The organism is Streptomyces venezuelae (assembly GCF_008642315.1).
GTDB classification, from domain to species: Bacteria; Actinomycetota; Actinomycetes; order Streptomycetales; family Streptomycetaceae; genus Streptomyces; species Streptomyces venezuelae_D.
The window spans coordinates 3477862-3534170 of record NZ_CP029192.1 but is presented as its reverse complement, the minus strand read 5'-3'; the positions used below and the strand labels follow the sequence as shown (position 1 = coordinate 3534170).

50 protein-coding genes (2 of these 50 only partly in view) are annotated in these 56309 nt (G+C 70.7%); 27 read left to right on the top strand and 23 right to left on the bottom strand.

All coding sequences use genetic code 11. The features are described from left to right. From DEJ48_RS14940 to DEJ48_RS14880, 13 genes are all read right to left on the bottom strand, one after another. A protein-coding gene (locus DEJ48_RS14940) for a PEP-utilizing enzyme (RefSeq protein ID WP_150216591.1) crosses the window boundary here: on the bottom strand, positions 1-1486 show its 5' portion. The gene continues 56 nt to the left of window position 1, outside the view; 1486 of the gene's 1542 nt are visible here — the first part of the coding sequence; its start codon is at positions 1484-1486; its stop codon lies off the left edge, out of view. After that, on the bottom strand, positions 1483-2481 hold the full coding sequence (locus DEJ48_RS14935; RefSeq protein ID WP_190537423.1) for an NAD-dependent epimerase/dehydratase family protein: 999 nt from the start codon (positions 2479-2481) through the stop codon (positions 1483-1485). Before DEJ48_RS14935 ends, DEJ48_RS14940 begins: the two co-directional genes overlap by 4 nt. After that, on the bottom strand, positions 2478-3689 hold the full coding sequence (locus DEJ48_RS14930; protein WP_150216590.1) for an SDR family oxidoreductase: 1212 nt from the start codon (positions 3687-3689) through the stop codon (positions 2478-2480). The genes DEJ48_RS14935 and DEJ48_RS14930 overlap by 4 nt, the downstream gene beginning before the upstream one ends. Next, a complete protein-coding gene (locus DEJ48_RS14925; protein ID WP_150216589.1) occupies positions 3686-4870 on the bottom strand; it encodes an acyl-CoA dehydrogenase family protein in 1185 nt (394 codons plus the stop codon). The genes DEJ48_RS14930 and DEJ48_RS14925 overlap by 4 nt, the downstream gene beginning before the upstream one ends. Before the next feature lie 72 nt (positions 4871-4942). Continuing rightward, entirely contained in the window at positions 4943-5914 is a 972-nt protein-coding gene (locus DEJ48_RS14920) for a UbiA family prenyltransferase (protein WP_150216588.1), read from the bottom strand. Continuing rightward, positions 5904-7034 carry a 3-dehydroquinate synthase II gene (locus DEJ48_RS14915; protein WP_190537421.1) on the bottom strand — a complete coding sequence of 377 codons (1131 nt, stop codon included), beginning with the start codon at positions 7032-7034 and terminating at the stop codon, positions 5904-5906. Before DEJ48_RS14915 ends, DEJ48_RS14920 begins: the two co-directional genes overlap by 11 nt. Positions 7035-7158: 124 nt before the next feature. Next, positions 7159-7926: a class I fructose-bisphosphate aldolase gene (locus DEJ48_RS14910; RefSeq protein WP_150216586.1), complete on the bottom strand. Its 768-nt coding sequence runs from the start codon at positions 7924-7926 to the stop codon at positions 7159-7161. Between the two features lie 73 nt (positions 7927-7999). Beyond that, positions 8000-10513: an ABC transporter permease gene (locus tag DEJ48_RS14905; RefSeq protein ID WP_150216585.1), complete on the bottom strand. Its 2514-nt coding sequence runs from the start codon at positions 10511-10513 to the stop codon at positions 8000-8002. Further along, positions 10513-11211 carry an ABC transporter ATP-binding protein gene (locus DEJ48_RS14900; RefSeq protein WP_150216584.1) on the bottom strand — a complete coding sequence of 233 codons (699 nt, stop codon included), beginning with the start codon at positions 11209-11211 and terminating at the stop codon, positions 10513-10515. The genes DEJ48_RS14905 and DEJ48_RS14900 overlap by 1 nt, the downstream gene beginning before the upstream one ends. Positions 11212-11248: 37 nt before the next feature. Beyond that, positions 11249-12793, bottom strand: a complete 1545-nt coding sequence (locus DEJ48_RS14895) for an AMP-binding protein (RefSeq protein WP_150216583.1) — start codon at positions 12791-12793, stop codon at positions 11249-11251. A gap of 223 nt (positions 12794-13016) precedes the next feature. After that, positions 13017-13772, bottom strand: coding sequence for a succinate dehydrogenase/fumarate reductase iron-sulfur subunit (locus tag DEJ48_RS14890; RefSeq protein WP_150216582.1), 756 nt, complete (start codon positions 13770-13772; stop codon positions 13017-13019). Further along, positions 13769-15718 carry a fumarate reductase/succinate dehydrogenase flavoprotein subunit gene (locus tag DEJ48_RS14885; RefSeq protein ID WP_150216581.1) on the bottom strand — a complete coding sequence of 650 codons (1950 nt, stop codon included), beginning with the start codon at positions 15716-15718 and terminating at the stop codon, positions 13769-13771. The genes DEJ48_RS14890 and DEJ48_RS14885 overlap by 4 nt, the downstream gene beginning before the upstream one ends. Further along, positions 15719-16420 carry a succinate dehydrogenase gene (locus DEJ48_RS14880; RefSeq protein ID WP_150216580.1) on the bottom strand — a complete coding sequence of 234 codons (702 nt, stop codon included), beginning with the start codon at positions 16418-16420 and terminating at the stop codon, positions 15719-15721. It lies immediately after the preceding gene. A gap of 360 nt (positions 16421-16780) precedes the next feature. Between DEJ48_RS14880 and DEJ48_RS14875 the strand changes: the two genes are divergently transcribed. The 4 genes from DEJ48_RS14875 (at position 16781) to DEJ48_RS14860 (ending at position 20675) form a co-directional block, all read left to right on the top strand. After that, positions 16781-17500: a response regulator transcription factor gene (locus DEJ48_RS14875; protein WP_150216579.1), complete on the top strand. Its 720-nt coding sequence runs from the start codon at positions 16781-16783 to the stop codon at positions 17498-17500. Between the two features lie 179 nt (positions 17501-17679). Further along, positions 17680-18264, top strand: coding sequence for an NADPH-dependent FMN reductase (locus DEJ48_RS14870; RefSeq protein ID WP_190537420.1), 585 nt, complete (start codon positions 17680-17682; stop codon positions 18262-18264). An 86-nt stretch (positions 18265-18350) separates the two neighbouring features. Then, positions 18351-19628: a DegT/DnrJ/EryC1/StrS family aminotransferase gene (locus DEJ48_RS14865; protein WP_150216577.1), complete on the top strand. Its 1278-nt coding sequence runs from the start codon at positions 18351-18353 to the stop codon at positions 19626-19628. 60 nt (positions 19629-19688) lie between these two features. Continuing rightward, positions 19689-20675 (top strand): ornithine cyclodeaminase family protein, encoded by a 987-nt coding sequence (locus DEJ48_RS14860; RefSeq protein ID WP_190537418.1) that lies wholly within the window; start codon positions 19689-19691, stop codon positions 20673-20675. Positions 20676-20745: 70 nt separating this feature from the next. Here DEJ48_RS14860 and DEJ48_RS14855 read toward each other — a convergent pair whose 3' ends face one another. Beyond that, positions 20746-22077, bottom strand: coding sequence for a cation:dicarboxylate symporter family transporter (locus DEJ48_RS14855; RefSeq protein ID WP_150216575.1), 1332 nt, complete (start codon positions 22075-22077; stop codon positions 20746-20748). 297 nt (positions 22078-22374) lie between these two features. Here DEJ48_RS14855 and DEJ48_RS14850 point away from each other — a divergent pair, with 297 nt between their 5' ends. The 6 genes from DEJ48_RS14850 to DEJ48_RS14825 all read left to right on the top strand — a co-directional run bounded on the left by DEJ48_RS14850 (position 22375) and on the right by DEJ48_RS14825 (position 27773). After that, on the top strand, positions 22375-23070 hold the full coding sequence (locus DEJ48_RS14850) for a response regulator transcription factor (RefSeq protein ID WP_150216574.1): 696 nt from the start codon (positions 22375-22377) through the stop codon (positions 23068-23070). An 18-nt stretch (positions 23071-23088) separates the two neighbouring features. Continuing rightward, positions 23089-24549, top strand: a complete 1461-nt coding sequence (locus DEJ48_RS14845; RefSeq protein ID WP_150216573.1) for a sensor histidine kinase — start codon at positions 23089-23091, stop codon at positions 24547-24549. A 20-nt stretch (positions 24550-24569) separates the two neighbouring features. After that, positions 24570-25193 (top strand): helix-turn-helix transcriptional regulator, encoded by a 624-nt coding sequence (locus DEJ48_RS14840; RefSeq protein WP_223832050.1) that lies wholly within the window; start codon positions 24570-24572, stop codon positions 25191-25193. 69 nt (positions 25194-25262) lie between these two features. Continuing rightward, a complete protein-coding gene (locus tag DEJ48_RS14835; protein WP_150216572.1) occupies positions 25263-25694 on the top strand; it encodes a hypothetical protein in 432 nt (143 codons plus the stop codon). A gap of 241 nt (positions 25695-25935) precedes the next feature. Next, a complete protein-coding gene (locus DEJ48_RS14830; RefSeq protein ID WP_150216571.1) occupies positions 25936-26601 on the top strand; it encodes an RNA polymerase sigma factor in 666 nt (221 codons plus the stop codon). Then, positions 26601-27773 carry a hypothetical protein gene (locus DEJ48_RS14825; protein ID WP_190537414.1) on the top strand — a complete coding sequence of 391 codons (1173 nt, stop codon included), beginning with the start codon at positions 26601-26603 and terminating at the stop codon, positions 27771-27773. The genes DEJ48_RS14830 and DEJ48_RS14825 overlap by 1 nt, the downstream gene beginning before the upstream one ends. A gap of 187 nt (positions 27774-27960) precedes the next feature. On the opposite strand, the gene DEJ48_RS14820 is transcribed toward DEJ48_RS14825, so the two are convergent. Then, entirely contained in the window at positions 27961-28839 is an 879-nt protein-coding gene (locus tag DEJ48_RS14820) for a L,D-transpeptidase family protein (protein ID WP_150221188.1), read from the bottom strand. Positions 28840-28958: 119 nt separating this feature from the next. Here DEJ48_RS14820 and DEJ48_RS14815 point away from each other — a divergent pair, with 119 nt between their 5' ends. Continuing rightward, positions 28959-30563 (top strand): methylmalonyl-CoA mutase, encoded by a 1605-nt coding sequence (locus DEJ48_RS14815; protein WP_150216570.1) that lies wholly within the window; start codon positions 28959-28961, stop codon positions 30561-30563. Positions 30564-30650: 87 nt separating this feature from the next. Next, positions 30651-31310, top strand: coding sequence for a leucine efflux protein LeuE (gene leuE / locus DEJ48_RS14810; protein WP_150216569.1), 660 nt, complete (start codon positions 30651-30653; stop codon positions 31308-31310). 14 nt (positions 31311-31324) lie between these two features. On the opposite strand, the gene DEJ48_RS14805 is transcribed toward leuE, so the two are convergent. After that, positions 31325-31792, bottom strand: coding sequence for a MarR family winged helix-turn-helix transcriptional regulator (locus DEJ48_RS14805; protein ID WP_150216568.1), 468 nt, complete (start codon positions 31790-31792; stop codon positions 31325-31327). A gap of 34 nt (positions 31793-31826) precedes the next feature. Further along, positions 31827-33281: an FAD-dependent monooxygenase gene (locus tag DEJ48_RS14800; protein WP_150216567.1), complete on the bottom strand. Its 1455-nt coding sequence runs from the start codon at positions 33279-33281 to the stop codon at positions 31827-31829. 29 nt (positions 33282-33310) lie between these two features. On the opposite strand from DEJ48_RS14800, the gene DEJ48_RS14795 reads away from it, so the two are divergent. After that, complete coding sequence (locus DEJ48_RS14795) at positions 33311-33991, top strand: TetR/AcrR family transcriptional regulator C-terminal domain-containing protein (protein ID WP_150216566.1); 681 nt, start codon at positions 33311-33313, stop codon at positions 33989-33991. Here DEJ48_RS14795 and DEJ48_RS14790 read toward each other — a convergent pair. From DEJ48_RS14790 to DEJ48_RS14780, 3 genes are read right to left on the bottom strand one after another with little or no spacing between them, the layout of a single operon-like run. Next, positions 33957-35135 (bottom strand): acyltransferase family protein, encoded by a 1179-nt coding sequence (locus DEJ48_RS14790; protein ID WP_150216565.1) that lies wholly within the window; start codon positions 35133-35135, stop codon positions 33957-33959. The genes DEJ48_RS14795 and DEJ48_RS14790 overlap by 35 nt on opposite strands. Then, positions 35132-36508 carry a polysialyltransferase family glycosyltransferase gene (locus tag DEJ48_RS14785; protein ID WP_150216564.1) on the bottom strand — a complete coding sequence of 459 codons (1377 nt, stop codon included), beginning with the start codon at positions 36506-36508 and terminating at the stop codon, positions 35132-35134. The genes DEJ48_RS14790 and DEJ48_RS14785 overlap by 4 nt, the downstream gene beginning before the upstream one ends. Then, positions 36508-37485, bottom strand: a complete 978-nt coding sequence (locus tag DEJ48_RS14780) for a glycosyltransferase family 2 protein (protein ID WP_150216563.1) — start codon at positions 37483-37485, stop codon at positions 36508-36510. Before DEJ48_RS14780 ends, DEJ48_RS14785 begins: the two co-directional genes overlap by 1 nt. Positions 37486-37683: 198 nt before the next feature. Here DEJ48_RS14780 and DEJ48_RS14775 point away from each other — a divergent pair, with 198 nt between their 5' ends. From DEJ48_RS14775 to DEJ48_RS14760, 4 genes are read left to right on the top strand one after another with little or no spacing between them, the layout of a single operon-like run. Beyond that, positions 37684-39033 carry a DUF6716 putative glycosyltransferase gene (locus tag DEJ48_RS14775; protein WP_150216562.1) on the top strand — a complete coding sequence of 450 codons (1350 nt, stop codon included), beginning with the start codon at positions 37684-37686 and terminating at the stop codon, positions 39031-39033. A gap of 26 nt (positions 39034-39059) precedes the next feature. Beyond that, positions 39060-40376 carry an N-acylneuraminate cytidylyltransferase gene (locus tag DEJ48_RS14770; protein WP_150216561.1) on the top strand — a complete coding sequence of 439 codons (1317 nt, stop codon included), beginning with the start codon at positions 39060-39062 and terminating at the stop codon, positions 40374-40376. Positions 40377-40389: 13 nt separating this feature from the next. Next, positions 40390-41343 (top strand): N-acetylneuraminate synthase family protein, encoded by a 954-nt coding sequence (locus DEJ48_RS14765; protein ID WP_190537411.1) that lies wholly within the window; start codon positions 40390-40392, stop codon positions 41341-41343. A gap of 38 nt (positions 41344-41381) precedes the next feature. Beyond that, on the top strand, positions 41382-42491 hold the full coding sequence (locus tag DEJ48_RS14760; protein WP_150216560.1) for a hypothetical protein: 1110 nt from the start codon (positions 41382-41384) through the stop codon (positions 42489-42491). Positions 42492-42850: 359 nt separating this feature from the next. Here DEJ48_RS14760 and DEJ48_RS14755 read toward each other — a convergent pair whose 3' ends face one another. From DEJ48_RS14755 to DEJ48_RS14745, 3 genes are all read right to left on the bottom strand, one after another. Continuing rightward, on the bottom strand, positions 42851-43879 hold the full coding sequence (locus DEJ48_RS14755; protein WP_150216559.1) for a hypothetical protein: 1029 nt from the start codon (positions 43877-43879) through the stop codon (positions 42851-42853). A gap of 25 nt (positions 43880-43904) precedes the next feature. Beyond that, positions 43905-45299 carry a pentapeptide repeat-containing protein gene (locus DEJ48_RS14750; protein WP_317850915.1) on the bottom strand — a complete coding sequence of 465 codons (1395 nt, stop codon included), beginning with the start codon at positions 45297-45299 and terminating at the stop codon, positions 43905-43907. A gap of 567 nt (positions 45300-45866) precedes the next feature. Further along, positions 45867-46331 carry a protein phosphatase gene (locus DEJ48_RS14745; protein ID WP_223832049.1) on the bottom strand — a complete coding sequence of 155 codons (465 nt, stop codon included), beginning with the start codon at positions 46329-46331 and terminating at the stop codon, positions 45867-45869. A gap of 34 nt (positions 46332-46365) precedes the next feature. Between DEJ48_RS14745 and DEJ48_RS14740 the strand changes: the two genes are divergently transcribed. From DEJ48_RS14740 to DEJ48_RS14695, 10 genes are all read left to right on the top strand, one after another. Next, positions 46366-46926, top strand: coding sequence for a cysteine hydrolase family protein (locus DEJ48_RS14740; RefSeq protein ID WP_150216558.1), 561 nt, complete (start codon positions 46366-46368; stop codon positions 46924-46926). Next, complete coding sequence (locus DEJ48_RS14735; protein WP_150216557.1) at positions 46875-47318, top strand: GNAT family N-acetyltransferase; 444 nt, start codon at positions 46875-46877, stop codon at positions 47316-47318. The genes DEJ48_RS14740 and DEJ48_RS14735 overlap by 52 nt, the downstream gene beginning before the upstream one ends. Before the next feature lie 134 nt (positions 47319-47452). Next, entirely contained in the window at positions 47453-47974 is a 522-nt protein-coding gene (locus tag DEJ48_RS14730) for a hypothetical protein (RefSeq protein ID WP_223832048.1), read from the top strand. Positions 47975-48105: 131 nt separating this feature from the next. Next, positions 48106-49371 (top strand): M20 family metallopeptidase, encoded by a 1266-nt coding sequence (locus DEJ48_RS14725; RefSeq protein ID WP_150221185.1) that lies wholly within the window; start codon positions 48106-48108, stop codon positions 49369-49371. Positions 49372-49514: 143 nt separating this feature from the next. After that, positions 49515-50615, top strand: a complete 1101-nt coding sequence (locus tag DEJ48_RS14720) for a BMP family protein (RefSeq protein WP_190537409.1) — start codon at positions 49515-49517, stop codon at positions 50613-50615. Between the two features lie 253 nt (positions 50616-50868). Further along, on the top strand, positions 50869-51921 hold the full coding sequence (locus tag DEJ48_RS14715; protein ID WP_150216555.1) for a BMP family protein: 1053 nt from the start codon (positions 50869-50871) through the stop codon (positions 51919-51921). A gap of 67 nt (positions 51922-51988) precedes the next feature. Further along, on the top strand, positions 51989-53680 hold the full coding sequence (locus DEJ48_RS14710) for an ABC transporter ATP-binding protein (RefSeq protein WP_411757456.1): 1692 nt from the start codon (positions 51989-51991) through the stop codon (positions 53678-53680). Next, complete coding sequence (locus DEJ48_RS14705; RefSeq protein ID WP_150216554.1) at positions 53677-54816, top strand: ABC transporter permease; 1140 nt, start codon at positions 53677-53679, stop codon at positions 54814-54816. The genes DEJ48_RS14710 and DEJ48_RS14705 overlap by 4 nt, the downstream gene beginning before the upstream one ends. Then, entirely contained in the window at positions 54813-56075 is a 1263-nt protein-coding gene (locus DEJ48_RS14700) for an ABC transporter permease (RefSeq protein ID WP_150216553.1), read from the top strand. Before DEJ48_RS14705 ends, DEJ48_RS14700 begins: the two co-directional genes overlap by 4 nt. Then, positions 56072-56309: the 5' portion of a cytidine deaminase gene (locus DEJ48_RS14695; protein ID WP_150216552.1), read on the top strand. The gene runs 164 nt beyond the window's last position; only the first 238 of its 402 coding nucleotides appear in the window; its start codon is at positions 56072-56074; its stop codon lies beyond the right edge, outside the window. The genes DEJ48_RS14700 and DEJ48_RS14695 overlap by 4 nt, the downstream gene beginning before the upstream one ends.

Genomic DNA, 56309 nt, shown 5'->3' with positions numbered 1-56309 from the left:
GCGTGAGCTGGGTGGCCAGCGGGTGCGAGACCACGGCGGGCACCCCCATCTCCCGGCAGAGGATGGCCACGTGCGAGTACTGACTGCCGCGGGCCGTCACGACGGCACCGACGAAGGGCAGGATGGGCATGATGTTGGCGTCGGCGCTCTCGCAGACGAGGACGGCGCCCTCCTCCGTCGGCATGTCCTCGATGCCGATGACCGGCCCCTCGCAGACACCCGGGGACACACCCGCCGGGCGCCGCTCGGGCGCCGCGGCGCCCGAGACGCCGGGGCGCAGGTCGAGGTAGTCGGGCATGGCGAGCGCGAGTGCCTCCGCGCACGACTCGCGCCGCTCCTCGATCTCGGCCGGGCCCGGCACGGCGGCCCCGGACAGTTCGTCCATCGACAGGTACGGCCAGTCCGCGTCGGCGACGCCGCGCGCCCTGGCCAGCTCGCGGGCCAGCGTGCGGTGGACGTGCAGCAGCCGCATCGCGAGGGACTTGCTCTGCTCCCTGACGGACATCATGTCGCCGAGGAACAGCACCGATGCGTCCACCGCCCGGCCGCGCAGTGCGGACTTCATGCCGATCAGGGCTTCGCGGGGGCTGACGTCCGAGACGCTCTCGCCGCCCTCCGCGGGCTTGGCCATGGGCCGGATCGCGTAGTCCGCCCAGGGCAGGTGGTCGTCGGCGACCTCGTAGAAGACCTTCTCCAGGAAGTCGGAGGGGCCGCTCTGCATGCCGGTCAGGCCGAACAGACGGTTCCACGGCAGCTCGGACGGCTCGCGGAGCCAGCCGGCCACCGACGAGGCCTGCGGCACCAGCCGGTCGGTCACCTTACGGCGGATCACCTCCGCCGCCACCGCGCCGGAGGTGCACGTGATGTGCACCTCCCAGGCGATCTCCAGGAGCTTCTTGCCGCGCACCGCGAACTCGCCGAGCCGCCAGTCGATGCCGTTCTCGCGGGCCTCGCGCACGTCCTGCTCGAACGCGAACACCTGCTGTTCCAGCTTGGCGTTGCGGGTGCGCAGCCGCAGCAGCTCGTTGAGCATGCGCGGGCCGACCATGACCTTCCGCCAGCCCATGACGCGCTCGACGTCGCTGGGCGGCGGGGGCGTGACGCCTTCGAAGTACGCCTCCGTGACGTCCTCGGGCTCGGTCAGCGCCACCTCGTCGGCGACATGGCAGTACGCCGTCAGGTTGTGGTACGGCCGCAGGCCCAGATAGCCCGTGAAGATGTACGTCGAACCGGTCGTCCAGCGCGGCTTGCCGAGGACCCGGCCGATGAACCGGCGCGTGCCGAGCTCCATCGGCCGCCCGACGAGCGACCACGACATCGGGGACAGCCGCTCGGGCGCCACCTCGCCGAAGTTGCCCGCGGAGTAGACGCGCAGTGTGGGATGGACGCTCGTGTCGACCCGGCTGAACGGGGCCCGGCCCCTTTCCCGGGTTTCCTCGGGTCCCTCGGTGCCGGCTTCGGCGGCAGCAGGGGCAACAGCAGTCATGACGTGCTCACTTCCGTCACAGAGGACAACACGCGCCGCGCGTCGCGCAGGACTTCGGCGGTCTCCGCGATGTATCCGGGGCGTTCGGCCCGTACCGGCCGGGGCAGTGCGGCCAGGACGTCGGGGTCGAGGACCGGCAGCGGAGCGGTGTACTCCAGGCTCTCCTTCGCGAGCCCGAGCCTGCTCGCGGCGAACCGCTGGGCGACCCGCGCGCGCCGCCCGCCCTGGACGATCCGGGGCACGGTTCCGTACGGCTGGCAGAGTTCGTGCAGGATCCGGGCGAGCGTGGGCCGGGCCGGGTCGTAGTACGTGCAGACCGCGGGCGCGTCCTCGGCGCGGACGAGATCCGCGATCACCTGCCCGGCCACGGCCACGTCCCCCGCGTACACGGGGAACCGGCCGGAGTGCTCAAGCAGCAGGGGCATGCCCTGGAGCAGCTGGGGCAGGGCCTGGAGCGGCCCGCCGGTCAGCGGCACCAGCTCGGCCGGGGCCGGGCCGAGCAGCGGCCCGAACCGCACGACGCTCACCGGGACGCGCTGTTCGCGCCGGGCCACCGCCTCCGCGCGGTACTTGGCGTACTCGTACCAGTTGCGGAACGTCTGCCCGACCGAGAGCTCCCGGTTGCCGACCGTCCCCTCGGCACGGCCGAGGGCGAGGAGCGACGACGTGTGGACCACCCGGCGCACGGACGGCAGGACCGCCGCCGTGTTGAGGACGTTGCGCACGCCGCTGACGTGCAGGTTGACGAGGGAAGCGGGGTCCGCCTCCCAGTCCACCGAGCCGAAACAGGAGACCACGGCCTCCACGTCGGCCAACTGCTCCAGCGCTTCGGGGGAAAGCCCCAGCTTCGCCGATGTGACGTCACCGGCGAGCGCCTGCCCGTGGTGCGCGACACCGCGGCGGTTCAGCTCGACGACGTCGGCGCCGGACTCCGTGAGGAGCCGCGTCACCCAGTAGCCGAGGTAGCCACCGGCTCCCGCTACGAGGACCTTCACTGGAACCTCCCGAGGGGCAGCTCTGCGGTGGGAGCGGCGACCGGCCGCTCCGCGAGGTCGAAGGTGACGCGCAGCACCGTCTCCAGCGGCACGGCGGGCAGCCACCCGCCGGTGAGACCGGCGAACCGGTTGCGCTCGAAGATCCGGTTGACCGAGGTGTAGCGCAGTCCGTGCAGCCGGTTGCCGGCCTGCCTGCTCCAGCGCACGTAACGGGTGCCCGCCCGGGTCACCGTCCCCAGCGTCCGGTGCGAGACCGGGACGAGCCGCGGCACGTGGTACCGCGACCCCTCGTCCACGGACTCCAGCTGGGCGAGGATCGCCGCGAGCGTCGGGGCCCGCTCGCCCGCGGCCACCTGGGCGACGACCCCGGCACGCCAGGCGGCGAAGTCCGTGGTCCGTCCGTGCCCCAGGACGCGCAGCAGGCTCTCGCCGATCACGTCGCGCGGCAGGGTGTCGACCCGGGCGCCGCGCTGGGCGGGCAGCACCCGCAGGGCCTTGTCCTCGTCGCGCCGGGAGACGAGCTGGTAGAGCGAGCTGCGCCGGGTGGTGCGCCCGGTGCGCGAGTTGCCGACGACCCCGCCGATCCGCGCCACGAGGAGCGGTTGGCCGGAGCGGCGGGCGCGGGTCACCAGGGCCCGCTCGGCGGTCCACTTGCTGAGCTCGTACGGCGTGCGGTCGGCCTCGGGCGTCAACAGGTCCTCGGTGACGACGCCTTCGGTCAGGCCGGCGACGAAGACCGAGCTCGCGTAGAGGTACGGGACCGCCGCGCCGAGCCGCTCGGACAGCAGCCCGGCGAGCTCCAGGCCGTGCGAGGCGCCGAGGACGTTGACCCGGTCGAGCGTGGCGTGGCTCGCCGTCCAGTCCGTCGCCCCGGCCAGGTCGATCACCGCGTCGATCCTGCCGAGGGCGTCGAGGTCGGCGTCGCCGATGCCCCATCCCGCCCGGCACACGTCGCCGACCACCTGCCGGGTCACCGCCGGCCCGAAGACCTGCGGCGCCCGCGGGCGGCGCCGCACCAGGGCGATCACTTCCGGCGCGTCCTCACCGGCGTCCGCGCACGCCTCCAGGAGTCCCTGGCCCACCTGCCCGGTGAGCCCCGCCACCAGGATCCGCAGGCCACGCGTCCCGGGTGGTCCCGCCTGACGGCCGCCGGGATACGAGGACCAGCCGTTCCCGTACTGAGGCCGTGCGCCGTCCGCCCCGGTCATGCCGAGATCCTCACGGCGTCGCCGTACTCGGCGGGGGAGCCGGTCAGTTCGCCGGCGACCAGGGCGAGCATCATCTCGTCGGTGCCGCCGCCGATCCGGGCGAGGCGGATGTCCCGCCACATCTGGCCGAGCGGTGTCTCCTGGGTGAGGTACCCGGCGCCGCCGAAGACCTGCATGCACTCGCTGACCAGGTGCTCGGCGCGGCGGGCCGCGTGCACCTTGACCGCGGCGACCCGGGCCACCAGGGGGCGGCCCATCGGGCTGTCCATCGTCTGGCGTGCCACCTCGTGCACGGCCGCCCGCAGGACCTCGAGCTCCACGAGCACGTCGGCGAGCTTGAACTCGATGTGCTGGTGGGAGCGGAGCGGGGCGCCGAACTGCACGCGGCGCTCGCTGTGTTCGACGGCCAGGGCGAGGGCCCGGCTCACCGCGCCGACGACCTGCGCGCCGACGGCGAGCCGCTCGAAGGTCAGGCCGTAGCTGACGTTGGCGAGCCCGAGACCCGGCCTGCCGAGCATGGCGTCGGCTCGCACGTGGACGTCGTGGAACTCGACGGCGACGGTGTCCAGCGCGTGGGTGCCGAGCTTCTCGTGCTCACGGATCACGGTCGCCCGGTCGAGCGGCACCACGACGGTGGCGAGCCGCTCGGTGGGGGTGCCGTCCGCCTTCGCGATCCGGCACAGCACGATGACGAAGTCGCCCACCGCGCCCAGGGACACGTACTTCTTGCTGCCCCTGACGCACCAGCCGTCCGCGGTCGGGACGGCCAGGGTCCTGATGGCGGACAGGTCGCTGCCGCCGGTCGGCTCGCTGGCCGCCAGCGCTCCGATCGCCGTGCCGTCCAGGGCCTGTTCGCGCAGGTCGGCGAGGTACTCGGAGTCACCGGCGAAGCGGTGCAGGAGCGACAGGACGGATTCCGTGTGCAGGCTCACGCCGACGGCGACACCGGTCGGCGCGTGCCGGGCGACCTCCTCGGCGAGCCGGGCCCCGAAGACGACGTCCCCGGGGAAGGGCCCCTGCCAGCGGCGGCGCAGCACGCCGAGCTTGCCCAGCCTCTCCAGCACAGCGCGTGGGAAGCGGCTGAGCGCGGACGCGTCCTCGACGTCGGCGAGCGCCTCCCGGACGGCGTCGCCGAGCGGTACGGACAGATGGACTTGAGTGGCGTCGGTGTCGACGGCCATGTTTCCCCCAGACCCTTGGAACGGGCATACCGAGTGATGAGTTGGACAGATGCCGGGTGCCGGACGACGACGTCAGGACATGCCGAGCGTCGGGGCGAGGAGCCCCAGGAAACCCAGGTCGTAGGCGATGAAGCCGCACAGCCGGGCCTTGAGCCAGTTGTCGTGGCCCACTCCGAACCAGAGCTGGGACGCGTGGAGCGCCACCGCGGGCAGCAGGGTCAGCGCGCCCCACCAGGGCATCGCAGGCACGGCCAGGAGGGCCGCGAGCAGGGCGACGTCCGCGACGAAGAACGCCACCATGGCGCCCTTGAACACGCGCGGGCCGCTCACCACCGCCAGGGTCTTGCGGCCGACGGCCGCATCGCCCTCCTTGTCGTTGACGTTGGAGTACGAGATGACCATGACCAGCCACAGGCCCATGATCAGCGCCTCGAGCACCGCGGCCGTCGACCACGCGCGCTCCAGCGCCACGTAGGGAAAGACCAGCCCGCCGGCGGTGACCAGGCCCAGCATCGTCTCCGAACCACCGGTGCGGAAGCTGAACTTGAAGCCGCCCGAGTACTGCACGGAGCAGACCGCCACCGCGACGAAGACGAGCACCGACTCGACCGGGACGTCCCAGCCGAGCGCCGTGAACCCCGCGGCCCCGGTGACCAGGGCGACGGCCGCGGTGGCCGCGGCGAACACCTTGGCCTCCCGGACCGTGACCGCCCCGCTCAGCAGCGGCTTGCGCCGGATGTCCCGGCCGAGGTCGCCCTCCTGGTAGTTCGCGGCGTCGCTGCCGTTCCCGTACCCGATGACGTCGTCCACCGCGGAGGTGCAGGCCACGATCGCCGCGGAGGCGATCAGGAACCACACCAGGGCGGGCACGGCGCCCGACCGGTCGAGCGCTTCCCCGCTCAGCAGCGCGAAGGCCAGCGCCCAGGGGAAGAAGTGCTGGTAGACGGTGACCTTGGAGAGCCGCACGAAGGCCCGTGCGACGGAGCCCGCGGACCGGTCGGGCCGGTGTCCCCGCGCGCTCCTCGGGCCGGCCTCAGTGCTCATCGATGTGCTCGGACACCTTGATGCCGACGTGGCGTCCCGGCTCCGTGACGAGGCCCAGCAGGGTGCTGCCCGGGGTGACGTCCGTCAGGTTCTTCGGCTTGCCGTCGCCGCCCATGACGCGGACGTGCCAGTCGTCCTGGAGGATGACGTTGACCGTGACGTCGCCGTGCCGGGCCTCGATCAGCCGCAGCGGACGCACCTCGGTCTTGATCCGGCCGATGCCGACCTCGCGGAAGGTGCCGTCGGCGGCCACCGCGTGCGCGCGCTCGCCGGCCTCGAGGTCGGAGATGTACGCGGTGTCCTCGGCGCCGAAGACGTAACTGTGCACGGCGCCCGCGTTGACGCGGAACGGGCGGAGCTTCATGTAGGGCAGGTAGTGCACCTCGGCGCAGACCAGGATGCCGCCGGACGACGTGGAGCCGATGATCATCCCCTCGTCCTCGCCGAACAGGGTCGTCGTGTCGATGCACCCGCGGTGGCCCATGCCGATCGGCTCGGCGCGCAGGACCTCGAGCTCGACCAGGTCCTTGCGGATCTGACCGTGCTCCTTGACGACCTGCGTGACCAGGTCGACGGCCGACAGGTGCTCCGCGGAGACCATGAGCCCGGCCGGACCCGACTCCAGCACGCCCGCCACGGTGTGCGCCTCTGCCGTGTTGAGGAGCTGCTTGACCACGTCGGTCCTGGTGCTCTGCGCCTTGGCGAGCAGCAGCTCCAGCGGGATGTTGGTCTCGTCGGCGAAGACGGCGAGGACGACGTCGACCTCGCCGCTGAGGTCGGCGGCCTCGTTCATCGTGTCGCCGTCGACGATCTCGCAGCGCGCCCCGACGCCGCGCTGGCCGGCCAGGGCCCGGGCCACCGGCAGGTCGGCGGGGGTGCGGGCGATGACCATGTGGATGCGCTCGTCGGTGGCTATCTGCTCCGCCAGCGACTCGTCCCCGGCGCCGACGAGCAGGGCCGTCTTGAGACGGTCGATGGGCTGCCACTCGGCCAGCTGGTCGTGCCGCACGACCAGGTACGAGGCCGCGGACGAGCGGAGGTAGGCCAGGGCGTCGGGCGTCTCGCCCGGGGTGAGGGTGGTGGCGTCCACCCAGAGCGCTGTCTGCGGCGACGAAGACATCTGTAAATCTCCCTTTTTGCTGATAAAGCGACTGTGAAAGGACATGGGGCCGCACAGGGGAAGTGCTGTGGGGGGGGAGGGGGTGTGAGAGGCGCGGTGCGGGGTGGCTCGTGGACCGCTCGGGTCAGGAGGCCTGTTCGCCGTGGACGACGGAACGCAGCCGCGCCACCGCTCCGGCGACGTCGGGGCTGCCGAACACCCGGCGGCCCACGCAGAGCCCGGCCACACCCTGGCCGATGGCGTCCTTGGCGGACGCCACGTACGCGTCCCAGCTGCCCTCCGCCTCGCCACCCGCGATCACCACGGGAACCTCGATGGAGGCCGCGAGCTCGGCGATGAACTCGTCGCCCGGGTGGGCGGTCTTGACGATGTCCGCGCCCAGTTCGGCGACGGCGCGGCCGGCGTGGATCACGGCCTCCGCTCGCTGCGGCTCCGTCTCGTAGTTCCCCGCCGCGTACGTCATGACGAGCAGGGGGAGACCGAGCCGGTCGCAGTCGGCGGCGACCTTGGCCAGGTCGGCGAGGGCCGCCCGGTCCTCCTGGCTGCCGCCGCCGAAGGTGACGTGCACGGAGACCGCGTCGGCACCGAGCGCGACCGCCGACTCCGGGTCGCACACCCGGGTCTTCAGTTCGCCGCCGGGGCTCAGCCGGGTGTTGCCGGACAAGTGGACGATCATGGCCGTGCCGCGCTGCGTCGGCATGGAGTGGGCGGCGGACCCGCGGTGCACGACGACGCCGTCGGCTCCTCCCTCGACCACTGCGCCGAGGACGTCGCTCATCCGGGAGAGCCCACCGGCTCCGCCCGTCGTCAGCGCGTGGTCGACGGCGATCAGCAGGGACCGGCCGTCGGCTCCGAGCAGGCGCCGCATCCGGCGCTCTTTTCCATGGATCATTGTGCTGCTTCCGTTCTCCTGGGGGCGGGTGCTCCGCGACGGCGGAGCACCCGCGTGGATGGGGGAGCCGTCGTCACTCCTGGGCGAGCAGGACGCGCAACGGCGGGTTGGCGCGGCGGGGGTTGCCCAGCGCGAGGGCGAGCAGCATGCAGAGGATCACCAGCGGAAGGCTGATGACGCTGAGCACGAGAGGCACGCTCAGCGGCGGCACCAGGCCGCTCTGGCCGGCCTGGGCGTCGATCATCCCCGGGATGGCGAGGATGCCGACCGGCAGCGCCACGAGCCAGCTCGCGGCCGCGACCACCACCGATTCCAGGACGAGTTGACGGCTGATCATGCGTCGGGTGGCGCCGGCGAGCCTGGTCAGGCCGAGGGCCCGCTGCCGCTCCACGAGGCCGGAGGCGAGGGTGGCCCCGCCCACCAGGACGGCCAGCACGAACATGACGTAGGCGAAGGCCTCGAAGGAGCTGACGAGCCGGGCCGTGATGCCCGCGAAGGCGTCGCGCATCCCCTTCTGGTCGAGCACGACCGCCTCGGGGTAGCGCTCGCCGATCTTCCGCTCCAGTGCCTTCTGCACCGTGGCGACGTCGGCACCGTCCTTGACGCCGATGTAGTACTCGTAGACGCCCTGGGAGGCGGTGAGTTCACGGTAGAGGCCGCTGCCCGCGACCATCATGCCGCCGTCGGAGGCGGAGTCGTCGAGCACCGACTTCACCCGCACCTCGCGGTGGCCCGAGGGCAGCGGCATGTCCATGGTGTCGCCGACGTCGAGCTTCTGCGTGCGGGCGAAGTTCGACGAGATCACGATCTCGTCGTCCTTCAGCGTGCGGACGAAGTCCGGGTCGCCCTTGGTGGTCTCCAGGTCGGTGAGCTTCTCCGAGTCGCCCTTGCCCCAGTTCCACACCTGGACCTTGCGTCCGTCGTGCGTCACGCTCGAGTAGGTGAACGACGTCACGGCGTCCACGCCGTCGACCTCGTGCAGCTCCTTCTCCAGGGACAGCGGGAACTTCTCGTTCTGCAGGTTGTGGCCCACCTCGGCCGCCTGCACGTAGAGCTCGCCGCGGGTCCAGCGCTCCACGGACCCGGCGACCTCGTCCTTGATGCTGCTGGAGACGCCGGCCATGGACAGCGAGGCCACGATGGCCACGGTGAAGGTGATGGCGAGCGCGGCGTTGCGCCGCCAGGCGAGCTGTAGCTGCCGGGCGGCCGCGAGGCGGACGGGACCGGGCTCTCCGCGGCGCATCACCATGCCGATCACGACGGGCAGCGCCATGCTCAGCAACGCCGCGCCGATGAACAGGAACAGCAGGCTGACCGACTTGATCATGGCGCCGCCGAAGACCACGAGCAGTACGCCCACGGCCACGGCGCCGAGCCCGCCGAGCAGCGGCTTGCGCACGCCGCCGGGCACCAGCGCGACCTGGTCACGTCCGGTGACCGCCTCGATGGCGGTGATCTTCGTGAACCTGCGGACGCCGGACAGCCACGCGAGGGCGAACATCACCACGACGGCGACGAACGATCCGACGACGGGCCACTGCCAGGGCAGCCCCGGCGTGACGGCCTGCTGGGTGAGGTCCGTGATCTGCTTGGTGAACGCGCTGAGCATGGTCCCGACCCAGATGCCGAGGCCCGCGCCGACGACGTACGTCCCGAGCAGGAGGGGCACCATCACGGCGGCGGAGCCCAACGTCAGATGACGGGTCCGTACGCCGAAGAGCCGCATCCGCGCCAGGGTCGTGCGGGCGTCGTCGAGGGCGAGGCGCCAGGTCAGGAAGAGCACCACGCCCGCGGTGATGACGGCGATGGCGGCGAACATGCCGAGGATCGTCAGCGACGTACGGAACGTCTTGCTGTAGCCGGAGAGCACCTCCGACGGCTCCTTGACGTCCGCCGCGCCGTCGACGGCCTTGACCAGACCGGCCTCGACGTCCGCGCGGTCCTTGCCCTTGGTGTCGAAGAGCAGGACGTCGCTGTGGGTGCCCCGGTCGAACGCGGTGGCGACGGCCGGCTGCGGCGCGATGACGACGGCGCCGCGGTTGGCCACGTCGCCCTTGAGCAGGGCCGCGATCCGCCACTTCTGCACACCCTCGGGCGAGGTGACGGAGACCTTGTCGCCCTCGCGCAGGCCGTGGTCGTCGGCCCACTCCTCGGTCAGGAAGACCTCGTCCGCGCCGAGCTCGGTGCGGTCGATCTGCCGCGCCAGGTCCTTGTCGGTCAGGTCGGCGAGGCGCTGGTCGATGCCGAAGACGATGACCGGGTCGCTGTCCTGGCCCGGCCGGGAGGCGCGGGTGCTGATCACCGAGACGCGGGAGGCCTCGACGCCGGTGCGCTGCTCGGCACGGTCCGCGACGTCCGATGTGATGCCGCCGGGGGCCCTGGCCTCGACGGCCACGACGTCGTCGCGGATGGCGCCGATGGAGGCGCCCTTGATGGCGTCGAGGACGGAGAAGGAGACGAGGAGCATCGCCGTCGTCAGCAGGACACCGCCGATGCCCGCGGCGATCGCGGACACCATGCGCGCCGGCCGCTGCCGCCAGCTGCGGCCGAGCGAACGGAAGACGAGACGGTAGGGATCGAGCGCCATCACGCCTTCCTCTCGGTGCTGACGACGACGCCGTCGGCGACCGTGACGACCACGTCCGCGCCCGCGGCCAGGTCGAGGTCGTGGGTGATGATGACGCCCGCGGCCCCCGTGGTAAGCACGAGCTTGCGGAATATCTCCTGGACCTGCCGGCCGTTCTCCTCGTCGAGGGCGCCCGTGGGCTCGTCGGCGAAGACGATCGCGGGCTCGCTCACACAGGCGCGGGCGACGGCCGCCCGCTGGGCCTCGCCGCCGGACACCTGGGCCGGCCACTGCTCGGCCCGGTGGCCGAGACCGACCTCGTCCAGTGCGCGCCGGGCCTTCTCCAGTGCGGCGCTGAGCTTCATGCCGCCCATGACCAGGGGTGCGGCGACGTTCTCCGCGATGGTCAGCGACGGCACGAGGTTGTCCTTCTGCAGGACGAAGCCGATCTCCCGCGCCCGCATCCTGGCCGCTTCCGTCTCGTCGAGCTCCGCGAGATCGCGGTCCATGAGCGTGACGGTCCCCGAGGTGGGCCGGTCGAGGCCGGAGAGGATGTTGGCGAAGGTCGACTTGCCGCTGCCGCTCTTGCCCACGATCGCGACGAGTTCACCCGAACTCACCTCGAGACTGCACCCTTTGAGAGCCTCGACGACCGTGTCACCGCTCGTGAACTCTCGTCGTACGTCCTCGGCCCGCAGCACGACTTTCTTCTCCAACATGGCCAACCATCTCTATAGACACCAGTGAAAACACGTTCTAGAACCCCAGCTGCTGACGCAGGAGTTCGCGCCTGACCTTGCCGGTGGCGGTCCTGGGCAGCGCGCTCCAGGACGTGTGCCGCGGCGACGCCAGTTCGGGCAGTCCGTCGACCGCCTCCGCCCAGCGACCGGACGACACCGCGATCCCGGTGCGGGTGGCCACGACGGGCACCAGCGCGCCGTGCGCCTCCAGGACGACGATCTCCGCGGCCTCCGGGAGGCGGCCCAGCAGGACGTCCTCCAGGGCGATGCCGCTGGCCGCCCCGTCCAGGCGTTCCACCTGGCGGTCGAGCAGCCGGAGGTTCCCGAAGCGGGACTTGGCGCCCCAGTCCCCGGAATCCCACCAGTCGCCGTCCGCCCGGTTCTCCTCGAATTTCTCCGGGAAGTTCAGATAACCGGCGAAGAATCCTTTGGACCGCACTTGAATGCGCCCCGACTGCTGCGCTCCCAGCGGATTTCCCGCCTCGTCCACGATCCGGATCCGGCTGTATCCGGGAAGGGCTCTGCCGACGCGGTGTCCGGCCAGTTCGGAGGCGACGGATTCTCTTCTGCCGCCCCGTCTCCATTTCATCCTGAAGGCGACGGGGCCGAGTTCGGACTGCGCGTACACCTCGGCGAAGAGCGGCATTCTGCGGCGCGATCCCGCGAGCAGCCGCTCCATCGTCGGGGGGTGCATGGCGTCGAACGTCCCGAGGAACAGCCGGACCGAGGACAGCACTCCGGTGTCGGCGAGCTCCTCCCAGCGGACGAACGTGTTGGGGTGTGTCTCCAGGTAGTGCGGACGCCAGCGCTCCAGCTGCTCGGCCACGGCGTCGGGCTCCTCGGAGGCGAGCAGCAGGACGGAGAGCCTGAGGCGCAACGCGCTGAGCAGGCCGGACAGTGTGCGTACGTGCACGGGGGAGATGGCGGCCGCGAGGTACCCCCGCAGACGCACCGTGCGCAGCATGCGGGCCTGCACGACGGACTGCTGGTAGAAGCTGTTGCGGGTGTGCACCGCGAGCTTGGGCACACCGGTGGTGCCCGAGGTGTGCGTGACCAGGTACGGGGCGTCCGCGGGGCGCTCGATGCCGTGCGGGGGCACCTGGTCCCCGGCGTCGGCGTGCGGCTCGGACACGACGTCCTCCCACACCAGGCTCATTCCGCCGGCGAGCGCGAGGCGGGGTATCTCCGCCGTGCGCCGCTGGGCGATGAGCAGGTGCAGCGGCACGGTGACGGGTGCGAGGGCCGCGGCGGCCGATGCCACGTCGAGCTTGGCGCTGAGCAGCACCGGGACCACGCCCACGGCCGTGAGGCCGGCCACCGCGACCACGATGTCGAGCGGCTGGTCGAGCCGCACCACGCACCAGTCGCCTTCCTTCAGCCCGGCGGCGACGGCGGACCGTGCCAACCGGCGGGACGCCTGGGCGAGTTCGGAGAGGGGGAGCCCGCCGTCCTTGACGGTGACCGCGACCGACTCGTGGTCCGTGCCCCAGGGAAGGGTGACCTCCGCGGCGGCGGAATCGAGTTGGCCGAACAACAGGTCAGAAGAGCGGGGAAAGCGCATGGCGCACGGACTTCCTCAACGTCGGCACTGATAAAGAGGACACTGGAATATCGTTGTTCCATCGTTTCGGGCGGCCGTGAGCGAGGCAAGCGATCATCAGGAAGAGGTCGTCCGGTGGCGGAGAGCGGACACGGCTCCGGACAGAAAGAACGGCTCCGGGCAGAAAGAACGGGGCCGGGAAAGTTCCCGGCCCCGCCTGATGTCCTTCGGTTCGAACTGCCCGCTATGAAGCGGACTTCTTCTCCTTGCGGCTCGCGCGGAGCCACTCCTTGTTCATGCCGGTGATGGAGAAGAGGGGGATGCCCTTGGGGCAGGCGGTGGCGCATTCGCCGGTGAGGGTGCAGCCGCCGAAGCCTTCGGAGTCCATCTGGGCGACCATGTCCAGGACGCGGGTCTCGCGTTCGGGTGCGCCCTGTGGCAGGACGTTGAGGTGGTTGACCTTGGCGGAGGTGAACAGCATCGCGGAGCCGTTGGGGCAGGCCGCCACGCAGGCGCCGCAGCCGATGCACTCGGCGTGTTCGAAGGCGTAGTCGGCGTCCGGCTTGGGCACCGGTGCGGCGTGGGCCTCGGGGGCGGAGCCGGTGTTGGCGCTGATGTAGCCGCCGGACTGGATGATCCGGTCGAAGGAGGAGCGGTCCACCACCAGGTCCTTGACGACGGGGAAGGCCGCCGCGCGCCAGGGCTCGATGTCGATGGTGTCGCCGTCGCGGAAGGAGCGCATGTGCAGCTGGCAGGTGGTGGTGCGCTCGGGGCCGTGCGCGTCGCCGTTGATGACCAGCGAGCAGGCGCCGCAGATGCCTTCGCGGCAGTCGTGGTCGAAGGCGACGGGGTCCTCGCCCTGGACGATGAGGGTCTCGTTGAGGGTGTCGAGCATTTCGAGGAAGGACATGTCGGAGGAGATGCCGTCCACCTGGTAGGTGGACATCGCTCCGTCGGCGTCGGCGTTCTTCTGGCGCCAGACGCGCAGGGTGAGCTTCATGCGTAGCTCCGCTGGGTGGGGTGGACGTACTCGAAGAGGAGGTCTTCCTTGTGCAGGACGGGGGCGGTGCCGGTGTCGGTGAACTCCCAGGCCGCGGCGTAGGAGAACTCCTCGTCCACGCGGGCCGCCTCCCCGTCGGGAGTCTGGGACTCCTCGCGGAAGTGGCCGCCGCAGGACTCGGCGCGGTGCAGCGCGTCCAGGCACATCAGCTCGGCGAGTTCGAGGTAGTCGACGATGCGGTTGGCCTTCTCCAGCGACTGGTTGAACTCCTCACCCGTGCCGGGCACCTTGATGCGCCGCCAGAACTCCTGGCGGATCTGCGGGATCCGCTCCAGCGCCTTGCGCAGCCCCGCCTCGGTGCGCGCCATCCCGCAGAACTCCCACATCACCTCCCCCAGCTCCCGGTGGAAGGAGTCCGGAGTACGGTCACCGTCCACGGCCAGGAGTTTGGCCAGCCGGTCCTCGGTCTCGTCCAGCACCTCGCGGACCACGGGGTGATCGGAGGTCACCTCGTCGGTGTGGGGGTTGCGGGCGAGGTAGTCGTTGATGGTGGAGGGCAGCACGAAGTAGCCGTCGGCCAGGCCCTGCATCAGCGCGCTCGCGCCGAGCCGGTTGGCGCCGTGGTCGGAGAAGTTGGCCTCGCCGACCGCGAACAGGCCCGGCACGGTGGTCTGCAGGTCGTAATCCACCCACAGGCCGCCCATCGTGTAGTGCACGGCGGGATAGATCCGCATCGGCGTGCTGTACGGGTCCTCGTCGGTGATCCGCGCGTACATGTCGAAGAGGTTGCCGTACTTGGCCTCGACCGCCTTGCGGCCCATCCGCTTGATCGCGTCGGCGAAGTCGAGGTAGACGCCCTGCCCGCCCGGGCCCACCCCGCGGCCCTCGTCGCACACGTTCTTCGCCGCGCGCGAGGCGATGTCACGGGGCACCAGGTTGCCGAAGGAGGGGTAGATGCGCTCCAGGTAGTAGTCGCGCTCGGCCTCGGGGATCTCGTTGGCCGGCCGGTCATCACCCTTGGCCCTGGGCACCCAGATCCGGCCGTCGTTGCGCAGCGACTCACTCATCAGCGTCAGCTTGGACTGGTGATCACCGGTACGCGGAATGCAGGTCGGGTGGATCTGGGTGAAGCACGGATTGGCGAAGTACGCGCCGCGCCGGTGCGCCCGCCACACCGCGGTCGCGTTGGAGTTCATCGCGTTGGTCGACAGGTAGAAGACGTTGCCGTAACCGCCCGAGGCCAGCACCACCGCGTCCGCGAAATACGTCTCGATCTTCCCCGTGACCAGATCCCGGGCCACGATGCCGCGCGCCCGCCCGTCAACGACGATCACATCCAGCATCTCGGTGCGCGGATGCAACTCCACATTCCCCGCCGCGATCTGCCGCGACAGCGCCTGATAGGCCCCCAGCAGCAACTGCTGGCCCGTCTGCCCGCGGGCATAAAACGTCCGCGACACCTGGACGCCGCCGAAGGAGCGGGTGTCGAGCAGGCCGCCGTACTCGCGGGCGAAGGGCACACCCTGCGCCACGCACTGATCGATGATCTCCACGGAGATCTGCGCCAAGCGGTGCACGTTGGACTCCCGGGCGCGGAAGTCGCCGCCCTTGACGGTGTCGTAGAACAGCCGGTGCACCGAGTCACCGTCGTTGCGGTAGTTCTTCGCCGCGTTGATGCCGCCCTGCGCGGCGATCGAGTGCGCCCGGCGCGGGGAGTCCTGATAGCAGAACTGCACCACGTGATAGCCCTGTTCGGCCAGCGTCGCCCCGGCCGACCCGCCCGCCAGACCGGTGCCGACCACGATCACCGTGTGCTTGCGCCGGTTGGCCGGGTTGACCAGCTTCGCCTCGAAACGGCGAGTGTCCCACCGCTCGGCGATCGGCCCGGCAGGAGCCTTGGCATCCACGACCGGCTCACCAGTCACATACTCGGCAAAGGCACTCATCTAGCTCACCACTCCGGTCATGACACCCACGGGAACAGAAACGAAACCGACCGTCAGCACCAACGCGAGCCCATTGGCGACGGCCTTCAGGGAGCGGTCGCGGACCCGGCTGCCGACGCCCAGCGTCTGCGCGGCGCTCCACAGCCCGTGCCGCACGTGCATGCCCATGGCGAGCATCGCGGTGATGTAGATGACGTTGCCGTACCAGGTGGAGAACGTGTCCACCACGTTGTTGTACGGCTTGCCCTCCTCGAAGCCCGGGTGCACGGTGCCGGTCGTGATGTCCAGGATGTGCCAGACGATGAAGAGGCCGAGGATGACGCCGCCCCAGCGCATGGTGCGCGTGGCATAGGTCGCGCGCGGCTTCTTGTGCACGTACTGGGTGGGGCGCGCCTTGATGTCGCGGCGGCTCAACTGGTAAGCGGAGACGCCGTGTGCCACCACGGAGACGAGGAGGACCACGCGCGCGATCCACAGACCCCACTCACGGTGGAGGACCGGGTCGCCCATGACTCGCAACCAGTGCCCGTACGCGTCGAAGCCGGCCGCGCCGAAGTAGATCTTTACGTTGGCCACCATGTGCACCACGAGGTAAGCGATCATCACCAGACCGCTCGCGGCCATGACCGCCTTCTTGCCTACCGTCGAGCCCCAGACCGTACGGGCCGTCGACGTGCTCGTTGTACGAGTCACCAGAGTCATGGGGCCGGATGCTATGCCCACGCATCGCGAGTGCACCAACAGTAGAAACGCATGCTTTCCATAGGCGGCGCCTATGAAGGTTTACCTTCGCAGACGCTGTGGGCGGCCCGACTGCCGCTATTCGCAAGGTAGTTGAGGAAGGTCGTCCGTGCGGCCCTGTGGATCACGACGGAGGGGGCGGCCGTGATCGTCGACAAGAACTCACACAGACCTGACGTTCCTCATACATGCACGTGCATCGATTTAACTCAGCGCTCGTAGCCTGAGTCGACGCCCAATCCCTCTTCGGGCGGTCGCATTTCACCTGTCACGCAGGCCTCTTGTCTCTTCACCGTGCAGTGGAGCGTAAGGAGCACAGCCATGACCATCACCGCCATGCCCCCCGTACGGGCCCTGCCCCGTACCCAGGCCGTCCATCCAGCGATCAGCACCCGGACCCGCTTCCCCTTCCACGTCGCCCTCGACTCGGCGCGCCATGACGTGTCGCTGGTGTACGGGCCCCAGGCCCTCAGCCCCTTGACGATCCGTCAGGACAAGCTGGCCCTGACGAGCCTGCTGCAGCGCTGGGTGCGCGTGCGCGCCGTCTGGGACGAGGAGGCGCTCTCATCACCGCACCTCGAGTCCTACCTCTCGTGGCAGGCCGGGTCGGGGGTCCAGATCCGCACCACCGAACAGACCCAGGTGACGTTCGCTCTGCTGGACAGCAGGACCTCGGTCGTGGTCCAGTCCGCCGACTCCGGCAACGGGGTCGACGGCGCCGTCACGGAGTCCGAGTGCGCCGAGACCACCGGAATGCTCCACTACCTCTTCCACGACCTGTGGGAGAACGCCAGCCCGCGACGCTCCTGCGGCCACGCCCCGGACGACCGCCAGGCGCTGGACGTACTCCTGCTGCTCGCCCGCGGATACACCGACGAGCAGATCGCCGCCTCGCTCGGGGTCTCCAAGCGGACCGTGAGCCGCGCCGTCACCAGGGTGATGCAGGAACTCAACGCCCAGAGCCGGTTCGAGGCCGGGGCCCTCGCCGCGCGCCGGGGATGGCTCAAGGGCGTGGGCACGTCGTCCCGTACGAAGCTCTGAACGGGCCGCCGGTTTGTGACACGCGCCGTCCGTGAGTGGCCACAGATCTTTTGCCCGCGACGTGATTCGGCCATCCTCACCACGTCGCACCGGCCGCCCCGGTCACTCGGAACTCCATCCAGCGGCACACGGAAAGGCTTGGACCGTTGAGTCAGACGCAGCGCCCCGTGGTCCTGCTGGTGAGCGGAAGTCCTACCAGCGGATCCCACACCACGGCCACGATCGAGGCCGCGAGCAGGATGCTGGCCGACCTCGGTGCGGACCCCTCGGTGTGGGACCTCGCGTCGCAGCCGCTGCCGATCGTCGACCCGAGCCGGCACGGCGACACGGATTCCTACGCCGACCCCTGGGCCCGCAGGTTCACACGGCTGGCGAGCGAGGCCGACGCGTTCGTGATCGCGTCACCGATGTACCACGGCTCCTTCAGCGGGGTGGTGAAGAACGCCCTGGACCACCTGGACGTCACCCCGCTCGCCGCCAAGCCCACCGCGCTCGTGGCGCACGGGGCCAACCTCTCCGCCGTGCAGGTCTGTGACGCGCTGCGGACCGTGGTGCGCGCGCTTCGGGGGATCGCCCTGCCGGAACAGCTCGCCACCGTCCCCACCGACTTCGAGCGGAGCGCGGACGGCCGACGGGTCCTGCGCGGCGCCCTCGCGCGGCAACGGCTGCACGACCTGTGCACCGCCCTCGTCGTGACGGCCGAGCGGCTGCGCGCACCGGCGCCCGCCCCGCGCCCCGGGCTGTACCGCGCCACCCGCGTCTGACGGTCCGCGAGGCCTCCGGGTCCGGCGCGGCGCCCGGCCCGCCCAGGTGGCCGGACACCCGCTCAACCACACCCTTTGGAGACGCCATGACCATCGGAGACATACCCAAGCTGGGTGCGTTCCGTAAGCCCGGCAAGGAGTACGTCGTCCCTTACCTGCCGGTCGGCAGCGTCGTGGGAGACCGTGAGATCGCGGCGGTGACCCGCGTGCTCCGCTCCGGCGAGACACTGTCGGGAGGGGGCCGACGGGAGGAGTTCGAACGGAACTTCCGGGACTACGTCGGCGCGCCGTACGCGATGAGCACGACGAGCGGGACCGTCACCCTGGAACTGGCCATCCACCTGCTGGGCCTGCGCCCCGGCGACGAGGTGATCGTCACCCCGCAGACCTACCAGGCCTCCATCCAGCCGCTCCTGCAGTACCCCGACGTCGAGGTGACGTTCTGCGACGTCAGGCAGGACACCCTCAACATGGACCCGAGGTGCCTGGAACGGCTGATCGGCCCGAGGACCCGCGCCGTCATCCTGGTGCACTACGGCGGGCACCCCGCCGACATGCACGAGATCATGGACATCGCCCGGGCCCACGACGCCCTGGTCATCGAGGACTCCGCCCACGCGCTGGGCAGCGTCTACCACGGAGCGCGACCCGGCGCCCTCGCGGACATCGGCTGCTTCAGCTTCCACTCGAGCAAGAACATCACCACCCTCGGCGAGGGCGGGATGCTGACGTTCGCCGACCCGGAGTGGGCGGAGCGCGTCGACCGGCTCCGCGGCAACGAGGTCGACGGCAGCTTCCTGCCCCGGCGCCACACCTTCGGCGACTCCAAGGAGAACCTGCCCGGCGGCCTCTACCCCGGCAACGCCTACACCCACGATCTCGTCGCGCTGCGCAAACACGGCACCAACGCGACGCTCCCCGAGGCGGCCGCGGCCATGGGAACGAGTCAACTCCGCGCCCTGCCCGGCATGGTGGAGCGCCGACGAGCCATCGCCGCGCGGCTGCGGGAGACGCTCGGCAGGTTCCCCGGACTCGTCGAGGCGCCCGAGGCACCCGAGGGCGTCATCCACTCCCAGCACCTGTTCACCTTCTTCGTCCGCGAGGGCACGCACGGGATCAACCGCCACCGGCTCCTGCACGAACTCGACCACCGGGGCGTCCAGGTCCCGCTGCGCTACTTCCCCCTGCACCTGCTGCCCGAGTGGCGCGCCCGCGGCCACCGCTACGGAGAGTGCCCCACGGCCGAGCGGGTCTGGTTCCACGAGCAGGTCAACCTGCCCTGCCACCCAGCCCTCTCCGTCCGCCAGGTCGACCTGCTCTGCGACCGCCTGGAGGAATCGCTCCGTGCGGCCTGCACCCACTGAGGCAGCGCCCGTTCACCGACACCCCGCGGGCCACGGCCCGACCACTTGAGGAGGCGCCACGTGCTGAGACTTCTGGACGCGCGGACCGTGCGGCGCGTGCTCCCCGTGCCGGACCTGACGTCCGCCATCGGCACGCTGTTCGCCCGGCAGAGCGGCGACAGCGACGAGTTCCCGCGGAGCGCCGTCGGCACCGGGGGCGGTGACCTCCTGCTGATGCCCGCGGTCTACGGGTCGACCCTGGCCGTCAAGCTCATCACGCTGTTCGACGGGGCTCCGGCGCTGGGGCTGCCCACCGTGCAGGGTCTCGTCGCCGTCTTCGACGCGCGGACCGGCGCCCCCACCGCCGTCGTCGACGCACAGGCACTGACCGAGATCCGCACGGCGGCGGTCACCTCTCTCGCCACCGACGTACTGGCGCGCAAGGACGCCGCCACCCTGGCCGTCATCGGCGCGGGCGCCCAGGCGCGCAGCCACCTCGAAGGGCTGGCCCCCCTCCGGGCCTGGCGCGAGGTGCGGCTGCACAGCCGCGACGCCGGACGGGCCCACCGCCTCGCCGCATGGGCCCGCACTTCCGGCCCCGGGCTCGACGTCACCGTGTGTTCCCGGGCCGAGGACGCGGTGCGCGACGCGGACGTCATCTGCACGGTCACGTCCTCCCCCGATCCGCTCTTCCCCGACGAGGCGGTGGCGAAGGAGGGGGTGCACATCAGCGCGGTCGGCGCGTACGGAAGCCGGCGACGGGAGCTGCCCTCCGGGCTCGTCGCCCGCTCGACCCTGTTCGTCGAGTCCGGCGCGGCCGTGCTGCGCGAAGCCGGTGACGTGGCGATCCCCATCGCGGAGGGCGTGCTTCCGCCCGCACCGGCGCTCGTCGAACTGTCGGAGCTCCTGTCAGGGAGACATCCGGGGCGGCGCTCCGCGCGCGAGACGACGCTCTTCAAGTCCGTGGGCATCCCGGTCGAGGACGCGTTCACCTGCGATCTGCTCAGTGCCAGGGCGGCCGAACAGGGCGCGGGTACCGACATCGCCTTCAGCGCCCCCGCGAGCTGACGCCTCCCCCCCTCGGGCGCCCCACCAGGCGCGCCCCCGGTCGGCCGCCCTGCACACGGCGGCCGCCTTCTCAGTCCACGAACCGGATGTCGACCACCTTGGGGTCGTCCTCCGAGCGGTCGGGATCGGCCGGGCGGGAGGCGGACAGCGCGTGCTTGAGCCGGGCGGCGTCCAACTGGCCCACCCAGTTGGCTATCACCAGGGTGGCCACGGCGTTGCAGACGAGGTTGGTGACGGCGCGCGCCTCCGACATGACCCGGTCGATGCCGACCAGCAGCGCGATCCCGCCCAGCGACGGCGTGTGCGTGATGGACACGATGGCCACCAGGGTGAGCAGACCGGAACCCGTCACGCCCACCGCGGTCTTGGAGACGATCAGGGCCAGGGCCAGGAAGACCATCTGTTCACCGAAGGACAGGCCGTCCCCCGTCATCTGCGCGATGTACGTCGCCGACAGGGTCAAGTAGAGGCACGTGCCCACCAGATGGAGCGAGTAGCCGCTGGCCAGCAGGGGCGCCCCGGTCTCCCGCGGCACGCCGGCCAGTTCGAGCTTGCGCAGTACGCGCGGGAACGCGGGCTCCGACGACGAGGTGCCGATCACGATCAGGAGCTCGTGGCGGAGGAACCGGATCAGCCGCAGCAGGGAGAAGCCGTTGAGCCTGGCGAGCAGGGCGAGCCCGCCGAACAGCACGACGGCGCAGGTCAGATAGAAGGCGACCACCAGGAAGAGGAGGCCGCGCAGCGGCACGAGCCCGAACCTGCTGATGGTGTACGCGGCACCGCCGAACGCGGCGAGGGGCGCTCCGGCCGCCAGGATCCGTACCGCCTGGAAGAGGACGTAACCCACGCGGTCGACCAGATCGACCAGCGGGGCGCCGCGCTCTCCGGACCGCAGGAGGGCGACGCCGAAGAGAACGGCCACCACGAGCACATGGAGGGGATTGCCCCGGAGGAAAGCAGAAATTAGGCTGCTCGGGACGACACTGTCGAGCCCGAGGCCGTTGCCCCAGTTCAGCTCGGCTTGGTGTCGGAGCGGTCCCAGTTCTCCCGGGTCGATCGGGTGGGAGCTTCCCAGCGGGAGCAGACCCAGCAGGTCTCCGGCGACAAGACCGCCCACGAGCGCGACGGTGGTCGCCACCTCGAAGTAGACGAACGCCTTGAGAGAGAGCTGCCCGAGTCCTCGGCTGCTGCCGATCGAAGCGATGCCGCTGAGTACGGTCACGAAGACGATGGGGGTGACCAGAAGCGTCATCAGCGATATATAGGCGTCCGACAGAAAACGCATCCGCGCGGCGTTCGCCGGGTCGACCAGACCGAAGAGCACGCCGGCCAGTAAGCCGCACAGCACCCAAAGCGTCAGTCGGCCTTCCGCTCTGTTCCGACGCGGTCCCTTCCCCGTCATCCGTCCCCCCTCAGGATCACGCCGATTATAGGCTCGGCGCCTGTAATCCGGAGGCGAAGCCGTGGTCTCTTCCCCCTGCGAACACCGTAGCAGCCAGGGCGAGTTGTGCGGCGATGCGCACTACGGGCCGAGTGGTCCGCGGTATGTCGTCACAGTGCGTTGCTGAGTGAATGTGATCTCGCCTAAACGGGCCTGTAGATCAGCCATCCGCGACCTAAGATGACTGCGCGATCTCAAACGATGGACGGCACAAGCAGGTCGCCGCCGTCAAGATGCCACTTACCGCCAGGGGGAGCTGTGAAGGCACTGCTCGTTGAAGACGATCCGAATGTCGCCGAGGCCTTGATCGAGAGTCTCGAGCAACGGGGATGGGACGTCGAACATGCGAGTGACGGCAGGTCAGCGGTGGAGGCGGTGCCGAACTGGGACATCATCCTGCTCGACCTCAATCTGCCCGACGTCGACGGACTCGAAGTATGTCAGCGCCTGCGCGCCAACCATTCCGTACCGCTGATCGCCGTCACGGCACGCTCCGATCAGATGGACAAAGTCCTGTGTCTGCGTCTCGGCGCCGACGACTACATAGTCAAGCCCTACCACCTGCAGGAGTTGCTGGCCCGAATGACGGCGGTCATCCGCCGGAGCGAGTCGCACCAATTGCCGCAGAATGAACCGCAGAGCAATGCCGTGAAGGCGCGTACACATATTTCGCACGGCCCTCTCACCATTGACCAGTGGTCGCGTTCCGTGACGGTTCACGGGCGTGAACTTCCCCTTACGCGTAAAGAATTCGAGCTGCTGAGTCTGCTCTCCGGGTCGCCGAGTCGTGTATTCACCCGCGAGCAACTCTCCGAGGCCGTCTGGTCGACATCCTGGGTCGGCGCCTCACGTACTTTGGACACACATGTAGCTGCCGTGCGACGCAAGTTGGGCGATCCCGGGTGGATCCGAACACATCGGGGCGTGGGCTTCAGTTTTGAGCCGAAGCACTGAGCCCGAGAGTCAATTTCAGTGCACATACGTACTTTGCACGTCGCGGTGGCCACCGCGCTGGCCTGCGCGGTCATGACCTTCTCCCTCGCCCTCGCCGGGGTTCTGTACGAGAAGGAGGCCGACCAAAAGGCGGAATCACGGTTGATGCAGGTCATGGTGAAAGCCCAGGGTGAGCTGTCGGGGCGGTTAGGCGATGCTCCCGCGGCACGGATCCGGCAGCGGCTGGCGGAGCTCGGCGAGGAGTCCGACGCCGATCTCCACCTCCGCACGCCGGACGGGAAGGTGCTGGGCTCGGCCGCGCAGTCGCCCTCGGTGACCGCGGAGTTGAAGAGGCGGCTCGCCGTGCCCGCGAAGGAGCCGGACGTCGAGGTCGTGCCGCCGGAACGGCTGCGCGCGCGTGGCTCGGGGCCCTCGGTCTGGGCGACGTGGTGGCAGGGGGAGTCCGGCCGGTCGGTGCTGTGGGCCACCCAGACCTCTGACGGTCCGCGCAACGACGTGCTGACGGTGTGGGGGATGCTGCTGGTCGCCTGGCCGTTCTGCCTGACGCTGTGCGTCCTGCCCGTCGTCGCCGTACGGCACCGCACGCATGTCGCGTCCAGGAAACTGGGCGAGACCCTGCGCGCCCTGTCGCAGGGGGAGTTCCACGCACGGGTCGAACCGCTCGCCGCGGGCCACGAGCTGAACCAGCTCAGGCACCGGACGAACGAGTTGGCCGGTACGGTCCAGTCCACCCTGGAGCGGCACCGCACCTTCCTCGCCGACGTGGCCCACCAGTTGCGCAACCCCATGGTCGCGCTGCGCCTGCGCGTCGAGAACCTGCGGCCCTACCTGCCCGACACGGCCGTCGAGCGGCAGGCCCGCATCCTGTCCGACGTGGACCGGCTCCACCGGACACTGACCGACATGCTGGAACACGCGCGGTCCATGCCGTCCGACCACACGGCCCAGGTGGTCAACGTGTGCGAAGTGGTGGAGGAGTGCGTCCGCGGCTGGGCTTCCGTGGCGGAGCAGAACTGCGTCCAGCTGAAGGTCAGCATGCCGCGGCAGGCCTGGGCGCTCAGCCGCTCCGGCGCCGTCGAGCAGGCCCTGCACGTCCTGCTCGACAACGCGCTGAAGTACTCGCCGGAGAACACCGTCATCAGGATCAACGTCCTGACCGACAACAAGCTGCTCACCGTGCAAGTGCACGACCAAGGACCGGGCCTGACGGGCCGGAAGCCGGCCCAGGCGCCGCACGGCGAGGTCGGCGGCGTGCCCTCCAAGCCCGGCGGCATCGGCCTGTCCATAGCCCGCAAGCTCATCGAGTCCTCCGGAGGACGCCTCAACCTCTCCCCCGGGGACCCGGAAGGGCTGCTGGCCGAACTGCACCTGCTCGGAGCCGTACCGACCCCGGACCCGGAGAGCGCCGACACCGCCCTGCCGCCGTCCGGCACACGCACGAGGCCGGGAACACAACCGGCCGAAGAAGCCACAAGGTGAAGATCTCAGGGGGCCACAAGGTGAAGATCTCAGAAATCATCCTCGATTCCCTGCCGGACCAGGGCGACACGACGCGGATCGCCCGACGGCTCGTCCAGGAACCCGGGCAGGACACCTTCTGCTACTGGAACCGCCCCGTCCTCGACGACCCGATCCTGCGGATCCTGGGCGAGGAGGAACGGCCCTCCTCCCTGCGGATCATCTTCCCCATGGCGCGCACCCCGTCGTCGGCCTCGCCGCACACCGGGTGGCGGCAGGGCGGCGCCCAGGTGAGGGAGCACGAAAGGCTCCCCCCGGGAGCCCTGCTCCTCACCGCCGAGGGCGCTCTGCTCACGACGAGGTCCTCCGGGGACCCCGCCTGGGCCCACACCGACACCCCCGGCGTCGTCACGGCGCTGCGCACCATGGCCTCCCGGCTGTGGGAACGCGCGGAACCCGTCACGCCGCAGGACCTGCACCCCACCGAGACCGAACGGCAGATCCTCGCCATGCTGATGCAGGGACTGACCGACCGGGCCATCTCGCGGCACCTGGAGACCTCCGACCGGACGGTGCGGCGCACGGTCGCTCAGCTGATGGAGCGACTCAACGCGCAGAGCCGGTTCGAAGCGGGGGTGCGGGCGGTTGAACGTCACTGGATCTGAGCGATCTGAGCGATCTGAGCGATCTGAGCGATCTGGGCGATCTGAGCCGGTCGAGAGGACCCCTAGGACATGAGCACTTCATTTCGACGTCTGCTTCTGGCGCTGCTCGCCGTCACGGGCGGTGCGGTCGGCGGGTGGGCGTACTTCGCCCCCCGCAACTGGTACGACACGTTCCCGGGCTTCGGTCATCACTGGCTGCCCGTGCTCGGCCCGTTCAACGAGCACCTGGTCAAGGACGTCGGGGCCATGTACCTGGCCCTCGCGGCGCTGAGCGCGGTGGCTGCACTGCGGGTGGAGAACGTCCTCGCCGTGCAGCTCGCGGGGCTCGCCTGGCTGGTCTTCAGCGTGCCGCACCTGATCTACCACCTGCAGCACCTGGACATGTACACGGGCGTGGACAAGGTGATGAACGTGGTCTCCCTCAGCCTGTTCGTCCTCGCGGGCGCGGCGCTGCTCCTGCCGGGGCGCAACAAGGGAGGGGACCGGGCACCGGACGGCTGAGGTCCACCGCGGAACCGGCCGGGGCCGCCACCCCCCACAGGAGAGGCCCCGGCCGGTACACGGTACGAACCGCGTGCGGCCCGTACTCTCTTCAGCGCCGCGCGTGCGTTTTCTGTCACACCGCGTTCTGTCACCCGCTAGTTGCACGTTGTACAAACATGGACGTAGGCCTGTCCGAGCCCGTAGCGTGCTGGTTCGCGCCGGGGCCGGGCGCAGATCTCCGAGTGGCAGGATTGAGAGAGTGCTGGGGGACGACGCGGAGCTGACCGCCGCGGTGCTTGCGGCGCAGGACGGGGACGAGACCGCGTTCCGGACTGTGTACCGCGCCGTGCACCCGCGGCTGTTGGGGTACGTACGCACGCTGGTCGCCGACCCGGACGCCGAGGACGTCGCCTCCGAGGCCTGGCTGCAGATAGCGCGCGATCTCGACCGGTTCAGCGGTGACGCGGACCGGTTCCGGGGCTGGGCGGCGCGCATAGCCCGCAACCGCGCCCTCGATCACATACGGATGCGGGGCCGCAGGCCCGCCGTGGGCGGCGACGAGTCGGAGCTGACGGGCAAGCCGGGCGAGGCGGACACCGCGGGCGAGGCGATGGAGTCCCTCGCCACCAGTGAGGCGCTGGCCCTGATAGCGCAGCTCCCGCAGGACCAGGCGGAGGCCGTCGTGCTCCGTGTCGTCGTCGGACTCGACGCGAAGTCCGCGGCGCAGACCCTCGGCAAGCGTCCCGGAGCCGTCCGCACGGCGGCGCACCGGGGCCTGAAGCGGCTCGCCGAACTCCTGGGTCCCGAGGGGGCCGATCCCAAGGAGGCGCTGGGCGCCGTCCCGCCACAGAGAGAACCGCGCGGGTGCGCGGTGACGTCCGCCGGTGTGACGCAATCGCGTACGCGGACGCAGAAGGACATGTGATGGCCGACGAGCACCACAAGTGGCTGGACCGCGACACGGCGGAGCGTCTGCTGCGCGGGGAGCCCCTCGAAGGCATCGGTTCTTCCCCGGACGCGGATGCGCGCGGGCAGGCGCGCACGGACGCGCAGGCGCAGGCCGAGCGGCTCGCGCGCGCCCTCTCGGCGCTGGACCGCGCGGGCGAGCAGGGGACGATTTCCCCGCCCCCTTCCCCGTCCCCGTCCCCGTCGGCCGCCACCGCCGGAGCCGCGTCGGACAGCGGCGCGGCCGGTGAACTCCCGGGCGAGGCGGCCGCGTTGGCCGCCTTCCGCGCCGCGCGCGCGGCGCGTGCGGAGGCGCCCGCCGCCGCGCGGGACGGCAGTTCCAGGACCGCGCCCTACGCGACGCCCGCACACGAGGCCGCCGCGGGCGAGACCGTACGCCTGGGGAGCACGGGCAACCGTCCGCGCCCCAGCCGCTGGGGAAGACCCGTGCGCTTCGGCGTCGCCGCGGCCCTCGCGGGCTGCATGCTCGGCGGCGTCGCGGTGGCCGCGGGGACGGGCGTGCTGCCCTCGCCGTTCGGCAAGCACAGCAGCCCCGGCCCCGCCGCGTCCGCGTCGACCGGGGCCACCCCCGAGGAGTCGCTGCCCTCACCGTCCGGCGGGACGCGCGAGCCGTCCGAGGACCTCTCGCCCGACGAGACCACGGCACCCGACGACACCCCGACGGCGTCCCGGGAGCCGGTGAGCAGCCCGCCGCCGGAGGCCGAGGCGGACGACGAGCACACCGACGTCCCCCAGCAGCCGAGCGGCGACAGGACGCCGCCGCCCCGCCGTGACGAGGCGCGCAAGTGGTACCGCAAGGTGGTCGTCGCCTGCCGCGCCTATCGCAGCGGTGAGCTCCAGGGCAAGAAGCGCCGGCGCCTGGAGGAGGCGGCCAAGGGGCCGGAGCGGGTGGAGGAGTTCTGCGGCCGCGTCCTCGGCGGCGGCGGTGCGGGCGGCGGACGGCCCGACGGCGGGCAGGGCGGTGGCGACGGCGGCCACGACGGAGAGGACGGCGGCGGCGAGGGCGGCGGCGAAGGAGACGGAGGCTCCGGCGGCGACACCGGAGGCGCCCCCGTGCCGCCCATCACCTCACCGTCCGCCCCGCACCCCGGCCCCACGACCTCGCGCAGCGCCCTGCCCCACTTCTCCTGACGTCTCGTTCCGGACGTCCGTCGCCGCCTTCTCCGGCAAAGGTGTGACGTTTTTCGAGGGCCCGGCGCAGTAACAAGTGAGCCGACTGGTCATCGGCCCGCGCACGAGCCGGGGGTTCCCCCCGTACCTTCGGCTCCGTGCCACCGGCGTGGGCGGGATACGTTCCCCCGATCCCGCCCACGCCGCCTCACTTGTAGATGACGACCCGGTCGCCCTTGCGCACCTGCGCGAACAGGCTCGCGATCTTCTTCTCGTCCCTGACGTTCACGCAGCCGTGCGATCCGCCCGCGTACCCCCGGGCCGCGAAGTCCGCCGAGAAGTGCACGGCCTGGCCGCCGCTGAAGAACATCGCGTACGGCATGGGCGTGTCGTAGAGCGTCGAGACGTGGTGCCGGGACTTCCAGTAGACGCTGAACGTGCCCTCGCGGGTCGGTGTGTACTGCGACCCGAACCGCACGTCCATCGTCGACACCGCCCTGCCGTCGATCATCCACGTCAGGGTGCGGCTGCTCTTGGCGATGCACAGGACCCGCCCGGTCAGGCAGCGCTTGTCGGGCTTCGCGGGAGGCATCCCCCCGCCCGCGTACAGCTCGGACCGTGTCGGTTCGCGCGTCATGCCGAGCAGCCTGCTCCAGGTGACGGTGTCCGTGACGCCCGTGACGGCCAGGCCGCGCTTGGCCTGGAAGCCCTTGACGGCGGCGGCGGTGACGGGCCCGTACGTCCCGGTGGGGTTCCCGCCGAACCAGGCGATCTGCCGCAGCCTGGCCTGCAGCTCCCGCACCCGCTTGCCGTCGTCCCCCTGCTCCATGAGCGTCTTCCCGGGCTTCGGGGCGGGCGCGGGGGTGTGCGGCGCGGGATCGTGCGCCGGCGTTCTCGTGGGGGTTTGCGCCGGTGACCGCGCCGGGGTCCGGGGCGACGCCTCGGTCGGCGTCCGTGACGGCGTCGCCGTGCTCCGCGGCTTGCCGTCGTCGCTCGGCCCCCCTTCCGTGTCCACCGCGACCGCCTTGCACCCCGCCACCAGGACCAGTGCCGCCACGGCCCCCGCCGATATCGCGCCCCTGCTCATCACGCCCCCGTGCTCGTAGCCGACTTCGACACCTTCGCGCACCTCGCGCACCACACTTCTGGAGTGTTTCCCGGTTTGCCGCGAGTGACGCGTCGCGGGCGCGGGCGCAAGCTGGACGCATGACCCACACGTCGGAATCAGGACTGCCCATCGAACCCGTGTACGGCCCCGACGATCTGGCCGGCTGGGACCCGGCGGAGAAGCTCGGCGCCCCCGGCGCGTACCCCTTCACGCGCGGCGTCTACCCCACGATGTACACGGGCCGCCCCTGGACCATGCGCCAGTACGCGGGCTTCGGCACCGCCGCCGAGTCCAACGCCCGCTACCGGCAGCTCATCGAGCACGGCACCACCGGCCTGTCCGTCGCCTTCGACCTGCCGACCCAGATGGGGCACGACTCCGACGCCCCGATCGCGAGCGGCGAGGTCGGCAAGGTGGGCGTCGCCGTCGACTCGATCGACGACATGCGGGTCCTGTTCGGCGGGATTCCGCTGGACCGGGTCTCCACGTCGATGACGATCAACGCGCCGGCCGCACTGCTGCTCCTCCTCTACCAACTGGTCGCCGAGGAACAGGGGATCGCCGCCGACCGGCTGACCGGCACGATCCAGAACGACGTGCTCAAGGAGTACATCGCGCGCGGCACGTACATCTTCCCGCCCCAGCCGTCCCTGCGCCTGGTCGCGGACACCTTCCGGTACTGCGGGGCCGAGCTGCCGAAGTGGAACACCATCTCGATCTCCGGCTACCACATGGCGGAGGCGGGCGCCTCGCCCGCGCAGGAGATCGCGTTCACGCTGGCCGACGGCATCGAGTACGTCCGTACGGCGGTCGCGGCCGGGATGGACGTGGACGACTTCGCGCCGCGCCTGTCCTTCTTCTTCGTGGCGCGTACGACGATCCTCGAAGAGGTCGCCAAGTTCCGCGCCGCCCGGCGCATCTGGGCCCGCGTGATGCGGGAGGAGTTCGGCGCGAGGAACCCCAAGTCCCTGATGCTGCGCTTCCACACGCAGACGGCGGGCGTCCAGCTCACCGCCCAGCAGCCCGAGGTGAACCTCGTCCGGGTCGCCGTCCAGGGCCTCGGCGCGGTCCTCGGCGGCACCCAGTCGCTGCACACCAACTCCTTCGACGAGGCCATCGCGCTCCCCACCGACAAGTCGGCCCGCCTCGCCCTGCGCACCCAGCAGGTCCTCGCGTACGAGACGGACGTGACGGCGACGGTGGACCCCTTCGCCGGGTCGTACGTCGTGGAGCGGATGACCGACGACGTGGAGGGGGCGGCCCTCGACCTGATGCGCCGCGTCGAGGACCTCGGCGGCGCGGTGCACGCGATCGAGCAGGGCTTCCAGAAGGGCGAGATCGAGCGCAACGCCTACCGCATCGCGCAGGAGACGGACGGCGGCGACCGCGTCGTGGTCGGCGTCAACCGCTTCCGGCTCGACGAGGAGGAGCCGTACGAGCCGCTGCGCGTCGACCCCGCGATCGAGGCACAGCAGGCCGCCCGCCTCGACCGCCTGCGCGCGGAGCGGGACGGTCGCGCGGTGCGCTCGGCCCTCGCGGCACTCCAGGAGGCGGCGAAGGGAGCGGCGAAGGGAGCGGCGAAGGAGGGGGTGAACGTCCTGTATCCGATGAAGGAGGCCCTGCGGGCGCGGGCCACCGTGGGCGAGGTCTGCGACGCGCTGCGGGAGGTGTGGGGGGCGTACGTGCCGACGGACGCGTTCTGAGGACTCCGCCAGGCCGGACTCCTCCTCGCGTGTCCGGCAAGCGGACACGGATGTCCTCATGTCGTACGCCCGTGCGACACTCCGGCCATGCTGGGTGTCACCGATCTTCCGACCTATCTCGCGGGCCTCGCCCTGATCATTCTGCTGCCGGGGCCGAACTCGCTGTACGTGCTCTCCGTCGCCGCACGCCGCGGCGTCCGCACCGGCTATACGGCCGCCGCGGGCGTCTGGTGCGGCGACACCGTCCTGATGACGCTGTCGGCGGCCGGTGTCGCCTCGCTGCTGCAGGCCAACGCGCTGCTCTTCGGGATCGTGAAGTACGCCGGTGCCGGGTATCTGACCTGGCTGGCGGTCGGCATGATGCGGGCGGCGTGGAGCATGTGGAAGGCGCGGCGGGAGCGGACCGCGGAGAGCACGGACGGCCCGGAGCAGGGCGATGCGGCGGGGGAGCGCCCGTTCCGCAGGGCGCTGGTGATCAGCCTGCTCAACCCGAAGGCGATCCTGTTCTTCATCGCCTTCTTCGTCCAGTTCGTCGACCCGGGCTACGCCTACCCGGCCCTGTCCTTCGTCGTACTCGGCGCCTTCGCCCAGATCGCGAGCGTCCTCTACCTCACCGCCCTGATATTCAGCGGCACGCGGCTCTCCGCCGCGTTCCGCCGCCGCAAGCGCCTCTCGGCCGGCGCCACGTCGGCGGCGGGCGCCCTGTTCCTCGGGTTCGCGGTGAAGCTGTCGATCTCCAGCGTGTGACGGCGGGGCCCCGGTCAGTGGTGCCAGGCCGAGCCGCCCACGTTGTGGATCATGCGTTGCAGGACCTTCAGGGTGCGGACGTAGTCCTCGTCCGTGATGCCCTCGTGGATCTGTGCGCGGACGGCCTTCTGCCGTTCGGCCACGCGGGCCTGGAGGGCGCGGCCCTCGTCGGTGAGGGCGATGCGGCCTCCGGGCGCCTCGGTGACGAGGCCGCGGTCGTGCAGCGCCTCGATGCTGTGCGCCAGGACGCCCTCGCCGACCTCCAGGTAACCCTTCAGGACGGCCACCACCTCGTTCCGGGGCCTGCCCTCGGGGGCCTGGAGGAGCTGGCTGAGGATCCACCACTGGGGCTGGGTCAGGCCCATCTCGGCGAGCATCGTGCGGATGTGGTTCACGACGGCCGCGCCGGCGGCGGAACTCCAGTAGCCGATGGGCTGGTTGGGGAGGTCCTGGTCGCTGTGGGAGTACGCGAATGCGGTCATGCCCCCGAACGTAGGACCTCAAGGGGACTTGAGGTCAAGCGATCGCGGTGACTCCGCAGCGGGCCAGGTACGCGGTGAGGCCGTCCCGCGCGTCCGTCCCCGCCCACCCGACGTAACCGTCCGGGCGGATCAGGAACAGACCCTTCCCGTAGGGCTCGTACGCCGGGATCGTGCGGGAGCGCACCGACTTCTCGTCCAGCGGCGGCAGTTCCGCGTCCGTGCCCACCGCGAGCAGCGTGTGGTGCGGGCCCCGGAACGCGTCGAAGAGGGTTTCCGTCCCGCACGGGCCGTCCGGCGCCCGGTCGCCCGCCCGCAATGCGTCCTCCGACAGGCCCTCGCGCGTCTCCGCCGCCAGGGAGCTCTCGCGGTAGCCGATGCCGAGCTGGCGGGTGGCCGCCCCGCGACGCGCCTCGCCGCGGTGGATGCGGGTGGACAGGCCCAGCATCTGCGCGGCGTTGGGCAGCCGCTCCTCCTCGTACGTGTCGACGAGGGATTCCGGCGCGCCGTGCCGGAGGACCGCGCCCAGCTTCCAGCCCAGGTTGTACGCGTCCTGGACGCTCGTGTTCAGGCCCTGGCCGCCCGCCGGTGAGTGGACGTGCGCCGCGTCCCCGGCCAGCAGGACGCGGCCCTCGCGGAAGCGGTCCGCCAGCGCCGCGCGCGGCCGGAAGTCGGAGGACCAGCGGAGTTCGGTCACGTCGTCCGCGGTCAGATGGGTGCGGGCGGCGACGAGGTCGCGTACGGCCCGGAGGGAGAGGTCGGGCGTCGTCCCGGCCGGGAACTGTGCGGTCAGCTGGAAGTGGTGCGTGCCGGCCAGCGGGCAGAGCGCGGTGATCAGGCCGCTGTCGTCGGTCGCGGGGAACATGTGCCAGTTGTCGCGGTCGAGTGCGGGGATGCGGACGTCCGCCACCAGGACGGGGTTCGGGTCCACGGTCTCGCCGGACATCGCGATGCCCAGCTCCCGGCGCAGGAAGGAGCGGCCCCCGTCCGCCGCCACGGCGTAGGCGGCGCGCACCGAGGTCCCCGTGGAGAGGTGGGCGGTCACTCCGTCCGCGTCCTGGGCCAGGCCCGTCACCTCCGTGCCGAACGCGACGTCGCCGCCCAGTTCCCGCAGGCGGGCCAGGAGGATCTCCTGCGTGCGCCACTGGGGGAGCATCCACGGCGTGCTGTACGGCGCGGTGGCCGTCGGCTCCGGTTCGTCGAACATGCGGTACTCGCGCTGCCGTTCGCCGTCCCGCCACACCATGCCCACGGGGATGCGGCCGCCCGAGGCGAGGACCGCGCCGATGACGCCGAGGTCGTCGAAGACCTCCAGGGTGCGGGGCTGCAGTCCCTTGCCGCGCGAGCCGGGGAAGAGGACGGGGGCGCGCTCGACGACCAGGGCGGGCACGTCGCGGCGTGCCAGGTCGCAGGCGAGGGCGAGGCCGGTGGGGCCTGCGCCCACGATGAGCACACCGGTGTCAGTGGTTTCCTTAACGTTGTTAAGTTCCATGCTTCGAAGCTTGCGCTTAACGGTGTTAAATTGTCAAGGTGGCGACGACGAAGCTGGACCGGACCCGAGTGGCGCGCACCGCGCTCGACCTGCTGAACGAGACGGGGCTCGAAGGGCTGACGCTGCGCGGCATCGCCCAGCGCCTCGACGTGAAGGCACCCGCCCTGTACTGGCACTTCAAGGACAAGCAGGCGCTGCTCGACGAGATGGCGACCGAGATGATGCGGCGGATGGGCGAGGAGTTCCTCGCCACGCCGGACGCCGACTGGCGGATCGCGCTCACCGCCGCGATGCGGGGCATGCGCGCGCACCTGCTGCGCTACCGCGACGGCGCGAAGGTCTTCAGCGGTACGCACTACACGGACCTGTCGTACGCGGCCCCGATGGAGGCCCATCTGCGGGTCCTCGCCGGGGCGGGATTCGCGCCGGACGCGGCCGCGCGCGCCTGGTTCACCGCGTACAGCTACACGATCGGGTTCGTCATCGAGGAGCAGGCGGCCGGCGGCCCGGGGCCCGGCCGGGGCGACGACGGCGGCTACGACCTCGCGGCGCGCGCCGAGCGCCTCGCCGCGTACCCGCTGGCCGCGGCGGCGGGCGAAGTGATGTTCCGCTCGCACGACCGCGGCTTCGAGGAAGGGCTCGCGGCGATCGTGACGGGGATCGGCGCGACGCTCGCTACCGCCGGGGAGCGGGGGCGGGACTCCGGTTGAGTCCGTTGCGGATCAGCGGGGTCAGCCGCTCCTCGACGTACCGGTTCAGGAACCACGCGAGGACCAGCATGGCGACGATCGTCAGGCCGAACGTCACGTAGGACGGCAGGCCGACGTGCCGGTGCAGCACCTCGACCGTCACCCAGCCCAGGTGCTCGTGCACCAGGTAGAAGGGGTACGTCAGCGCGCCCGCCACGGTCAGCCAGCGCCAGTTCGCCCAGTGCAGATGCCCGAGGGCGATCAGCAGCACCGCCACGAAACCGGCCGTGATCACCGCCATGATCCCGACGGAGGAGCGGTAGGAGAAGAACTCCGGGTTCGGCGCGTGCCAGAGCCGGTCGACGGCGTAGTGCTGGCCGATCAGCCAGCTCACGCCCGTGATGCCCCACGCCGTGAGGTCGCGGCGGTCGCGGTGGATCAGGTAGATGCCGATGCCGCCGACGAAGAAGGGCGCGTACTCGGGCATCAGGACCAGGTCGAGGAGCGGCTCGTTCGCGGCCTCCGACACGGCCGCGGCCAGCGTCCACACCGCGCAGAACAGCACCACCCGCGCGCGGGTCGCGCCGGGCATGACCACGCACAGGGCGAACAGCGCGTAGAAGCGCAGCTCGGCCCAGAGCGTCCAGCACACGCCGAGCACCCGGTCCACGCCCAGCGGCTGCTGCAGCATGGTGAGGTTGACCAGCGCGTCGCTGGGCGAGACCGCCGCGTACGTCACCGCGGGCAGCGCGAAGACCGCTGTCACCAGGACGATCGCCGCCCAGTACGACGGCAGCAGCCGGGACGCGCGGGAGGCGAAGAACGAGCGCATGGGCCTGCCCCAGCCGCTCATGCAGATGACGAAGCCGCTGATCACGAAGAAGATCTGCACGCCGAGGCACCCGTACGCGAACCATTCGCTCGCCGTCGGGAACTGCGCCTTGGGGGAGCTGCCCCAGGCCTCGGTGATCTCTCCGTCGCGGCCGCCGTAGTGGTACGCGGCGACCATGAGCGCGGCGACGAGCCGCAGCCCGTCGAGGGCGCGCAGCCGCGGCTTGCCGCGGGCGGGTCCGGTGGCGGCGGCCGGGACGGTGCGGGAGACGTGCTCCGCGCCGTGTTCCGCCCCCGGTATGAGCTTCGGGAGCGTGGGTCCGGGAGTGGTCATCCGAGCGCGGTCCGCTTGAGGGAGCGCTGCACGGAGCGGGCGCGGCGGGCGACGCGCCGGACGGCCGCGTTGCGCGGGATGAACGCGAGCTGCGAGGGCACGGCTCCGGGCAGCGCGAGCGCGGTGAGGCGGCGCCGCTTGAAGTAGCGCCAGGTGTGGGCGTCCAGGTGCCGGGCGAGGTAGCGCTCGGCCTCGGGGCGCAGCCGCGGATAGATCTGCGGCTGCATCGCGAAGCCGACGGCCTTGAGGAGGTTCGTCAGCTCGCCGGTGCCGAGGCCGGCCTCCTGCGCGGCGACCGCCGTCCCGTCGGTGAGCTCGGGCAGCAGCGCGTCGACGATCGTGACGGGGACGCGGTTGCTGTTCTGGTAGGGCGCGAGGCGCTCCAGGAGGAGGTCTGTGCCGGTCCGTGCGGCGGGCAGGCCGTACAGCGCGGACGCCGTGAGCAGCGCCGTGGAGAAGCAGCCCACGACGAGCGCGGGCCGCATCCGCTGGTAGAGCACCTCGGCGAGCACGGGCGAGTCGAGCACGGTCAGCTCGACGCCGATCGTCCGCGCCTCCTTCTCCAGGGCGCGCGACCAGCGGGCCGGCGCCGTGGGGTGGGGCTTGAACACCACGTGCGTGTGGCCGAGCGAGGCGGCGCCGCGCACCATCCGGATGTGCAGCTCCTCCTCTTCCTCCGCGGTGAGGATGGAGAGCGCGGAGAGGTACTGGCCGAGGACGAGGACGGGCGCCTCGCCCTCCGGGAACTCCGGGAGCCCCGGCAATTCCTGTTCGTCCTCGGCGAGTTCGGCGAGCACCTTCAGGAACGCCTCGGTCGGTACGACCTCGGGGGCGACGCCGAACTCGGTGAGCAGGAGCGGGGTGAGCCCCGGCACCAGGTCCAGGTGGAGCAGGCGCCGCACGCGCGTGCCGACCAGCGGGTCGATCTTGTTGCGGGTGGGGCCGTAACTCATCAGGCCGTCGGCGTAGACGTCCACGGGGACGCCCGTGAAGATCTGCGCGAGCGCGAGCGCCGGGTTGACCTGGATGGACTCGACGGCCAGCTCGACCGCGTCGTCACCGAGGTCCCACAGCATCCGTACGTAGCGCTCCCAGAGCACGACGTCGTCGCCGCGCGGGGCCCAGCCGCCCGGGTGGAAAGGGGAGATGGCCTCGTTCCAGGAGCGCACCTCGTCGAACCGGCCGCGCAGCCGCTCAAAGCCCGGCGTCTCGTCGAGGGGCGTCGTCGTCTCGGGCGTCGCCGCGTTGTTGCTGACCAGGAGGATCCGCCGGTCGGCGGGCCCGAAGCGGTCGGCGTCCAGGGCGGCGGCGAGCGTCGCGGCGCCGTACAGGGTGGACGCGAGGAAGATCTGCGTCGTACGGGGGGACGCCATTACGCGGCCACCTCCGCCGACACCGGGCGCCGCCGCAGCCTGCGCAGCCGCGTCGCCCGCTGGAGGTCCATGGAGTCGAGCGCGTCGTCGAGAACGCCCTGCGGCATCCGCTTCAGTGCGGCCGCACTCATTGACTTCAATTTCCGCGCCACGGGTGGCTCGAACCTTTCGATGGATCCCAAATGGTGGGAGATGATCGCACAGTATGTGCGCACGGCCTTCGGCAGGAGTTCGTCCGCGTCCCGGTCCGCCGCTGTTTCCTGTACGACCTGGTCGAATGCCTTGATGAAATCGAGCTGGCGCACGTCACCGATCTGGGTCAGCGAAGAGGCGACACCGCGCCGGTAGAACACACCGAGAAGACCGACCGCGGCGAAGGATTCCGCCTCGCGGTGCAGCCGCCAGATCCACGGCCTGTCCTCGGCGGTGCGCAGACCGTCGGTGAAGTGGAGCAGTCCCGCGTCGGCGAGCCTGCGGTGGTAGATGCCGGCCCAGGCGTACGCGTAGTCGACGGAGGTCGAGCGGTCGGCGGGCAGGATCACGTCGCGCGGGCTCATCACGACGCCGCGCCTGCCGTGCGGCACGCGGTGCACGGTGCGGGCCCGCGCGGTGCACTGGACATGGTCGGTGCGGACGAAGTCGCAGCCCAACTCCTCGATGGCGTCGACGAGTTGCGCGTAGTACCCGGGCGCGAGCCAGTCGTCGCCGTCCAGGAAGGTCAGGTACTCGCCGCGGGCCGCGTCGAGGCCCGTGTTGCGGGCGGTCGCGAGGCCCCCGTTCGTCTCATGGCGGAGGTGGACGGCGCCGGGAAGCTCGCGCGCCGCACGCTCCAGGATGTCCGGAGTCTCGTCGCGCGAGCAGTCGTCGACGAGAATGAATTCGAAGTCGTCACGTGCGTTCGCACGCAGACTCCTCAGAGTGTCGGGCGCGTATTGCTGCACGTTGTAGAACGGCACGATGACGGAGAGCTTAACCACGTGGGTGACGTTAGGTGTCGGCCCGTCATTCGGGTCGACCCGCAGCGGTATGGCAGGTGAACGACGTGTGGCGGAATGGTTAACCAGGCCGCCGAGAAGACATTTCCCGGGCTGATTCGCCATTCGTCGGCGTGCTGTTAACCGTTTGTTGCACCTGAGTTGGGCCGCGAATCGAAATGCCTTCCTAGCGTCTGGGACGTGCAAGGAAGTCATCGAAACCCGCTGCGGGTCGCCGTGCTCGCCGACTCCGATACGCGATGGAAATGGGGCGCTCTCACCGCGAACCGCATCGTATCGGACAGTCGGCTCAGCGGCTTCCTGCTCCGCGGCCGGGCCACACCCACCCCCCGGCAGCTCGAAGAGGTGGGCGTGCGCGCCGATGCGCTGCGCGAGGTCACCGCCGTCGAGTTCCTGCGCGAGATGGAGCGGGACGCACCCGACGTGATCGTGCTCGCCCTGGTGGGCGGGGCGGTCCAGGCGGTCCTGCACGGACTCGCCCGCGTCACGCAGGACGCCCGCCTCACGGGCGGCCCGGCGCGCCGCTCCGTCGTCGTCACCGGCTACGTCGGCGTCGTCTACGAGAAGCTCGCCGACGGCCTGCTCCTGCGGCACGGCGCCGACGTCGTCCTCGCCAACTCCCGGCAGGACGCGGAGCGCTTCCGCGCGGTGTACGAGGGAGTGGGCGCCGACGCGTCCGCGGTGACGGAGGCCGCGCTGCCGTTCCTCGGCGGAGCGCCGTACGAGAAGCGGGAGGAGCGCGACGGGCAGGACCCCTACACGGTCGTCTTCGCCGCCCAGCCCTCCGTCCCCGAGACCGCCGCGCACCGCACCTACCTGCTGCGCCGCCTCGCCGAGCACGCCCGGCTGCACCCCGACCGCGAGGTGCTGCTCAAGCTGCGCAGCAAGCCCGGCGAGCACACCACGCACATCGAGGAACTGCCCTACCAGAAGCTGTCGCAGCGCCTGGACGGCGGACTCCCCGCCAACTGCCGCCTCGTGTACGGGCACATGGGCGAGGTCCTGGACCGCACCGACCTCCTGGTCACCGTCAGCTCCACGGCCGCGCTCGAATCCCTGCACCGCCGCATCCCCACCGCGGTCCTCACCGACCTCGGGGTGCGCGAGGCGCTCGGCAACCACCACTTCACCGGATCGGGATGCCTCGCCTCCTGGGACCAGCTCGACGCGGGCCACCTGCCCGTGCCCGACGAGCGGTGGCTGGCACGGCAGGGCGTCGCCGCCGACGGTGCGTACGAGAACGCCTTCGACGCGGCACGGGAACGGGTCGCCGACCTGCTCGACACCGCGGCCGCGAGCGGCCTCCCGCCCCTCGCGCCGTACTACACGCCCGCCACGGCCGGCGGCTATCTGCCCGGCATCCTCGCCCGCCACCACCTCGGCCCCGACGGTGCGCCGCTGCCGGGCGCCCCCACGGGCGACAAGGACCCCGGCCCCGTACGGCAGATCGTGCGCCGCGCCGCCCGCGGCGCGTACCGCCACGGAGTGCAGCGCGTGGCCCCCGTCATCCGCCGGATGGGCGAGCTGTGAGCCCTCACCCCCTCCAAGGAGCCCCCATGTCCCACCCCGGCCCAGCAGGTACGCAGGCCCGCCGCGTGCTCGCCGTCATCCCCGCCCGCGGCGGCTCCAAGGGCGTGCCCGCCAAGAACCTCGCCCCCGTCGGCGGTGTGCCGCTGGTGGCCCGCGCCATCCACGCCTGCCTGGCCGCCCGGCTCGTCACCGACGTCGTCGTCTCCACCGACGACCACGTGATCGCCGAGGCCGCCCGGCACGCCGGCGCCGAAGTGGTCCTGCGCCCTGCCGCGATCGCCGGGGACACCGCGACCAGCGAGGCCGCCGTGCTGCACGCCATGGACGCCCACGAGGCGCTGCACGGCGAGACCGTGGACGTCGTCCTGCTCGTGCAGTGCACCAGCCCCTTCCTCACCTGCGAGGACGTCGACGGCGTGGTCTCCGCGGTCGCCGAGCACGGCGCCGACACCGCCGTCACGGTGGCGCCCTTCCACGGCTTCATCTGGCGCGACGCGGCGGACGACGCCACGGAGGACGGCGCGGCCCTGGAAGCGCGCCGCACCGGCACCGTCGGCGGCACCACCACGCTCGCCAACTCCACTCGCACCGGCGGCGGTTACGGCGTCAACCACGACAAGTCGTTCCGCCCGCGCCGCCAGGACCGCCCCCAGGACCTCCTGGAGACCGGCGCCGCCTACGCCATGGACGCGGCGGGATTCCGCACCGAGAAGCACCGCTTCTTCGGACGCACCGAACCCGTCCGCACCGACCCGGCCCGCGTCCTTGAGGTCGACGACCCGCACGACCTCGCCCGGGCCCGCGCGCTCGCCCCGCTCTTCGACGCGGACCCCGCCGCGGGCGACGCAGCCCTCCCGACCGCCGCCGACATCGACGCGGTCGTCCTCGACTTCGACGGCACCCAGACCGACGACAGGGTGCTGATCGACTCCGAGGGACGGGAGTTCGTCTCCGTGCACCGCGGCGACGGACTCGGCATCGCGGCCCTCCGCAGGAGCGGCCTGAACATGCTGATCCTGTCCACGGAACAGAACCCGGTCGTCGCCGCGCGCGCCAGGAAGCTGAAGCTTCCCGTGCTGCACGGCATCGACCGGAAAGACCTCGCACTGAAGCAGTGGTGCGAGGAGCAGGGCATCGCTCCCGAGCGCGTGCTCTACGTCGGAAACGACGTCAATGACCTCCCGTGCTTCGCCCTCGTGGGCTGGCCCGTGGCGGTCGCGAGCGCCCACGACGTCGTACGCGGCGCCGCACGCGCGGTCACCACCGTCCCCGGTGGTGAGGGCGCGATCCGAGAGATCGCCACCTGGATCCTCGGCCCCTCTCTCGACTCCCTCCACAGTTAAGGAATTTCCTGCCATGAGCAACATCTCCTCCATCGGCGCCAACTCCCGCCTCCGCCGCTTCGGTTCGAAGACGGCCGGTCCCGGTCAGCCCGTCTACATCACCGGCGAGATCGGCATCAACCACAACGGCGACCTGGAGAACGCGTTCGCGCTCATCGACGTGGCCGCCGACGCCGGCTGCGACGCGGTGAAGTTCCAGAAGCGCACCCCGGAGATCTGCACCCCGCGCGACCAGTGGGACATCGAGCGCGACACCCCCTGGGGCCGGATGACGTACATCGACTACCGCCACCGCGTGGAGTTCGGCGAGTCCGAGTACCAGGCCATCAGCGAGCACTGCGCCAAGCGCGGCATCGACTGGTTCGCCTCCCCGTGGGACACCGAGGCCGTCGCCTTCCTGGAGAAGTTCGACCTGCCCGCCCACAAGGTCGCCTCCGCCTCGCTCACCGACGACGAGCTGCTCCGCGCCCTGCGCGCCACGGGCCGCACGATCATCCTCTCCACGGGCATGTCGACCCCGAAGCAGATCCGCCACGCGGTGGAGGTGCTCGGCTCCGACAACATCCTGATGTGCCACGCCACGTCGACGTACCCGGCGCAGGCGGAGGAGCTCAACCTCCGCGTCATCAACACCCTCCAGGCCGAGTACCCGAACGTCCCGATCGGCTACTCCGGCCACGAGACGGGCCTGCAGACGACGCTCGCCGCCGTCGCCCTCGGAGCCACCTTCGTCGAGCGCCACATCACCCTCGACCGCGCCATGTGGGGCTCGGACCAGGCCGCGTCGGTCGAGCCGCAGGGCCTGACCCGCCTCGTCCGCGACATCCGCACCATCGAGGCGTCCCTCGGCGACGGCGTCAAGAAGGTCTACGAGTCCGAGCTCGGCCCGATGAAGAAGCTGCGCCGCGTCGCGGGCGTCGTGGCCGAGGCCGAGACCGCCGCGGACACCGAGCCGGTCGCGGTCTGAACACGCGGTCCGCATTAACGGGAGACGGACACACGACGATGAGCCCCCGCGCCGGCCGAGCCGCCGACACCACAGCCGCCCCGGAAGGGGCGGACTCCACGCTCGCCTTCGTGGAGAGCCCGGTCCAGCTGCTGAACGTCCTGGAGTGGGCGCACGCGGCGGCCGCGACGGGTCCGGCCGGGGGCCTCACCGTCGTCGTCCTCTCCCCGAACGACCCGATGACCCGCGGTCAGCTCCGCCGCATGGCGCAGCTCGCCCGCGACGAGGGAATCGAGGTCAGGTGGGAGGAGGCGCGCGGCGGCGCGTCGGCGCCCTTCCACACGGTGGGCGGCCTCGCGGGCGCCCTGCGGCGGGCCGACCGGGTCGTCATCGGCGACCCGTTCTCCCGCTACGTACAACTCATGCTGACGATCACCCGGGCCCGCTCCCTGGTCGTCGTCGACGACGGCACGGCCACGATGGAGTTCATCGCCCAGCTGGCCCGCGGCGAGCGCCTCCAGCGCTGGCACCGCAAGGGCGGCCGGCCGGGCCCCCGCGACCTGCTCTTCGCCCCGGTCTCGGCGTCGGCGCGCCGACGCCTCACCCCCGGCGGTACGCGCACGGTCGAGGTCTTCTCCTCCATGCCGATCGATGACGCACCGGACGGCGTACGGGTCACGCCCAACGCCTTCGCCTGGACGAGGGAACGCTTCGGCCCGCCGAGACTCACACGCGGCTCCGACCTGGTCGGCACGTCCTTGGTGGAGACGGGCGTGGTGGACCCCGACCGCTACATCGAAGCGGTCATCGCGCTCTCCCGCGCCCACGGCGCGACCCGTTACTTCGCCCACCGCCGCGAGAGCGCGGAGAAACTCCACCGGCTCGCGGTCGAGACGGGCCTCCAGGTGGTCCGCCCGGACCTCCCCCTGGAACTCATCGCCCGCCGCGGCCCCATCGGCCGTACGATCCTCAGCTTCCCCTCGACTGTCGTCCACACCCTGCCCCTGGCCCTCGCGGGCACGGAGGTCAAGGTGGCGGTCTGCGACATCGACCCGGCCTGGCTCACGGAGACGGCGTCCCCGCGCGCCCAGGGCTTCCTGTCGGGCGTGACGGGAACGGCACGGGACGTACACCGCCTGACCTCGGTACGGCACACGGCACCGGCGTGATCCAGGAGAAGGGCCGCATGTGCCCGTCCGGCAACCGGTGAGCCGTCGGCCGGGACCGACCTGCGTCGGCCACCGACATCACCGCGCCGAGCATCGAGTAGAAGATCACTTCTGCTTGCGTCGCCATGCCTCCCGCACGGCTACCGCGAACGTGATGCCGCACACCCCGCCTGGTCGGTGGATCGCTTCCATGAACACGATGGCGGACCAGGAAATGGTGGGCATTCAGTGTTTTGCCTGTTCAGGAGCGTATATTCGCGTCCTTGGTGGAGCTTTCTCGCGAGGCACGGGAGCAGGGTTGGCGGGCGGAGGCGCGAACCATCGCATCCATGGAGGCCAGAGACCTCAACCGGCGCCAGTCATAGGGGGGATGGCCCGGTCGTGGATGGCGGCGATCGTAGGCGTCGGCCACCGCCCAGAACAGAAGACCGCCCATCATCGCGGCTCGTGCCAGCCACCGCAGCGGGATTTCGTCGCCTGACGTCACGCCTCTCAGCAGCGCGCTGCCGACCAGATAGGTCAGCAGCGGGTAGACGACGATCTGGTGCCAGATCTTCGTCGGGGACAGCATCTGCGCACGGGTGTACAGACCAGCACGCATCTCCCACCTCCCTTGGCACAGGCCGAACATGAGGGGCAGCACCGTCATCGTCACGGCCGGCCACCCCGCCACCGGCACCCGCCGCACTCCCTTGGCTCCCCTCCCGCCCCTCGTTCCCCCACCACTCGTTCACCAGACGCTCGACGTCCGGGTCGCCGAAGAACCGGGCATAGGTCTGCGCGAATCCGGTCACCACCTGCAGGGGCTTGTTGCGGCTTCCCCCCTCCGGCTCGTCCTCAGGGAGCGCGACGTCGAAGAACTCGTGCTGCACCCGGTGCACGGCTTTCGCTGCTTCCTCCAAGAACTTCGACAGCATGCGCGACTTGATGCCGGTCGCCTGCATGATCGTCGCGTGCCGGTCGTAAGTCGCTGCCGCATGCCACAGCGCAAGATCTTCCGCCTTTGGAACGAGACTGTTGATCCAGGAAGTACCACGGCGTGGAGGCCGGAACCTGTGTGATGCCTTCGGGTTCGGATGATGGCCGTAGGCGACAGCAGTGGCGATGTCGCGCCAGTCCTTCTCGGCATCGTTGTTCTTGGACAGCAACGTGATGGTGTCCGGGTAGAAGTCGAACGCGGCCAGCAGGTGCAGGAGCCGGTTCTGCTCGCCGTCAGAGGTGATGATGGCGGCGGGCACGCCTGCCTTGCCGCACTCCTCCAGCGCGGCCAGCCCTGACCTGCGTGATTCCTTTTGGTAGTCCAGGTCGACGAAGGCGAGCTGGAAATCCCGGTCGACGGCCAACAGAGCGCCAAGCTGCTCCGGGGACCGCACGCCGATCACCCTCATGCCGGGACCGGGGACCGCGGGCCCGTCAGGGCGCCGACGGGTGCCATCGCGCGGGGACGCGCAGGCCGTCCGGCAGCGGCAGTCTTCTCATCACTGGCAGCAGGCTCCTTGGCGCAGGTCCTCCAGAACCGGAGAAGTCGACCGTGCCGCCGGAGAACCGCGCCCTGCGGAAGTTCACCGCACCGCTGGAAAACTGCACTCCTCCGAAGTCTGTCCGGCCGCCGGAGAACCGTGCCCCTTCGAAGCCAACTGTGCCGCCGGTGAACTCAGCGTGGTCGAAGTCGACCCTGCCGCCGGAAAACTGCGCCTGCCCGAAGCCGACCTCGCCGCCCAAGAAACGTGCCAGGTCGAAGCCGACCTCGCTGCCCGCGAACCGCGCCAGATCGAAGCAGACCCGGCTGCCGGTGAACTCCGCCTGGTCGAAGTAGACCGTGCCGCCGGAGAACGGTGTTCCCCGGAAATCAACCGTGCCCCCGGAAAACTCCGCTTGGCCGAAGCCGACCGTGGCGCCGCAGAACTCAGCCCGGCCGAAGTGGACCTGGCCGTCGGAGAACCGCGCTCGGCCGAAGTAGACGTGGCCACCGGAGAACAGTGTCCCGCCGAAGTCGACCGTGCCGCCGGAGAACCCCGCGCTTTGGAAACCGACCGTGCCGCCGGCGAACTCCGCCTCCCGAAAGGAGACTGTCCCGCTGGAGAAATCCGCTCCCCGGAAAGAGACCGTGGCCCCGGCGGCGAATACCGCGCCGGTGAAGTCGCCGCCGTCGAAGACGACTCCGGTGAAGTCGAGGTCGTAGCCCTGCCAGGAGGCGGGGAAGTCTTCAGGGCCGAGTGCGGTGTGGTCGCGGATGATGCGGATGATGGTGTGTCGCACCTCGCGTGAGGCTTGGTACGCGTGCCGCGCCGTTGCGTCCTCTGGAAGGTCGGTCTCGGCGGTGTAGGGCAGGCGCAGGTAGGCGCACAGCACGTCGATGCAGGTTTGGCGCAGATGGTTGGTGGGGGCGTCGTCGGCGAGTCCGGCCAGTGCGTGGACGCCGCCGAGGCGTACGGCGGCGGAGTCGTCGCCGAGTTGGGAGACAGCTGTGGTGAAGCGTTCGGTGTGCAGGCGGGTGGCTTCGCGTCGGGCGCCGTCCTCGTCGACGCGCTGGCGGCGGTAGGCGACGACCAGAGCAACGAGAGCACCGGCACCGGCCACGACACCGAAGGCGAGCTTCACCAGATCGAAGAGAGTCTTGGAGTCGATCCGCCGCTCGTGCTTGAGCCCCCGGGCACCAAGCAGCTCCCATCCGGTGAGGAAAACGGCGCCGGCGACGGTGAGCGCGCCGACGAAGACCAGGGCCAGGACCAGGCCGACGTTCCACAGACGCAGCCCGCGGCGCTCCCGCCGCATCAGATTGCCCATCACCCCCGCAGGATCGCCCACGGTTCCACCCAGGCGCAGGCCATTCGCCCCATCTCGAGGGGGCTCTGGCATCCTCGCCGTGGCGCGTGAACTGAGGGGAGCCGTCACGGTCCTGCAGTGTCATCCGCCTCACCGTGAAGAACACGGGTGAGGAGCCGGGGGATTCCTCGTCCGTCCTTGTGGCGTGGGAGAACGCAGAACACCCTCCGACGGAGGCGAACCGGCAGGGTGACACCAAGGGTTTCGCACAGCTCAACAGGACATATAGGCCGGGGCAGTCGGCAACAGGGGACGTCGTGCTCTACGTCGGCGCCAAGGGATGGGCGGCCGCTTTCCTCGACCCGACGGGAGACTCGGGCTCGGTGTATGACGTCCGTGATCCTCAACCGCCGCTGTTCAAGGCGGCCTTGTCACGGTAGCCACGAGCACCGTGACAAGAGCCGCGGGCGCAGCCAACAACGCCGCTTTCCAGATGCGGCCTCTCATCGTCACCCCCGTGAACAGCGGCCTCCTCAGCCGCATGAGGACGCAAGCGCAGGACACGGCCCAGCAGAGCGGCCCCCACCCGAGCCAGAACCCATCGAAACACTATGAGGAGCTGAAGCGCCGGACGTACCGCCGCTGCCAGGGCGTCTCGACCGCATGCCGGTCGTAGTGCTCTCGTACGTAGGAGACGGCCTCCGCCGCCGGCACCCCGTCGAGCACGGCGACACAGGCGAGGGCCGTCCCGGTCCGGCCCCGCCCACCCCCGCACGCCACCTCGACGCGTTCCACGGCGGCCCGCTCCCACACCTCGAGGAACACCTTCCGCGCGAGCTCCCGGTCGCCGGGCAGCCGGAAGTCGGGCCACGGCAACCACGCCGCCTTCCAGGCCACTTCGGGCGGCTGCTTGCCGAGCAGGTAGACACCGAAGTCGGGCACGTCCCCATCGGGCAGCGGATGCCGCAGCCCCCGCCCCCGGACGAGCCGCCCGGAGGGCAACCGCAAAATTCCGGCGGCACCGCTCGCCCATGTGCTTGTCTCGTCGGTCTCGGGCATGTCAGGAGGCGTCATGCCTCGGAGGCTAGGCGACGGGAAGGACGGCGACATGGCGAACAGCGCTCTCCTGGTGATGGACATCCAGCGGGACGTCGTGGAGCTCGCGGACGACGGGTCCGGATACCTGGCGCGGCTGCGCACGGCGATCGACGCGGCACGGGCGGCGGGCGTACCAGTGATTTACGTGGTGATGGGACTACGCCCGGACGTGCCGGACGTCGCCCCGCCCACCAGAATCGTCCGCACCGTCCGGGAGGCGGGCCTGTTCACCGAAGGCGCCCGCGGCAGCGAGATCCACCCCGACGTGGCGCCGCGGCCCGGCGAGACCGTGGTGACCAAGCGGCGGGCCGGCGCGTTCTCGGGCAGCGACATGGAGCTGGTGCTCAGGGCCCACGACGTCGACCACCTCGTCCTGACGGGCATCGCCACCAGCGGCGTGGTCCTGCACACCGCGTGCCGCGCGAACGACATGGACCTGCCCCTGACGATCCTTTCCGACGCCTGCCTGGACCTGGACCCGGACGTCCACCGCACCCTCACCGAGAAGCTGTTCCCCCAATGGGCCGAGGTCGTCACGGCTTCGACCTGGGCGGAGTCGATCGCCCGGTGATCACGTACGAATGGCGGGGCGAATTCGAGAACGCCGAGGTCAACGCCCTGCACGCCGAGGGCTTCGGGCACCCGGTGCTGGACATCGGCTGGCGCGAACAACTGCACCGGCACAGCCTCGGGTGGGTCTGTGCGCGGGACGAGCGCGGGGTGCTCGTCGGGTTCGTCAACGTCGCCTGGGACGGTGGCGTGCACGCGTTCGTCCTCGACACGGTCGTGGCGGGGCCGCACCGGAGACGGGGGACCGGCGCCGGGCTCGTCGCCCGCGCGGTGCGGGGCGCGCGGGACGCCCGCTGCGAGTGGCTGCACGTCGACTTCGACGACGAGCACGGCGACTTCTACTTGGAGGCGTGCGGGTTCAGGGAGACGGGGGCCGGGCTCATCGCGCTGTGAGCCTGCCGCGACTGCCCGACGCGGCCGCCTGAGCCGAGACTCATCCCGGTAGCACGCCGCCTCCCCCGCGCGGCGGACTCGTCCCCTCCCGTACGACGACGTGGCGTGCCCCCCGCCGCGCCAGCATGAGAACCATGCTGAAGATCGACGCACTGCCCGACGTCCCCCGCTGGGCCGTCCTCGCCGCGCACGCCGTACCGCTCGCCACGCTGCCCTCGGGGCTGTGGCGGGTGGCGCTCGTCGCGGGGCTGCCCGTGACCGCGGAGCCGCAGCAGGGGGCCGGCGAGGCCGTGTACATCCTGATGTTGAGCGTCGTCTCCGAGGGGCTCGCCCTGCTGACGCTCGGGCTCGTGCGAGGGTGGGGCGAGGTCGTGCCGTCGTGGATACCCGTCATCGGGGGGCGCGCCGTGCGGCCCCTCGCCGCCGTCGTGCCCGCCCTGCTCGGCGCCGCCGGGCTCTTCGCGATCGTGGGGTGGGCGTTCTACGCTCAGGCCGCGGGCCTGGGCGAAGGGCAGGGCGTCACCGACAGTGCTGCCCAGTCCGCCCTGCTCATCGCCTGCTATACGCCCCTGCTCGCCTGGCCGCCCCTGCTCGTGGCGGTCACGGTGGCCTATTACAGGCGCCGGACGGCCTGCGCATCCCCCTTGGCGGCCTAAAAGGTTACCCAGCGCGACCAACGGCCATGCGCCACGCGGCCACGAATTCTTCCCCTATCGGGCTGAACTTTTGTTGATCGTGGGTCAGTTGGCCCCACCGTCGCCCTACCCTTCACAGGGTGAACCATTTGATGTCCCGCGAGTCCGAAGCCGAGCAGGGAGCCGAGTCCGCCCCCGCGGAAGCACTGCCCGGCGCGCTGTCCGAAGCGCTGCGCGCCGAACTGGTCACCTTCCGGCGTGACTTGCACATGCACCCCGAGCTCGGCCACCAGGAGTTCCGTACGACCGCGGCCCTCAAGGCCCGCCTGGAGGAGGCGGGCCTGGAGCCCCGTGTCCTCGCCACCGGCACGGGGCTCATCTGTGACATCGGAGTCTCCACGGCCACTTCCGGGCCGGAGCCCGCCGCGTCCCGCGCCCCGCGCCCCATGCTCGCCCTGCGCGCCGACATCGACGCGCTGCCCATCCCGGACACCAAGCTCGGCGTCCCGTACCGCTCGACCGTCCCCGACCGCGCCCACGCCTGCGGCCACGACGTGCACACCACCGTCGTCCTCGGCGCCGGGCTCGTCCTCGCCGACCTGGCGAAGAAGGGGCAGCTGCCCTTTCCGGTGCGGTTGATCTTCCAGCCCGCCGAGGAGGTACTGCCCGGCGGCGCCACCGACGCCATCGAGTCCGGCGCCCTCGAAGGCGTCGGCAGGATCGTCGCCGTGCACTGCGACCCCCGGGTCGACGCGGGCCGCATCGGCCTGCGGCACGGCCCCATCACCTCGGCCTGCGACCGCCTGGAGGTCTCGCTCGACGGGCCCGGCGGGCACACCGCCCGCCCGCACCTGACCACGGACCTCGTCACCGCCGCCGCCAGGGTCGCCACCGAGGTCCCCGCGCTGGTCGCCCGTCGGGCCGACGCCCGCTCCGGGCTCGTCGTGACCTGGGGGCGCATCGAGACCGGGCACGCCCCGAACGTCATCCCGCAGCACGCCGAGCTCTCCGGCACCGTGCGCTGCCTCGACCTCAGGGCCTGGCGGGACGCGCCCGACCTGGTGCACGGCGCCGTCCAGGAGGTCGCCGACCTCTACCGCGCGAAGTCCGAGATCAACTACATCCGCGGCGTCCCGCCCGTCGTCAATGACGCCACCATCAGCGACCTGCTGCGCGACGCGATGGTCGAGCGGCGCGGTCTGCACTCCGTCGAGGACACCGAGCAGAGCCTCGGCGGCGAGGACTTCTCCTGGTACCTGGAGCACGTGCCCGGCGCCATGGCCCGGCTCGGCGTGCGCCACCCGGGGGAGCGCACCGTGCGCGACCTCCACCAGGGCGACTTCGACGTCGACGAGACGGCGATCACCGCGGGTGTGGAACTGTTCACCGCCGCCGCGCTGTTGGACGCGATGCGTTAGGGGCACGACGGATTCGACGTACGGGCCAAAAGCACGAAGAGGTAACGGCACCGCGAAAAACCGTTCCCTCCCCTTTCTACGCGCGTTAATGTGCGCCGAAATCAGCGCCGTATGCGGCGCGTTGGCGATCAAGGGGTGCTCCTGTGCGTCGTCTCTCTTCAGAAACCCGTAAAACTCGCGTTACCCGCATCACTACGGCTGTCGCCGTCCTCGCCCTCGCGGCGGCCGGCTGCGGCAAGACGAGCGACGAGGCGTCGCAGGAGGACCAGGGCAAGGAGAACGGCTCCTCGGGCTCTTCGTACAAGGGCAAGGGCATCGGCCTCGCGTACGACATCGGCGGCCAGGGCGACCAGTCCTTCAACGACGCCGCGTACGCGGGCTACAAGAAGGCCCGCGAGGAGTTCAAGATCGGCGGCGTCGACATGGAGCCGGGCGACGGCGAGTCGAGCGCCGACAAGATCCAGCGCCTCGAACAACTCGCCAAGCAGGGGTACGACCCGGTCATCGGCGTCGGCTTCGTCTACGCGCCCGCGGTGGAGGCCGCCGCCAAGAAGTTCCCCAAGACCACCTTCGGGATCATCGACGACAGCACGGTGAAGGCCGACAACGTCGCCGACCTCGTCTTCCACGAGGAGCAGGGCTCCTATCTGGCGGGCGTCGCCGCCGCCAAGGCGAGCAAGGCCAAGCACGTCGGGTTCGTGGGGGGCGTGGACATTCCGCTCATCCACAAATTCGAGGCCGGATTCGTGCAGGGCGTGAAATCCGTCGACCCCAAGATCAAGATTGAGAAGCGGTATCTGACCGAGAAGCCCGAGGAAGGCGGATTCTCCAGCCCGGACAAGGGGCAGAACGCGGCGAGCGGACAGATCGAGTCCGGCGCCGACGTGATCTACCACGCGGCGGGGCTGTCCGGGCAGGGCGTCATCCAGGAGGCGGGCTCGCAGAAGAAGTGGGCCATCGGCGTCGACTCGGACCAGTACAAGCAGAAGGCCCTGGCGAAGTACAAGGACTACATCCTCGGCTCGGCGTTCAAGGACGTCGGCGGCGCGGTGTACGACCTGACGGAATCCGTCGTCGAGGGCAAGCCGATGACGGGCGAGCAGCGGTACGACCTGAAGTCGGGCCGTGTCGGGTTCTCCGACTCGAACCCGAAGTACACGGCGATGAAGGACGTCGTCGCCGCCGTCGAGAAGGCCGAGAAGGACATCGTCAGCGGCAAGGTCAAGGTCAAGATCGTTCCGTAGCGCATCCGCAGCGCGCCGGTAGCGCACGGTCCGGGACGTTTTACGTAGTACTGCGTGTGGCGACTGGGCGCCTCCCATCAGGGGGGCGCCCACCCGTCGTTCGGGCCCCCGACACCCGGTGGCCACAGCTCGATAACGGACCGGACAGAAGGGTTCTTATGTCAGGTCTACGCGCGTTACGCTGCGGCGAAATCAGCGCCGGGTGAGGCGCTCGAACGTGCTTGTGCTTGCTTGTACTAAGGAGTTCGTCTCTATGCGCCGGGTGTCTCGAATAGCTGTCGCGGGCGCCGCGACCGCCGCTCTTGCCGTAACCGTCTCCGCCTGTGGTGGCACGTCCAGCGACGCCGCCGCGAGCAAGGACGACAAGAACAAGGGCGTCGCCATCGCCTACGACGTCGGCGGCGCCGGCGACCAGTCCTTCAACGACGCCGCGACCGTCGGCATGAAGAAGGCCGCCAAGGAGTTCAAGACCGGCGAGAAGGCCGTCGAGCCCGTCGACGGCGAGTCGGACGCCGACAAGACGCAGCGCCTGACCCAGCTGGCCAAGCAGGGCTACAACCCGGTGATCGGCGTCGGCTACGCGTACGCGCCTGCCATCAAGGAGGTCTCGGAGAAGTTCCCGAAGACCACCTTCGGCATCGTCGACGACGAGACGGTCAAGGCCGACAACGTCTCCGACCTGGTCTTCAGCGAGCAGGAGGCGTCCTACCTCGCGGGTGTCGTCGCCGCCAAGGCCACCAAGTCCAAGACCGTCGGCTTCGTCGGCGGCGTGGACGTCCCGCTGATCCACAAGTTCGAGGCCGGCTTCGCGCAGGGCGTCAAGGACACCGACCCCAAGGTCAAGGTCGTCAAGCAGTACCTGACCGAGAAGGCCGAGGACGGCGGCTTCTCCAGCCCCGACAAGGGCAAGACCGCCGCGCAGGGCCAGATCGAGAAGGGCGCCGACGTGGTCTACCACGCCGCGGGCCTCTCCGGCCAGGGCGTCATCGAGGCCGCCGCCGCCAAGAAGGTCTGGGCGATCGGCGTCGACTCCGACCAGTACAAGCAGGACGCCCTCGCGAAGTACAAGAAGTACATCCTGACGTCGGCGACCAAGGACGTCGCGGGCTCGGTGTACAACCTCGCGAAGGCCGTCGAGGACGGCAACGCCAAGGGCGGCGTCGTCCGCGCCGACCTCAAGTCCGGCGGTGTCGCGCTCGCCGACTCGAACCCCGAGTTCATGAAGATGAAGGATGTCCAGGAGGCCCTGAAGAAGGCCGAAGAGGGCATCAAGGGCGGCAAGATCAAGGTCAAGACCGCTCCGTAAGGCGGAAGTTGATCCGACGACTGCCGTAACGGCAGCGTGATTCTCGTGCGACGGGGTGTGGGGGACGATGGTTCACCCGCGCCCCGTTCGCGCGAGCCATATTCACCAGCAGGGGCACTGCGCGCGTAGGCGGCCCCTTTCCTTCAGGCCCTTCAGGCCTTCTGGCCCCCGAGGAGAGTGCGCCATCGACGCGTCCACCAACCCTCCGCCCGTCGCCGTCGAACTCGTCGGCATCACCAAGCGCTTCCCCGGTGTCGTGGCCAACCACGACATCCACCTGACCGTCCGCAAGGGCACCGTGCACGCCCTCGTCGGCGAGAACGGCGCGGGCAAGTCGACGCTGATGAAGATCCTCTACGGCATGCAGAAGCCGGACGAGGGCACCATCACCGTCGACGGCGAGCAGGTCGCGTTCGGCAGCCCCGCCGACGCCATCTCCCGCGGCATCGGCATGGTGCACCAGCACTTCATGCTCGCCGACCAGCTGACCGTCCTGGAGAACATCGTCCTCGGCAGCGAGAAGCTGCACGGCATCGGCGGCGCGGCCCGCCGCAAGATCGCCGAGATCTCGGAGCGGTACGGCCTCGGGGTGCGCCCCGACGCGTACGTGGAGGACCTCGGCGTCGCCGACCGGCAGCGCGTGGAGATCCTCAAGGTCCTCTACCGCGGCGCCACCACGCTGATCCTCGACGAGCCCACGGCCGTGCTCGTGCCGCAGGAGGTCGACGCGCTCTTCGACAACCTGCGCGAGCTCAAGTCCGAGGGCCTCTCCGTCATCTTCATCTCGCACAAGCTGGGCGAGGTCCTCTCCGTAGCCGACGACATCACCGTCATCCGGCGCGGTACGACCGTCGGTACGGCGATCCCGTCCGAGACGACGCCCCGCCAGCTCGCCGAGCTGATGGTCGGCAGCGAGCTCCCCACGCCGGAGACCGCGGAGTCGACGGTCACGGACCGCCCGATGATCCAGGTCGAGAAGCTGAAGCTGCTGGCGGGCGGCGAGTCGCAGCGCGCTCTCCTCGACGACATCTCCTTCACGATCCACGAGGGCGAGGTCCTCGGCATCGCGGGCGTCGAGGGCAACGGCCAGACCGAGCTGATCGACGCGCTCATCGGCCTCAAGCACGCCGACTCCGGCGTGATCCGCATGGCGGGCGAGGACATCACCGGCACGGCGACCCGCAAGCGCCGCGAGGACGGCATCGGGTACATCCCCGAGGACCGCCACCGCCACGGACTCCTCCTGGAGTCCCCGCTGTGGGAGAACCGCATCCTCGGCCACGTCACCGAGAAGCCGAACGCGCGGGGCTTCTGGCTCGACCCCAAGGGCGCCCAGGCCGACACCCGCCGCATCGTCGAGGAGTACGACGTCCGTACGCCCGGCATCGACGTGACGGCCGCCTCCCTGTCCGGCGGAAACCAGCAGAAGCTGATCGTCGGCCGCGAGATGAGCCACAACCCGCGCTTCCTGATCGCCGCCCACCCCACCCGCGGTGTGGACGTCGGCGCGCAGGCGCAGATCTGGGACCAGATCCGCGAGGCCCGCCGCGAAGGCCTCGCCGTGCTCCTGATCTCCGCGGACCTGGACGAGCTGATCGGCCTCTCCGACACCCTCCGCGTGATCTACAACGGGCGGCTCGTGGCGGACGCCGACCCGGCCACCATCACACCGGAGGAGCTCGGTTCGGCCATGACGGGTGCCGCCTCGGGTCACCTGGAGCACGTGGAAGAAGACGCCCCGGAGGACGAGGCCCGATGAAGAAGTTCGACAAGGAGCGCGTGCTCCTCGCGGTGGCCGGACCGGTCATCGCCCTGATCGCGGCCGTGGCGCTGACCTCGGTCGTGCTGCTCGCCTCGGGCAAGAGCCCGATCGAGCCGTACAGCCTGATGCTGGAGCAGGCCACCTTCTCCGACGTCCAGGTGCTGATCCTCAACCAGGCCGGCATGTACTACCTGGCGGCGCTCGCGGTGGCCATCGGCTTCCGCATGAACCTGTTCAACATCGGCGTCGACGGCCAGTACCGGCTCGCCGCGATGGTGACCGCCGTCGTCGGCACGCACCTCGCGCTGCCGTCCTTCCTGCAGATCCCCATGCTGATGGTGGTCGCCATGCTGACCGGCGCCTTCTGGGCGGGCATCGCGGGCGTCCTCAAGACCACCCGCGGCGTCAGCGAGGTCGTCGCGACGATCATGCTCAACGCCATCGCGACGAGCGTCATCGCCTACCTCACCCTCACCGAGAACTTCGGCGTCCCGGTCGGCAACAACCAGACCACCGGCGTCATGGAGAAGTCCGGCTGGTTCCCCGGCATCGAGGTCGCGGGCGGCGAGATCTACGGCTTCGTGATCATCTCGGTGCTCGCGGGCGTCCTGTACTGGCTGGTCCTCAACCGCACCCGGTTCGGCTTCGACCTGCGCGCCACCGGCGCCTCCGAGTCGGCCGCCGCCGCCAGCGGTGTCAACGCCAAGCGCATGGTGCTCAGCGCGATGCTGATCTCCGGCGCGGTCTCGGGCCTCGCCGGCCTGCCGATCCTGCTCGGCGACACCCACACGTACAGCCTCTCCTTCCCCGCGGGCCTCGGCTTCACCGCCATCGGCATCGCGCTCCTCGGCCGCAACAACCCCGTCGGCATCGCCTTCGCGTCGCTGCTCTGGGCCTTCCTCGACAAGGCGTCGCCCGCCCTCGACTACGCCCAGCCCGAGGCGTACGACAAGGAGATCGCGGTGATCATGCAGGGCCTCATCGTGATCGCGGTCGTCGTCTCCTACGAGGAGGTGCGCCGCTGGGGCCTGCGCCGCCAGCAGCGCCGCGTCGGTGAGGAACTGGCCGCCGCCGCCCGGGCGAACGGCAACAACGGCAACAACGACTCCGTGAAGGAGGTGGCTGCCCGATGAGCTCGGCAACCGTCGCCAAGGCCCCGGCCGAGCAGCCCGCACCGGGCCGCCGCCGCGTCTCGCTCCCCGTCCTCCTGCTGATCATCGCGGGTGTCCTGGTGCTGACCTCCGTGGTCCGCCTCGTCACCGGCGCGGACGGCATCACGTCCACCGGCCAGATGTCCACGGCCCTCAAGCTCGCCGTGCCGATCGGCCTCGCCGGACTCGGCGGCCTCTGGGCCGAGCGGGCGGGCGTCGTCAACATCGGCCTCGAAGGCATGCTGATCCTCGGCACCTGGTTCGGTGCCTGGGCCGGCTTCCAGTGGGGCCCCTGGGTGGGCGTCCTGTTCGGCATCGTCGGCGGCGCGCTCGGCGGGCTGCTGCACGCGATCGTCACGATCACGTTCAACGTCAACCACATCGTCTCCGGTGTGGCCCTCAACATCCTCGCCCTGGGCGCCACCCGCTACCTCTCCACCTTCGCCTTCGAGGGCGAGGAGGGCGGTACGTCGAAGCAGTCGCCGCCCGTCGAGTCGCTCGGCACCTTCTCCGTGCCGGGCCTCTCCGACTGGCTCCAGGACCTCAACGACAAGCACTGGTTCCTCGTCTCGGACCTCGCGGGCCTCATCGGCGGTCTCATCACCGACCTCTCCCCGCTGACCGTGGTCGCGGTCGCCATGGTCCCGCTGAGCTGGTGGATCCTGTGGCGCACCTCGTTCGGTCTGCGCCTGCGCTCCTGCGGCGAGAACCCGATCGCGGCCGAGTCGCTCGGCGTCAACGTGTACAAGTACAAGTACCTGGCCGTGATCATCTCCGGCGGCCTCGCCGGACTCGGCGGCGCCTTCCTCTCCCTGGTCGCCTCCAACATCTACCTGGAGGGCCAGACCGGCGGCCGCGGCTACATCGGCCTCGCCGCGATGATCTTTGGCAACTGGATGCCGGGCGGACTCGCGCTCGGCGCGGGCCTGTTCGGTTACACCGACAGCCTGAAGCTCCGGGGTGGCGGCACCAACGTCCACGCGCTGCTCCTGCTCATCGCGATCCTGCTGGTCATCGGCGCGATCTACCTCGCCTGGCGCAAGCGGTACGTCCCCGCGGTGATCACCGCGGCCGTCTCCGCGCTGATGTTCCTGTGGTACGGCTTGACCGACGAGGTGCCCAACCAGGTCGTCACCGCCACTCCGTACGTGGTGACCCTGCTGGTCCTCTCGCTCTCCGCCCAGCGACTCCGGATGCCGAAGGCGGACGGAATGCCGTACAGGAAGGGCCAAGGAAAGTGACGACTGCCGCCACGGACACCGACTGGGACTCCCTGCGGGAAGCGGCGCGCGAGGCCATGTCCCGTGCGTACGCGCCCTACTCGGGCTTCCCGGTCGGTGCCGCGGCCCTGGTCGACGACGGCAGGACGGTCTCCGGCTGCAACGTGGAGAACGCCTCCTACGGCCTCGGCCTGTGCGCCGAGTGCGGCCTGGTCTCGCAGCTCCAACTGACCGGCGGCGGCCGCCTCACCCACT

What these genes read in the sequence shown, in the direction of transcription:
- DEJ48_RS14730 (WP_223832048.1), top strand. Translation starts at nt 47,453, where the DNA reads ATGCTGAAGATCGACGCACTGCCCGACGTCCCCCGCTGGGCCGTCCTC.
- DEJ48_RS14880 (WP_150216580.1), bottom strand. Translation starts at nt 16,420, where the DNA reads ATGACTCTGGTGACTCGTACAACGAGCACGTCGACGGCCCGTACGGTC.
- DEJ48_RS14820 (WP_150221188.1), bottom strand. Translation starts at nt 28,839, where the DNA reads ATGAGCAGGGGCGCGATATCGGCGGGGGCCGTGGCGGCACTGGTCCTG.
- DEJ48_RS14740 (WP_150216558.1), top strand. Translation starts at nt 46,366, where the DNA reads ATGGCGAACAGCGCTCTCCTGGTGATGGACATCCAGCGGGACGTCGTG.
- DEJ48_RS14765 (WP_190537411.1), top strand. Translation starts at nt 40,390, where the DNA reads ATGAGCAACATCTCCTCCATCGGCGCCAACTCCCGCCTCCGCCGCTTC.
- DEJ48_RS14920 (WP_150216588.1), bottom strand. Translation starts at nt 5,914, where the DNA reads ATGAGCACTGAGGCCGGCCCGAGGAGCGCGCGGGGACACCGGCCCGAC.
- DEJ48_RS14900 (WP_150216584.1), bottom strand. Translation starts at nt 11,211, where the DNA reads ATGTTGGAGAAGAAAGTCGTGCTGCGGGCCGAGGACGTACGACGAGAG.
- DEJ48_RS14725 (WP_150221185.1), top strand. Translation starts at nt 48,106, where the DNA reads ATGTCCCGCGAGTCCGAAGCCGAGCAGGGAGCCGAGTCCGCCCCCGCG.
- DEJ48_RS14800 (WP_150216567.1), bottom strand. Translation starts at nt 33,281, where the DNA reads ATGGAACTTAACAACGTTAAGGAAACCACTGACACCGGTGTGCTCATC.
- DEJ48_RS14710 (WP_411757456.1), top strand. Translation starts at nt 51,989, where the DNA reads ATGGTTCACCCGCGCCCCGTTCGCGCGAGCCATATTCACCAGCAGGGG.
- DEJ48_RS14815 (WP_150216570.1), top strand. Translation starts at nt 28,959, where the DNA reads ATGACCCACACGTCGGAATCAGGACTGCCCATCGAACCCGTGTACGGC.
- DEJ48_RS14755 (WP_150216559.1), bottom strand. Translation starts at nt 43,879, where the DNA reads ATGAGGGTGATCGGCGTGCGGTCCCCGGAGCAGCTTGGCGCTCTGTTG.
- DEJ48_RS14700 (WP_150216553.1), top strand. Translation starts at nt 54,813, where the DNA reads ATGAGCTCGGCAACCGTCGCCAAGGCCCCGGCCGAGCAGCCCGCACCG.
- DEJ48_RS14745 (WP_223832049.1), bottom strand. Translation starts at nt 46,331, where the DNA reads ATGACGCCTCCTGACATGCCCGAGACCGACGAGACAAGCACATGGGCG.
- DEJ48_RS14855 (WP_150216575.1), bottom strand. Translation starts at nt 22,077, where the DNA reads ATGACGGGGAAGGGACCGCGTCGGAACAGAGCGGAAGGCCGACTGACG.
- DEJ48_RS14885 (WP_150216581.1), bottom strand. Translation starts at nt 15,718, where the DNA reads ATGAGTGCCTTTGCCGAGTATGTGACTGGTGAGCCGGTCGTGGATGCC.
- DEJ48_RS14790 (WP_150216565.1), bottom strand. Translation starts at nt 35,135, where the DNA reads ATGACCACTCCCGGACCCACGCTCCCGAAGCTCATACCGGGGGCGGAA.
- DEJ48_RS14805 (WP_150216568.1), bottom strand. Translation starts at nt 31,792, where the DNA reads ATGACCGCATTCGCGTACTCCCACAGCGACCAGGACCTCCCCAACCAG.
- DEJ48_RS14865 (WP_150216577.1), top strand. Translation starts at nt 18,351, where the DNA reads ATGACCATCGGAGACATACCCAAGCTGGGTGCGTTCCGTAAGCCCGGC.
- DEJ48_RS14715 (WP_150216555.1), top strand. Translation starts at nt 50,869, where the DNA reads ATGCGCCGGGTGTCTCGAATAGCTGTCGCGGGCGCCGCGACCGCCGCT.
- leuE (WP_150216569.1), top strand. Translation starts at nt 30,651, where the DNA reads ATGCTGGGTGTCACCGATCTTCCGACCTATCTCGCGGGCCTCGCCCTG.
- DEJ48_RS14930 (WP_150216590.1), bottom strand. Translation starts at nt 3,689, where the DNA reads ATGACCGGGGCGGACGGCGCACGGCCTCAGTACGGGAACGGCTGGTCC.
- DEJ48_RS14905 (WP_150216585.1), bottom strand. Translation starts at nt 10,513, where the DNA reads ATGGCGCTCGATCCCTACCGTCTCGTCTTCCGTTCGCTCGGCCGCAGC.
- DEJ48_RS14875 (WP_150216579.1), top strand. Translation starts at nt 16,781, where the DNA reads ATGACCATCACCGCCATGCCCCCCGTACGGGCCCTGCCCCGTACCCAG.
- DEJ48_RS14770 (WP_150216561.1), top strand. Translation starts at nt 39,060, where the DNA reads ATGTCCCACCCCGGCCCAGCAGGTACGCAGGCCCGCCGCGTGCTCGCC.
- DEJ48_RS14910 (WP_150216586.1), bottom strand. Translation starts at nt 7,926, where the DNA reads ATGATCCATGGAAAAGAGCGCCGGATGCGGCGCCTGCTCGGAGCCGAC.
- DEJ48_RS14915 (WP_190537421.1), bottom strand. Translation starts at nt 7,034, where the DNA reads ATGTCTTCGTCGCCGCAGACAGCGCTCTGGGTGGACGCCACCACCCTC.
- DEJ48_RS14760 (WP_150216560.1), top strand. Translation starts at nt 41,382, where the DNA reads ATGAGCCCCCGCGCCGGCCGAGCCGCCGACACCACAGCCGCCCCGGAA.
- DEJ48_RS14835 (WP_150216572.1), top strand. Translation starts at nt 25,263, where the DNA reads ATGAGCACTTCATTTCGACGTCTGCTTCTGGCGCTGCTCGCCGTCACG.
- DEJ48_RS14895 (WP_150216583.1), bottom strand. Translation starts at nt 12,793, where the DNA reads ATGCGCTTTCCCCGCTCTTCTGACCTGTTGTTCGGCCAACTCGATTCC.
- DEJ48_RS14925 (WP_150216589.1), bottom strand. Translation starts at nt 4,870, where the DNA reads ATGGCCGTCGACACCGACGCCACTCAAGTCCATCTGTCCGTACCGCTC.
- DEJ48_RS14705 (WP_150216554.1), top strand. Translation starts at nt 53,677, where the DNA reads ATGAAGAAGTTCGACAAGGAGCGCGTGCTCCTCGCGGTGGCCGGACCG.
- DEJ48_RS14825 (WP_190537414.1), top strand. Translation starts at nt 26,601, where the DNA reads ATGGCCGACGAGCACCACAAGTGGCTGGACCGCGACACGGCGGAGCGT.
- DEJ48_RS14735 (WP_150216557.1), top strand. Translation starts at nt 46,875, where the DNA reads ATGGGCCGAGGTCGTCACGGCTTCGACCTGGGCGGAGTCGATCGCCCG.
- DEJ48_RS14890 (WP_150216582.1), bottom strand. Translation starts at nt 13,772, where the DNA reads ATGAAGCTCACCCTGCGCGTCTGGCGCCAGAAGAACGCCGACGCCGAC.
- DEJ48_RS14785 (WP_150216564.1), bottom strand. Translation starts at nt 36,508, where the DNA reads ATGGCGTCCCCCCGTACGACGCAGATCTTCCTCGCGTCCACCCTGTAC.